We start from the raw sequence: 57,671 nt of genomic DNA on the forward strand, positions 1-57,671 counted from the left end.
CAGTAATTGTGCCAGTGGTGGGGTGTTAGTCATTAACGTATCCAAAAATTAAACTGATGTTATTACCGCCAAAAGCAAATGAATTACTTAGGACGGCAGATGTCGTCAGTGGTAACGGTTGTTTGACGAGCGTGATTGGCAGTAATGGATCTTGGTGCCCGTCATTTATTTGTATCGGTAACGGTAACTGATAAGCCAGCATATACCAACAAATAGCCGCCTCTACTGCACTGGCTGCGCCGAGTGTATGCCCAGTTAATGGTTTGGTGGAACTGACTGCGACCTGATTGCCGAACACTCGAGCAATGGCTTTGGCTTCCATAGCATCATTCAGTGGTGTCGCGGTGCCATGGGCATTAATGTAGCCAATATCATCAGGTTCTAAACCCGCATCAGCTAATGCATTTCGCATTGCCACTTCTGCGCCATTGCCCTCTGGGTGGGGCGCTGAAATATGATACGCATCAGAGCTATCGCCACCACCTAAAAAAGCAATTTGTGGTTGTTGTTGTGATGGCAATGATTGTTTTTTCTCTGAGATAGCAGGTGTAAGTGCTAACAACATAAATGCAGCGGCTTCACCGATATTAATCCCATTACGATTAGCACTGAAGGGATTACAACGCTCAGAAGAGAGTGAATCTAAACCATGAAAACCATTGAGTGTGAGTCGACATAAGGTATCAGCACCACCGACAATAACCGCGTCGGCTAAGCCTGCTTTTAATAACCGTTTTGCCGATAAAAAGCTGCGTCCACTGGAGGAGCAGGCGGTTGATATGGTGTAAACCAATCCGGTTAGACCAAAGTAATCAGCAATGAATTGCCCTGTATTCACTGGTTCTTGTTGATGATAATGATAATCCTCAGGCAAGTGACCTTGTGCTGCTAATTGTTCTAATGCGTGTTCGCCATCACTGATCCCTGAGGTTGTTGTACCAATGATCACCGCGATACGATCAGCGCCATATTGGGTAATCGCTTGCTGTATTTGGGGGCTTATTTGCTGTAATGCTGACAGTGCAAGACGATTGTTAGCCGTATTTTGATGTGGATATTGTTGCTCATTAATCGCCGTTAATGGGGCTGTCACTTGACCAATAACGGTTGTACTCCCATCATTTAGCCAATCAGACACGGTACGCATGTCGGGGCTAAATCCTTGCACCAAACGGTGTTGGATCTGTTCTGGCGTCGCACCAAGTGCGGAATGGAAACCACAGCCGCGAATATAGACTGGGGTTGTGACTTGATTATTGTTCATAAAATCTCGTACGAGGTTATTGACGCTGATAGTGTAATGTTTTTATGGTGATAGTGTAATCTGGCTGGTAATGGGTAAACGTGATTGTCCCCGTCAATCTATTGAGATCTTGATAATCAATTTTAGCCACAATCGCACCGTTATTGTCGATAAGTTGACGTTGGTATGGCGTTTGTTTTAACTGCCAACCTATTTGTTGCAGCGGTTGTTGCCATGCTTCAAGTGGCCACAAGGTGAGCATCATATTGAACAAGACTTGCTTAGGTTCTGGTAATGTTGAACCTAAGCCTGGCATCACATAGGTGGTTATATGCTGATGGGTATAATCTAAGCTGAGGATCCGTGAGCCCCATGATGAAAACCCCGCCAGTGCTAATGCTTGTGGAGTAACTTGTAATTGCGCCGGTAATTGATGGCTTGTTTGTTGCCATGTTGCGGTGATCAACTGACTGGCGGTGAGTGAATAACCCAATTGCGCAGGGGTGGGTAAAGTAACCACCGTATTAGGCGCAATCTTGACTTGATTACCCTGCGGAGCCTGCACCGTTGCACACCCTGATACTAATAAGGTGAGCAATGGCAGTAACCAGCGATAACCAAGGCGATGTAAGCTCCAATGCTGCATGTTATTTAACTCCTTTATTTGATGTGCTGTTCGATGTAGCGCTTGATATGTTTAAGGACGATGGTGTCATGGCTAACGGGGCAAGTAACCATGCGATAATGATCCCTGTCAGTACTGTAATCCCAAAGCTATGAATCGCTTGAGTGGCACTTAACGCTAACAATCCAAAGGATAATACGGTCGTTAATGCGGATAATGTGATAGCTAATAGCGTTGAACGGCGGTGATGATTGTTATCCGTTGGTTTTAATTCAGCAAAAAAGAGGCTGTAATCAATGCCGATTCCCAAAATTAATATCAGCGCCAGTAAATTAAATAAGTTTAATGACGTGCCACTAATCGCGGTGATTGCAATCCCGGCACAACCTCCAATTAGTGACGGCATGATCATTTGCAGACCTTTTTTGAGCCTGTAGCGCCAGACTAATAACGCTAAAATTACCAATGTTGCTGCAATTAATAGTTCGGTGACCCGTTGGCGATATTGCCCAAAAAGATGTGATACTTCATCGGCTTTATTAAGGTAGCTTAATTGACTATCTTGCGCGGCTAATTGTTTTATCGCACTGAGTTGATTGACGCCAGACAGTAAAATGACCGCTCCATATACAGACGATGGTGTTGTTTGAATGTTACCAAGCCAAGTAAAACGCAGTGGTTTTGAGACGGGTGAGGCCAAATATTCAGCGATAGTTAATGGTTGGAACGTCGCAGTAAATTGTGGTGGGTGGCTTAATTTAATTTTCTTATCCAGCACAGAACCTTGCTGTTGATATAACTGCTCCACTAATTCGAAATTATGCTTTTGGGTCGCAATTGAAGGTAGATAATGACCGATACTTTGGTAGCTATCAAGTTTGTGAGTAATTACTAACTCATTGAGTTGTTGATCGACAGCCGCTAATTTAATTAATAGATCTTGTGCTGTTTTAGCTTTAACCAAGAGCATTTGTTGACCACTGCTAACACCCGTGATCGCTTTAATGGTTGCCTCTTGTTGCTTGAGTTGTTGTGGTAGTGCTTGGAGCTGGCGAATATCATCATCATAGCGAATATGAAATAGCCCTAGAATAGAAACGACAGCCAATATTAATGGTACCCACCAACGAATGAGAGGTTGATGCCACAATTGTAACCAGCCGTTGAGTAATTGCCGACAAGGTAGTGGTCGTGGTGAACATGGCTTTGAGGCTAAGGTTGGATACCAACATACAACCGTTGCGTAAGCGGCAGTAAGACCAATTGCTGAAAACAACGATAATTGTTGTAGCCCTGGGAAAGGCGCGACTAACATTCCCAGATAACCAATTAAGCTGGTAATCAGACCTAAGCTAATGGCGACGAAAATATGCCTGAGCCCTTGGTGTGGATCCCAATCTTTTCCTGCGGCTAATCTATCGGTGAGATAGTGAAATGCATAGTCAATCGAGACCCCAATCAGGCTAGCACCAAACACTAAACTAAATAGATGTACTTTGCCAAAAATGGCGACAGTGCCGACAAACGCAGCAATTAAACCACAGCTAATTGATAATAAAGCTAATACTAAGGGAAGTGGGCTGCGGTAGACCACCACCAATAAAATGATGATCCCTAACAGTGATCCTACACCGATAGTACTGATTTCTTTCTCAGCACTTTGGGTACCGTGAGCGGCATAAAAAATCACCCCAGTATGTAAGATATCCACTTTCTCAGTGGCAGTAGAATAGTGGTTGATGAGCTGTTGTTGTAATTTTTCTAGCGCAGGTAATTGGTGTTGTAATTTAACACTGTACGGAGAGCCTGCGAGTTCAGCACTGATCAATGCGTAATGACGCTGCTGATATTTGGTGGTTAAAAAACCGTGATCAAGACTGAAGTGACCACTTTGAGTGCTTAATTGGGTTAAATAGTCACGAAATAATAGAAACGGATCATGTTCAAGCTCAGCACCTGTAACGCCAGAAAAGGGATTATATAGCGCTTGTAATACTTGAGTTGTTTGTTGTTGAGGGTTATGTGCTAACCGTTGTTGCTGTTGTGGCGTTAACAGCTGAAACCGTTTGGGATAATAAAATTGCGCCCATGCTTGCTGTTGGCTGTGACTCATTTTTGCATCAATAGTGGCAAACAATCCCAGTTTAGCAAGCTGATGACTAAACTGCTCTGTTGCTGTGATCATCGTATCGCGATCAGGGCTGCCAACTAAAAATACCACCTTATTGCTCATGCTGGTGGCGATATGATCAAAGGCTTGTTGTGCCGCAGGATCTTGATCATTTTGTGGCAATAACGCCAGAATATTGGTTTCGATTGGTAGTTGTTTATGTGCTGTCAATTGGTAGCCTAAAGCGGCAACTAACAGCAGCATAATCAACAGCCATAAACGACTAAGGTTAGAATTGGAAAACACGTTTTTCTTCTGTGGTGAGTGTTGATGGTGTCGTGCGTTGATGACTAAAAGTAATCACCGTTTTATCGCCACGAATTTCAGCCAAAGTGAGCTGATTAATGAACTTACCACCTTGGAGGGTGATGGTAGTGAAGACTTTATTTAATGGTGCTTGCTTGGGCGTTAACACTAATTGCCACTGCTTTTTCGTCGCAGTATGGGTGTGAGTATCGGTAGTGTCAGTCTCTGGGGGTAATGTCGTCAGTTTTAAGCTAAATTGCTGATTTAACGCTGCAGTATCACCATTAAAAAGTGCCAGAAAAATATGACTAAAATAAAACACCATTGGGTTTTGCGCGGCCGTAATAATTTGGGCTGGTTGGTTATCAAATTGTTGACTGAGTTTATCTTGGGTTAACACTAACGATACTGCCATCGGGGCGGTTTGGTGCCACCATAAGCCGCTATTCTCAGCAATAATAAATGTACCATTAGAGACTAACGGTTGGTTAAACATCGCCATGGTTCGGCTTTGACTAAAATCACCACGCACAATTTTGGTAGTAGAAAGAGTCTGTTGAAGTTCATTGAGGGTCATGGCTTGGGCTGACAAACTGCTGCAAGCAAATGCGATACACAAGATAGCTCCTCGCCACCATTTTTTTTGAGACATAACGGTTGTTAAATTAGTGATTATCATGCCAAGCCTTTATTTTATCAGTAAAAACTGTAGGTGAAACAAAACACATTTCGTGATTATCAATGCCGACAGCAACTTGCATTGTATAGCCTTTTGTCATTCGTATATTGGTGTTTGCATCATAGATAATATAATCAACCCGCAGTCTATTTTCCCATTCGGTGAGTGTGGCGGTGATGCGAATTTTGTGATCAAAAGGAATCGGTTTAACGTATTTTACGCGCGTATCAATGATAGGCCATAGATAGCCAGAAGCTTGCATTTGGTGATAACTATAATCAATCTTTTCCATTAATAAGCGGCGAACTTCTTCAAAAAAACGGAAGTAGTTACCGTGATAGATAACGCCCATCGGATCGGCATCTTGAAAAAGCGTGGTTAGCGTCAGCTCTGCGGTTAATAATGGTGGTGAAGTTTCTTGGTTCATAAATGACGTAATCCGTATGGATGCACTAATAAACCAACGATCTTGAACACTGCTCAAGACCGTTGGTGATCAATGGTTAGTTAATAGATCGTTAACGATCAATATAAAGACCAATATTGTTGTTGGATCTTGCTAATGAAGTGACGTAAATCGTGCTCTAATGGGCGATCTTCAATTACCAATTCAAACTCAGCCAATACTGCTTGTTGCATGGCTTGTAATGCTGGGCTGATATTAGTGTCATTAAGTTGATCATCACGTTTACGCAATTCAATCGCTTGAGTTGCGGCTAATAATGATGCCGCAGTCACTTGTTCTGTTAGCTGTAATACTCGTAAACAATCACGAGAAGCAATCGTACCCATGCTGACTTTATCTTGATTGTGACATTCGGTTGAGCGTGAAAACACACTTGCCGGCATGGTGTGTTTCAGTGCTTCTGCTGTCCATGCTGAAATACCAATTTGAACCGCTTTAAAGCCGTGGTTAATTGGTTTACGTTCACCGGTTGCGCCGGTTAAGTTAAAAGGCAGCCCGTTATTGAACTTATAGTCCATCAGTTGTGCCATTTGACGATCGAGTAAATCGGCAATATTGGCTACAGCTGTTTTAAGGGTATCCATTGCCATCGCAATATGACCGCCATAAAAGTGTCCGCCGTGCAGTACGCGCTCGTTATCACCGTCGATAATAGGATTATCATTGGCACTATTGAGTTCATTTTCAATCATCTGGCGTAGCCATAGCAGACTATCTTGTAGTACCCCAATAACATGAGGCGCACAACGTAGAGAATAGCGATCTTGCAAACGATCACTGTTACGCGGTGGACGCTCAGCTTGAAGATCAGATCGCAACCAACTGGCGATTTGTTGTTGTCCTGGGTGTGGTTTTACCGCAAACAGTGCCTCATCAAAATGGAACGCATTGCCTTGAATTCCAACCGAGACCATGGCGGTAATTTTCGTCGCTAATTGGGCTAAATATTCTGCACGTTTATAAGCAATACACGCTAAAGCGGTCATTACTGAGGTACCGTTCATCAGTGCTAAGCCTTCTTTTGGCTTAAGTTTTATTGGGGTGATACCTAGTTCTTCAAATACATCAGCGGTTGGGCGAATTTTGCCCTGATAAATAACCTCACGTTCGCCAATCAATGTGGCGGCAAGGTAAGACAGCGGGGTTAAATCACCACTGGCACCAACCGAGCCTTCTTGAGGAATACGAGGGCTAATATCATGATTGATCAAAGTAACAATTTGGTTGAGTAATGGATGACCAACACCAGATACCCCTTGAGACAGTGAACATAATCGGGTTGCCAATACGGCACGTGCTTGTTGACGGTCAAGATCTTCGCCTAAACCACAGCCATGAAAACGGGTAAGATTTAGGGGAAGATCATCGACAAGGTGGGTTGGAATCGCCACAGTACAGGAATCACCATAACCGGTTGTTACCCCATAAATCACCCCTTCTTCTTTTAATAATCGTTCAAGAAAGGCAACCCCACGATCTATTTTGCTGGTAAATGCACTATCAGTGTTCATTTCAGCAGCAGCGCCATGACTAATGGCGACCACATCTTCAATGGTAAGGCGTTCTGCGCCAAAGCGGATCGTTTGTTGCGGTATTGTCTGTGAATTATTTGTCATTTTTTTTCTCACTAAGCTGCCAAAAGTTAAAAAAGTTATACCATTGTAATGGCGCTTGTAGCGTGTAGTGCTCAAGGCGAGTTGCGTAGTGTTCAACAACGGTTTGCAATACGGCATTACGGGTGGCGCGTGGTAACGTTATTTGCTCACTAAAAGGTTCAAAATACACATTAAAATGGGGGATGGATTGGCTATCGTCACGTAGCCCAAATAACAGATAAACCGGGGTTTTAAGTACCGCTGCCAGTATAAAAGGGCCATGTGGAAATGGTGCTTTTTGGCCAAGGAAATTAGCCCATCCGACCCGCTTTTCATTCGCAACTGAGGTACGATCGCCTACAATCACCACCCATTCACCTCGCTCAACTTTCTGCTGAAGCATAATGGCAGTATCGGCACCGAGTTGATTAACATGGATCAGATTGAGATTTGAATCAGGATTAACGGCTTTAAGGACACTATTAAAATGTGCCGCATGCTCAGTAAACACTAACGCATTAATTTTAATATTTTTATGGCGTTGGCTTAACGCGCGACATAACTCAAGATTACCTAAATGCGAGCCAAGAATCACAACGCCTTGGTGACTGGCAACAATGTTATCAAAGTGATGTTGACCATGAATGGTGAGATTATCAGCATCATAATCCCCTTTCCATGCTGCCAGTTTATCGAGTGTCGTGTGCCCAAACGATAATAAGTGGCGATATGTTGTGAGTTTTTCAGGTAATGGCAACTGTTGTTGTTCGGCATAAGTTTGTAGTTGGTGTAAGTATTGTTCTGAAGCTTGACGAGCCGTTTTACTGGTTAAATAGTAATAACCAATCACCAATGTTAATAATCCATTGACGACTTTTCTGCCTAATAAGGTATAGATAGCCAGTAATAGTTTGATCCCCAAAACCGTACCGCGCTCACCATGACTTGACCAGTGTTGTGATCTTGCTTGATGACGTTTTAATAATGTGGGGATACGAGGCAACATTCCTAAAAATAATTTGGTGTGCATCCAACTGATTTTGATGTTATCCCATAGTGCATCAAAATGTGAGATACCGCCTTCAGGATAGATCACCTTGGTATCAATGAATCGAATATCACCGTTATTCCAATAAAATCGCACCATAATTTCAGTGTCAAATTCCATTCGATGGCTGAAATTATGCTGATTTAAGGTTTTCATGATTGGATTGATAGGGTAGCAACGAAAGCCACACATACTGTCTTTGATTGTCAATGACAGGGTTTCAATCCAGACCCAAAAATGGGTGATATAACGACCGTATAAGCGAGATTTAGGGATCGAATCATCGTAAATTGGCTTGCCTGAAATAAGCGCTGTTGGGTGTTGATGAGCGACGGTCAGTAAATCATTAACGGTGGTTAAGTCATGCTGACCATCGGCATCTATTTGAATAGCATGGCTATAATTTTGTTTAGCGGCATGCTTAATCGCCGTCATCACCGCATAACCTTTACCCCGATTGTGCGCTAAGGTAATTACTTCAACCAAGGGTCTTTGTGCTTGTTGCGTTAAAATATTTTTGGTTATGGGATCACTGCCATCATCAATAACAATAATTGGATAAGCAAAATGTTGTAATGCATCAATAACTGCAGGCACTGTGTGACCATGGTTATAACAAGGAATAATAAAGCATGGGTGGAACCAACTCATGCTGTTATCCCCATGGTTATTTTTCCTGATGAGTGGATGATTTTTTCATTTTCAGGCGTTAATGAACTAAAACTAAAGTGTAATTTTTGTTTATCGATAACCCAATCTAATGTCAGGGTTATAATAGTATTTGGTAAAATAGGTTGTTGGAATTTCACCACATCCATGCCTTTAAATTCTGTGGGCATATCACTGAAATAAAGGGTGGCAAAATGGACAGCCCAATCAATTTGACTGACTCCAGGTAATAGCGCAAATGTTGAAAAATGGCCTTTGAAATCATCTAATTGATGATCGGCACATAAGGTAATAACCGCATGGTGATCAACAATATGGCTGCTAAGTAAGGTTGGTGATTTTCTGTTCATTATTGTTATTACTTATTAGTTATGGTCATTAAACAGGTTTTCAAGATCGCGCATCAGCCGTTTTCCCTGACTATTTAATGGGATCTCTGCAATTGGTCTAAAACGGCGAGGAATGGCAATTGGTTCAATCCATTGGCGTAATTGTTGGCGTAAGAGTAACCAAAACTTACCTTTTCCAATGCGATCTAATTGCTCAATACCTTGTGCGGTAAGGGTGATCACCGCAGCGATTTGTAACCGTTGCTGTTGTTCTAATGGCAGTACTGCGGCTTCTTCAATCCACGGTAATTGGCATAATCGTTGTTCAATTTCAGTTAACGATATGCGTTTTTCTTCTATTTTGATCACCCGATCAGTACGGCCTTTAAGTTCAAAATGATCAGCATCAATTAACACACAGTGATCACAAGTTTGATACCAATGCTGAGGGTCAACAAAAGGTGAACAAATTTTTAAGCACTGTTCGGCATTAAGAGCAATATTAACTACCTTAAACCGCTGCCATGGTGTGGTTGATTGCTGCTGTTGGCGATAACCAATCCCTCCTGTTTCGGTACTTCCAAATACTTCAAACGGTAATTGACCTAATAATTGCTGGCAATGTTGAGCGGCTGCAAATGGTAATGGACCACCGGATGAAAATATAGCGTTATAAGGTGTAGAGGCAACATCAATGTGTAAGCGCTTTAATAGCGCAGGGCTACTGATCAATACTTTATTTGATGCAGCCTGTGCTGCCACTTGTTCTGGATAATCGAGATTAAAACAATCAAAACTACGACCACGGCATAGCGGCCACAGTACTCGAAATAATAACCCATAAATATGCTGATGGGAGACGGTACTACAAATATGGCTTTGCTGTAATTGTTGCCCCCAAATAGCCTCAAGTTGAGCGATTTCGTTATCCAATAAATCGAGGGTTTTGATAATCGCTTTGGGCGTGCCGCTTGAACCAGAAGTAAACAAGGTCAGTTTGATATCAGCAAGGGACAATGGAGAAAATGTCATGTTAGATAGCGGCATTTTCTCCTGAGTATTGAGCAAGGCATTGATATTGATGGTGGTTACTGATGGGGGAACATGTAGACCCGCATCATGTAATAACACATCAAAATGTGAGCCTAATTCAGCTAGTGCTGCGGGCTGATGATTACTCGGTAAAATTAACTGTTTGTTAGCATAAATAACCGCCATAAATGCCACTGCAAACAAATAACTGTCGTGACAGCAAATGGCAAAACGCGGTTGTTCAGTCAGGGCTAATTGTTGGCTTAAACTAAAAACATGCGCTCGAAATTGAGGCCATGTGTGTTGTGTTTCACCATTGATTGCCACGTTATGTTGATGATGAGTAGGGCGCTGCATTAAGGTCGATAATGAGGTTAAAGCAGAAGGGGGTGTTACTATATGCATAACCGTTCTCAAGTGGTTTAGTGAAAGTTAGTACTTACTTATTGAGCGTGTTTATGACGAAACCATTGGCGACATAACCACTCGATACCAAATAAGCTTCCTGCTAAGAGATAACTGATAAAGCCATTGTAAAGTGTCCATATATGCAGGGGCATAAAACAGGTGATTAATGCAATTGCGCCATTAATAATAAAAAAAACACACCATATTTTAGTAACATTACGGGTATAACGGACACCGCTTGCAGGTAAATCAGGCTCTTGTAATCGCGCTAAGCGTTCAATTAAACTTTGCTGTTGCCACAAGCTACTACTGAACAGTCCTAGCATCAAGATATTGACGATCACAGGGTAATAGAGCAGTAGCCCTTGTTGACGAAACAATGTGCCTAATAAGATCAAGGTTATGCCAACGCCACCACTTAACCAGCCAATATATTTAAGCTCTTTTAGTTGCGTCTGCTTAGCTGCGATGATGCGGACAATAAAAAACACCGCCAGCAAAGCACCGACAGTCGTTATTCCCCAACGATTAATGCCGTAATAAACCGCGACGGGGTAAGCTATCAGGGCTAATGCTGACAATATTGTTAGCAGACGCATTATCATTATTTAGCCTTGAGCAGATCTGCAACGGCGATAACGACATCATTAACCGTACGAACATTTTTAAATTCATCAGGCTGGATTTTTTTGCCCGTGAAGTTTTGTAAACGTACAACCAGATCAACTGCATCAATGCTATCGAGATCAAGGTCTTGATAAAGGTGTGAGTCTAGATGGATATCGTTAGCATCGAGTTCAAACAGCTCAACTAAAAGTGTTTGAACTTGGTCAAAAATCTGGTCGTTATTAATTTGAGTCATAATGATTACGCTTTGTTCTGTGAGATGTAATTAGCAAGATTAGCCACTGACGCAAAATGTTGACGAGTATTAGTGTCATCAGCATCAATAACAATATTGTATGTTTTCTTTATCGCAAGTCCAAGCTCTAAGGCATCAATGGAATCTAACCCTAAACCATCGTTAAAAAGTGGCGCATCAGTATCGATATCTTCAACACCAATATCTTCTAAATTTAATACATCGATAATCAACGTTTTTAATTCTGTATGTAGTTGTTCCATGTTACCTGCTTGTTATTGAGGGTTAATGACAGCATCAATTGTTGTCAAACGTTGGTTGGAAAAATAGCACTGGTTAAATGTTTATTGAGTTGCCGAGCCGCCGTTGTAGACGAGCTATTTGCTGCTAAATACGATGCTATATTCAGTTTGTCTTTTATTTCAATTAAGAAAAAGGGTTTATGATCGGGTACTTGATACCACTTTTGCTCTTTAGTTAAAAAGCTCGGTGTGACGGTTATATGAATAACACGGATATCAACCTGACTACGCACGGCTATTTGTGCTGCACCACGCTGTAATTTTGGTGTTATAGCAGGTGTTGTACGCGTCCCTTCTGGAAATACTAGTAATACATTACCTTGCTGTAAACGTTGATTACAGGCAGTTAGCAATCCCTCAGGATCTTTATTGGGTATATAGCCGGCGGCTTTAACAATACCTTTAATAAAGGGATTATGCCAGATTGTTGCTTTCACTAGACAATCACATTGGGGTAATTGCGACGCTATTAAGACATAGTCAATTAAGCTTGGGTGGTTGGCAACAATGACGCAGTGTCTATCTGCTTGTAGTGCCGCTAAGTTATCAAATCGATAATCAATTACTTTTACAAAACGCATCGTGCGACAGAAAAAATGAAAGGCACGTTGAATAATAGTCTGGACTTTCATTTCCCGCTGCTGACGTTGAGGGGTCAGTAGTGATATGACAGGAAAGACCATAAACGTCAGTACCAGCGCACCTAAACCAAAAAAGCAGAAGCATCCGGCTGTTGCAATAATACGCCAGCTTTTATTCAGTCGTTGTGTGATTGATAGGGTACTCATGATTGATGCTGCCACTGCCATTGTTGGGTTTGAGAATGAATCGACCATTGACTATCTTTATTAGCAAGGTGCTTGATAACCGTTAATGTTTGCGGATAGCAATCGACACTAGGATGACGTTCACGGTCGACTTGCGGAGTCGATTGCCAGCATAATTGATTATTATCACCGTAAGAGATCACCATTGCTAATGCAAAACTTGGGTATTGATGCTGCTCAAAGTGCTGATATTCATTCGGTAAAGGTTGATCAAAATCGACTATCAATACGCGATGGTGTGGATGCTGAGAGAGATAGCACCCAGTTTCAATCAATGCCATATGGAGTGTGTTTTCACCGCCCGCTAATGACGTTACGGCGATCGGTTGGTGGGTGGCAATCGTATATAAGCCAGCTGCGGTATTGTGCACCGACTGTGAAAACGCAATCGGTGAAGCATCATCACCATTTATTATATCTTTGATTAAGTTTACGGTGCGATGTAACTCGCCGTGACGACTGGCAAACACAATATAATCGATATTATTGGTTTCAGTGATCGTTATTGCCGCTTGGAGTGCCAATTTACTGAGAGGACTCATGCGGCGTCGCATCATCGGTGGAATTTTATCGGCTGCTGGTGGCTGAGGATCGATGAGTTGTGAGTTGTTAGCCCAAGTTTGCCAATCATCAAGGGTTGTTAAACCCGGAACAAGGGCAATCCAATGGTCAATATTGAAGTGAATCGTATTCATAGGCTCCACACAAACAACAAAATAATCAGAATGTTGAGTAAGAATTAATACATATATTGATAAAGTTTATCATTAAATCAATCAGATAGCTGGGAAATATATGATTTTAGAATAAATCTTTTAACTTTTATTGGTGTTTTTATTAGTTGTTTTAGTTAGGTTGCTGATATATGTGTAATTATTAATATTGTTTGTTTTAAAACAGTATCTCTCGATAGTAGCTCGTTAGAATAGTTGCTGAATTTTATGTCTTCTTATTTCCTTCAAAATAGGTGCCGTGTGAGTCGTTTTACTAAAGATCCGTTTAATGCATTAGCTGCAAAAACGGAAGCTCAAAAATTAGCTTTTGCACCGATTGTTTTTCATACGGCTCGTACATTGCGTGATGTGAATATATTACAAGTATTGGATGATGCAGGTAAAGAAGGACTGAATGCTGAGCAAATTGCAGCGGCCACTCAAGTGCCAGAGTATGGTGTTAAGGTCTTATTAGATATGGCGTTAAGTGCCTATATTGTGACTTGGCAACAAGACAAATATTGTTTAGCTAACCTTGGCTATTTTTTATTACATGATGGTATGACTAATGCCAACATGGATTTTACTGCTGACGTTTGTTATGCCGCTATGATGCATTTAACCGAATCCATTCAGCAAGGCAAGCCTGCAGGGCTTAAAGAATTGGGGGATTGGTCAACTATCTATCAAGGATTATCGCAATTACCTGAACAAGCAAAACAAAGTTGGTTTGCATTTGATCATTTTTATTCTGATCGTTCATTTCCGCTATTATTAAACAAAGTGTTTACTCACCAACCAAGACGAATTTTTGATATTGGTGGTAATACGGGTAAATGGGCACTTCAATGTTGTCAGCATAACCAAGATGTTGAAGTCACCATTATTGATTTGCCACAACAAATAGCAGTTGCAACAGCCAATGCCGAACAGGCTGGATTTGCCGATCGTATTAAAGGTCATCCTGTCGATATGCTTGATCGCACCCAAGCATTACCACAAGGTGCTGATGTATGGTGGATGAGTCAATTTTTAGATTGTTTCTCTCCAATGGAAATTCTTAGTATTTTACGTCGTGTTAGACAAGCGATGAGCCTCGATGCCAAAGTCTATATTTTAGAGTTATTTTGGGATGCTCAACGTTATGAGGCGGCTTCTTATTGTTTAAATGCAACCTCGTTATATTTTACTTGTTTAGCGAACGGTAATAGTCGTTTTTATCGTAGTGAAGATTTTTTAGAGCTTGTCATAGAAGCAGGCTTTACTGTTGTTGAACGTGAAGACGATATTGGCCTCGGTCATACGTTACTCACGCTGCAAGCTGGATAAATTTAGCGTAAGGATAGCGATTGTGAATCAAAAACAGCGTACGCAAGTGGTTATTATAGGTGCTGGCCCTTCAGGTTCAGTAGCGGCTGCTTTATTACATCAACAACAGATTGATGTGATTGTATTAGAAAAAAGTACTTTCCCGCGTTTTTCAATTGGTGAAAGCTTATTGCCAGCCTGTATGGCGGTCATTGAGCAAGCAAACATGTTAGATGCCGTTACTGCCGCAGGATTTCAGTTTAAAGATGGGGCAGCTTTTCGTTATCAAGATCGTTATACCGCGTTTGATTTTAACGATAAATTTACGCCTGGGGCGGGAACAACCTATCAAGTACAACGTGGACACTTTGATAAAGTATTAGCCGATGAAGCCGTTGCTCAAGGGGTAGAGCTTCGTTATGAGCATACGGTTGAGGCGATTGAATGCCTTGAGGGGAAATCAATACTGACAGTGACTGACGAGCAGCAACAGCCATATATGTTAGAAGCGGATTTTGTGCTTGATGCGAGTGGTTTTGGGCGGGTATTACCGCAGTTATTGGATTTAGAAAAACCATCACATTTGCCACCTCGACAAGCGATATTTTGTCATGTGACAGATCACATTGATAGTAACCACTGTGAGATTGAATATGATCGTAATAAGATTTTAATCTCAGTTCATCCACACTCTGCAGATGTATGGTACTGGTTGATCCCATTTAGTAATGGCACTTGCTCTTTAGGTGTGGTTGCGCCACCACAATGGTTAGCTAGCTATGGTGATGATCCTCTTGCTGTGTTAAAACAACTGGTTAATGAAGAGCCGGGATTGGCAACCGTTTTAGCTGATGCCCAGTATCCAACGAGTGCTGCAACCATTAGTGGTTATTCTGCCAATGTGACTCAACTGGCAACGGCTAATTACGCTTTGTTAGGCAATGCAGGGGAGTTTTTAGATCCGGTATTTTCTTCTGGAGTGACCATTGCAATGAAATCGGCGCAATTGGCAGCGGGAGTATTAACACGCGCATTTGCTGGTGAGAGTATCGATTGGCAACGTGATTACGCTGAGCCACTGATGGTGGGGGTTGATACTTTTCGTACCTATGTGGAAGGGTGGTATTCCGGTGAATTGCAAACTGTGATTTTCCATTCCAACCCTGATCCTAAAATCAAACAGATGATTTGTGCAATTTTAGCGGGCTATGCATGGGATACTAATAATCCCTTTGTTACTCAATCACAACGGCGATTAGCGGTGGTTGCCGCCTTATGCGCTGATTAATCCTGAGCTTAAGACGAACAAGCCGCTACATTTTCAACTCAACGAGTGATGAATGTAGCGGCTTTTTTAGATCTGATGATTAGCGATGCATATCAAGGTATAAGCTTTCAACTTTAGTACGTGCCCACTCAGTCTTACGTAAGAACTTGAGGCTTGACTTGATACTCGGATCATCATTAAAGCAACGAATGTTAATCCGTGCGCCTAGTTCGTTCCAACCGTAATGTTCGACAAGTTCAATCAATACTTTTTCTAAGGTGATGCCGTGTAGCGGATTATTTTTCTGAGTCATGCTGTATGCCGTTTAAGTGACTAATTTAAGATACTTAGTTATTAGTGCTTAGTGTAACTGACAATGGCATGATCCCCAATGTTGTTTTTATGGGTGACAAAGAGTTATCGTCAGCATCAATATAGAGTAGATAAACGGAATATAAAACTCAAACCAACAATTATTAATGATAATGCTGAGAGTGCTTATTATTGATGTTGCTGTTTATCAGAATAATATAATTATGGCTTATTATTTAAAGTATATATTCCTAGATGCTGATAATGAGTATCAATAAAAATCAGCACTGAAAGTTATATTAGTCGTTAGTACGATAGTAATAATTTTAAGGGTGATTTTTTAGTCGTGGTTTTGGTTTTTTTTCTGCGTTCTAAAGCACATTTAGGGCAGCCATTTCCCGCCAGATGGTTGGCTGGTAATTGGGAAAACTCGCCATGGAGACTGCAAATAATGATGCCTTTTATTCGCATAGTCTGGTATTCAAATAATGAATAGTTATATCGGTTACCATGAATTTTTTTTGCATCTACGATAAAGTGTTTTGTGGTCTTCTTTTGATTGTTTTTCGTACATTTAGGGCATCCTGAACCACGTAAATGTGCATCAGCACGTTGAGTGAAATCGCCATGAATAAGACAAGTTATGTCTATTTTTTTGAGTGCACCAACATAGATAATATGATCATAGCAATAACGGTGATGATGAATGTTGTGCGCTTTTTCTATGTAGACAGATTGTGAATAATGGTAGGAATGTGCACATTTTGGACATCCTTTTCCTGCAAGGTGCGCATTCGGACGTTGTTCAAATTTCCCATGTATTCGACAGCTGATAATCCCTTTCGTTAATGTCCCGCTATATATAAATTCCTCATAAGTATATTTGTTGTCGTGGATAGCTTTTGCTCGTTCAATAAATGCACTAATCGTCATCTTTAGCTTACCAGAACAGGCCGGACAACCATGTCCTGCAAGGTGAACATCGGGTCTTTGTTCAAAATTTCCATGGATCGAACAAGTGATCGTGCTTTTTGTTTTGGCGTTTTTATAATCAAAAAAAGCGTAGCTGTACTGCTGTTGGTGGCACTTTCGGGCTTGCAAAATAAAGGTGTTGGTATTTTTCTTCATATTATTTGTTGTTTAATTTGTTGTTTAATTTGTTGCGTTATTGGTTTGTTTTTGTTGCATTTTAACCTTTTCAAATTCTAAGCTGATTATTTGTTTTGATATTGTCAACGGTGCAATTATCGGGAAAATAACGTTTTTTTATTGAGACCAAGTAAAAGCGTGACAACCGTTGAATATAAAAATAAGTTAAAAGTTGTTAATGATTAATTATGCTTAATAAGCACATTATAATCTGGATTTTAGATTGCAACAACAAACGCCAAAAATAGTAATCATTGTTTGCATTTATTTTAATGGCTATCACAAAACTGATCACGTAAATTTTATACGGCAAACAACGGACTTAAACATATTGAAAAATAAGCCTATTTGTAAAACGTATTAATATATCGAACTTATTTTCATATATTTAATAATCGCTTCAGTTGAATATTTTATTGTGAAATGAAATAGGGCCAAAATGATTCAGTATTCATAGAGGTTCAACATGTCGCATATTATGAGCTAGGTGTAATTCATGACTTTATATATTTTTTAATAAGCATAAGTAAGATAAGGAGCCGTAATAACTACGATACAGACGGTGTAGAGGATTTAAATATGAAAGCAGACTCAGGTTATAACGATATTATTTCTGCAGCAAAAATCATATTACTCGGACAGTTAATACTTGGATGTTTATTTATATTATGCATTTGTATTACCCAAAATACGTTTAGTGTGAAATCTGCAATTATAGGTGTTGCGATCGCGGTTATTCCTTCATTGCTAGGGCTCGGTAGCGCTGCATATAAGGTGAAGATAAATAACGAAATTAATATCAGATATTTAGCCAAGCTTAATACGTTAGTTAAATGGGTGTATACCGCCTTAATGATATTAGTCGTGGTTCGTTTTATACCGGTTGATAATAAAATTATGTTATTAGCCTATAGCGTTACATTTTTAGGGTGCTTTTTAACTCCGATACTTAACAAACCTCAATTTAGGATGACGTAAGGTGGAATCAGTAACTACCGCTCACGATTATATTGAGCACCATCTAACATTCTTCACTGTGGGTAAGGGTTTTTGGAGCATTAACATTGACTCCATGCTCATGGTTTGGTTGTTAGGTTTATTGTTTATTGGTGTCTTTAGATACGTTGCTTCACGAGGAACCAGTGGTGTTCCTGGTAAGTTTCAATGTTTTATTGAGATCACTTATGAATTTGTAAACAACCTTGTTAAGGAAATATTTCAAACTAAAGATAAGTTAATTGGCCCATTGGCATTAACTATTTTTGTGTGGGTTTTCTTAATGAACACCATTGACTTATTACCTGTTGATTTTATTCCCGCACTTGCTCGTTTATTTGGTTTTGAGCATTTCCGTGAATTACCTTCTGCGGATGTCAATGTGCCGATGTCGATGGCGCTAGGTGTATTTATGTTGATCATAATTTACACATTAAAAACAAAAGGACTTCGTGGCTTTATTAAAGAACTCACGACACAACCTTTTGAAAGTCCTTGGCTTTACCCTGTGAATTTAGTTTTGGAGTTAGTGACATTAATATCAAAACCAATTTCTCTCGGTCTTCGGTTGTTCGGCAACATGTATGCAGGTGAAATGATTTTTATCCTGATTGCGTTGATGCCGTGGTGGATGCAATGGGCGCTCAGCGTTCCATGGGCATTATTCCACATTCTTATTGTGTTCCTACAAGCGTTTATCTTCATGGTATTAACGGTTGTTTATTTGGCAATGGCCACAGAAGAACATTAATAAACTAAGTTCGATTTACGTTTTAACTATTTAATAATTTTGGAGTCATTCATGGATATTGTAAGTGCAGTTCTTTATGTTGCTGGTGCACTACTGATTGGTTTAGGTGCTGCGGGTGCGGCAGCTGGTATTGGTAACTTAGCCGGTAAATACCTTGAAGGTGTTGCACGTCAGCCTGATTTAATGCCGATGCTACGTACACAGTTCTTTATCATGATGGGTCTTGTCGATGCGGTTCCTATGATTGGTGTTGGTATTGGTCTTTACATCATCTTTGCTGTGGCTTAATAGCTAAAACTACCGTTATTTATCATAACGTTATTTAAATAGTGAGGATGGTATGAATTTAAATGCAACCATGCTTGGTCAAGCAATATCCTTTGTGATTTTTGTTTGGTTATGTATGAAATATATCTGGCCGCCGCTTACTGCGTTAATAGAACAACGCCAGCGCGATATTGCAGACGGGCTTATTCATACTGAAAACGCAGTCAAAGAACTCGACATCGCTAAAGCGAATGGTGCCAAAGTTCTTGACGATGCGAAGAAAAGTGCGAGTGAGTTGGTTGAGCAAGGTAATAAGCGTCGAGCACAGATTATCGAAGATGCCCACGCTGAAGGCGAGAAAGAAAAAGCCCGTCTTGTAGCGCAAGGTCAAGCAGAGTTAGAAAGCGAACGTAATCGCATTCGTCAGGAACTACGTGCTGAAATGTCCGATATGGTCATTGAAACGGCTGAGAAACTGATCAATCGCAATTTGGATACTGATGCTAACCGCGATCTCGTTAATAAACTTATCACGGATATGTAAGCGGAGAGCACATTATGTCAGATCCACTAACCATTGCTCAGCCCTATGCTAAAGCTGCATTTGATTATGCAGTTGCTAATCAGGCATTGGAACAATGGGAGCAAATGTTGACCATCGCAGCAACGGTTGCTAGTCAACCAATCATTGCTCAACAGATTGAAGACAGTGAACAGTTTGGTGCGAAGGATTCAGCAGCGTTTACCGACATGTTCTTGGGCGTTTGTGAAGGTCTACTGGACGAACATGGCCAGAACCTAATCAAAGTGATGGCTGAAAATGGACGTCTAAATGTGATCGTTCAAGTTGTCGAATTGTTTCATGAGCTTAAAGATGATTATGAGCGCATGGTTACAGCGCACGTAACAACGACTGAGCCATTAAGCATTCAACAACAAGCCAATTTAGTACAGGCGCTGCAGAAAAAATTAAATCGCAGTGTTGAGCTTGATTGCCACATCGATGAAACGCTAATAGGCGGCATACTGATCAACGCTGGTGAACTGGTGATTGACGGTACGCTTAAAAGCTCTATTAACCGACTAGCAACGAGCCTTCAGGCGTAATAGGTAATTGATATGCAACTAAACTCTAACGAAATTAGCGATTTAATTAGACAACGAATCGCAACCTTTAACGTGACAAGTCAGGCACGTAACGAAGGGACTATCGTCTCTGTAAGCGACGGTATTATTAATATCAATGGTCTTGCTGATGTTATGCAAGGTGAGATGATTGAATTACCGGGTAACCGTTATGCGTTAGCGCTTAACTTAGAACGTCACTCTGTAGGCGCGGTAGTTATGGGTCCTTATGCTGACCTTGCGGAAGGCATGAAAGTGACCGGTACAGGTCGTATTCTTGAAGTTCCTGTTGGTAAAGGTTTATTAGGGCGTGTGGTTAACACCCTAGGCCAACCCATTGACGGTAAAGGCGCTATTGAGAATGACGGTTTCGCACCAGTAGAAATCATTGCTCCAGGTGTTATTGACCGTAAGTCGGTTGATCAGCCTATCCAAACAGGCTACAAAGCAGTTGATGCAATGGTTCCCATTGGTCGAGGTCAGCGTGAGCTAATCATCGGTGACCGTCAAACGGGTAAAACAGCGATGGCGATTGATGCCATTATCAACCAGAAAGATTCTGGTATTTACTCGGTGTATGTTGCGATTGGTCAGAAAGCATCAACCATTGCCAACGTAGTGCGTAAGTTAGACGAAAACGGTGCACTACAAAATACTATCATTGTGGTTGCCTCTGCATCAGAAGCCGCAGCTCTGCAATACCTAGCGCCTTATGCGGGTTGTACCATGGGTGAGTATTTCCGTGACCGCGGTGAAGACGCGCTAATCGTTTACGATGACTTGTCAAAACAAGCGGTAGCTTATCGTCAAATCTCACTTCTACTTAAACGTCCACCGGGTCGTGAAGCTTATCCTGGTGATGTGTTCTACCTTCACTCTCGTCTACTAGAGCGTGCATCACGTGTAAATTCGCATTATGTTGAGCGTTTTACCAATGGTGAAGTGACTGGAAAAACGGGTTCATTAACTGCCTTGCCGATTATCGAAACTCAAGCGGGTGACGTATCAGCATTCGTACCTACTAACGTAATTTCGATTACTGATGGTCAGATTTTCCTTCAGACTAACTTGTTTAACGCAGGTTTACGCCCAGCGGTTGATCCAGGTATTTCAGTATCACGTGTTGGTGGTGCAGCCCAGACTAAGATCATCAAGAAACTGTCTGGTGGTATTCGTACCGCATTGGCGCAGTACCGTGAATTAGCCGCGTTTGCTCAGTTCTCATCAGACCTTGACGATGCAACGCGTAAGCAGCTTGATCATGGTGAGAAAGTAACAGAACTGATGAAGCAAAAGCAGTACGCACCTATGTCTGTCGCGGAGCAAGCACTTGCTATTTTCTCTGCTGAAAAAGGTTATTTAAACAACGTTGAGTTATCTCAAATTGGTGTGTTTGAAGAAGCATTGATGGCATTTGCAAAGAGTCAACATGCTGAGTTGCTTGCCTCAATTAATGAATCCGGTAATTACAACGATGATATCGAAGCTAGTCTGCATCAGCTTCTAAAAACATTCGTTGATACGCAGTCGTACTAAGTAACGAGAATAGTAACGAGAATACTTTCCGTCCGAACGACGCAGTATGAATGTAGATAGGAGCTAACCATGGCAAATGCAAAAGAGATCCGCACTAAAATCGCTAGCGTACAAAATACGCAAAAGATCACTAGTGCAATGCAAATGGTTGCCGCAAGTAAGATGCGTAAAGTTCAACATAACATGGAAGCGACCCGCCCTTACGCAGAAAATATGCGTAAGGTGATTGGGCACTTAACTTCCGGTTCGTTGGAGTATAAGCATCCCTATCTTGAAGAGCGTGAAGTAAAACGAGTAGCTTACATCATTATTTCTTCTGACCGAGGATTATGTGGTGGCTTGAACATTAACTTGTTTAAGAAAGCGCTGGCAGATATGCGCCAGTGGCAAGATCAAGGGGTTGATGTCGATACCACCTTGATCGGCTCAAAAGCAATTTCGTTTTTCCATCGCTTCGGCAACGTGATTGCACAGACATCAGGTATTGGTGATTCACCAAAATTAGAAGATATTTTAGGCCCGGTTAATGCCATGTTGGAGTTTTTCGACCAAGGCAAAATTGACCGCTTGTTCTTAGTTTACAACCAATTTGTAAACACCATGGTGCAAATGCCGAAGGTAACCCAGTTGTTACCTAATCCAGAGCTTGAACAAGAGGCGTCAGAAGACGTTAATCAAGCCAGCCGTTGGGATTATATCTATGAGCCTGATCCTAAACCGATCCTCAATGAATTGATGCTTCGTTATATCGAATCACAAGTCTACCAAGGCACCGTTGAGAGTATCGCTTGTGAACAAGCAGCACGAATGGTTGCAATGAAAGCTGCCACAGATAACGCGGGTGATCTGATCAATGATCTTCAGCTGGTATATAACAAAGCCCGTCAAGCTGCTATTACCCAAGAGCTAAGTGAAATCGTCTCTGGGGCACAAGCCGTTTAAACCGAATTTTAAGGACATCAAATGAGTACTGGTAAGATTGTCAAAGTCATCGGCGCTGTCGTTGACGTTGAATTTAATCAAGATAGCGTGCCACGCGTATATGATGCGCTTACCTTGAGTGACAGTGAGCATGCCGCATTAGTATTAGAAGTGCAGCAGCAAATTGGTAGCGGTGTTGTACGTTGTATCGCAATGGGTTCATCAGACGGTCTTCGCCGTGGGTTAGACGTGGTGAATACTCAAGCACCTATCTCTGTCCCTGTAGGTGAAGAAACGCTTGGCCGTATCATGAACGTATTGGGTACCCCAATCGATGAGTGTGGTGCAATTGGCGAGAAGAAAAAATACGCTATTCACCGCGCAGCACCATCATATGAAGATCAGTCAAACAGCTCTGAATTACTAGAGACTGGCGTTAAGGTTATCGATCTTATTTGTCCATTTGCCAAAGGTGGTAAAGTTGGTCTGTTTGGTGGTGCGGGTGTCGGTAAGACCGTTAACATGATGGAACTTATTAACAATATCGCCAAAGCACACTCAGGTTTATCAGTATTTACTGGTGTGGGTGAGCGTACTCGTGAAGGTAATGACTTCTATTATGAGATGAAAGATGCTGGGGTGTTGGATAAAGTAGCCATGGTTTACGGGCAGATGAACGAGCCCCCTGGCAACCGTCTTCGTGTAGCACTTACTGGTTTAACCATTGCAGAAAGTTTCCGTGATGAAGGCCGTGACGTACTGTTATTTATTGATAATATTTACCGTTACACCCTTGCGGGAACAGAAGTATCAGCGCTGCTTGGTCGTATGCCATCAGCGGTAGGTTACCAACCAACATTGGCTGAGGAAATGGGTGTACTGCAAGAACGTATTACCTCAACTAAAACGGGTTCTATCACCTCTATTCAAGCGGTATATGTACCAGCCGATGACTTGACTGACCCATCACCAGCAACAACCTTTGCTCACTTAGATGCAACCGTTGTACTGTCTCGTAATATCGCTGCATTAGGTCTATACCCTGCGATTGACCCATTGGATTCAACTTCACGTCAGCTTGATCCATTGGTTGTTGGTCAAGAGCATTATGATGTTGCCCGTGGTGTACAAACAGTACTTCAGCGCTATAAAGAATTGAAAGATATTATTGCTATTTTAGGTATGGATGAATTATCTGAAGAAGATAAATTAACAGTATCTCGTGCACGTAAGATTGAACGTTTCCTAACTCAGCCTTACCACGTAGCAGAAGTATTTACTGGTCAAAAAGGTATTTTCGTTTCTCTTAAAGAGACTATCGCTGGCTTTAAAGGCCTATTAAGCGGCGAGTATGATGACATTCCAGAACAAGCATTCTTGTACTGTGGTGGCATTGAAAATGTACTTGAAAAAGCGAAAACCTTATAAGGCTTGAGGAGGCATTATGGCTATTGGCGTTACCGAGAACACGTTTCAACTCAATATCGTAAGTGCTGAGGGACCGTTGTTCTCAGGCCCAGCTCATGCGCTGGCAGTTTCAGGCTCCGATGGTGAGTTGGGTATTCGCCCTGGTCACTCTCCGTTATTGAGCCGACTAAAACCTGGTGTAGCAAGTTTCGTCATAAATTTGAAGGATCCCGAAGAAATCCTTTATATTTCTGGCGGTATAGTTGAAGTTCAACCCAACGTAGTAACTGTACTTGCCGATACGGCAATGCATGGGAAGGACATCGATCAAGCCCGCGCTGATGAAGCTCGCCGCGCCGCTGAAGAAAACATCAACAGGCATGCTGATGATGTTAACTTCGCGATGGCGGAAATGGATCTGGCAAAAGCAATGGCACAATTACGTGCGGTTGAATTAACCCAGAAACAAATGCGCCGTTAAACCAGTTGGAATAATACGTTAACCGTACGTTATGGCTAAATCACCATAGTTGTAGCGTGTGGTTATGGTCTTATACCTACTGGTCCCCGTCTCTATAGGTCTCCAGCCTAATACCAAGGGACAATATGATAAATAGCTAGGATGCTTTTATTATAGGTGGACGTTTAGTTTACCATCACTATCCAAAGCCCCTGCGCTGTACCGAGCACAGGGGCTTTTTTTGTTTATTTTTTAGAACAAATTCAAACCAAAGGCTGTTTTAATATCAGTTAATACTTGTTGCGTTTGTTGGTTTGCATTATCTGTGCCTGACTTTAGCACCTCAATTAAATAGTCTTTATTGTTTAAATAATCAGCCCGACGTTTACGTATTGGAGTAATTAAATCTTGCAGGCATTGTTCTAAAATTTTCTTAGTGGTGCCATCGCCTAAACCACCTTGACGATATTGCTGCTTTAAGGTTTCAATATAAGCACTATCAGGGTGGAAAGCATCAAGGTAAGTAAACACTATATTCCCTTCTATACAGCCAGGATCTTCGACGCGAAGGTGGCTTGGATCGGTGTACATTGATTTTACAGCTTGTGAAATACTCTTACTATCAGCACCTAATGTGATGGTATTACCCATTGATTTTGACATTTTATTTTTACCATCAGTACTCGGTAAGCGAGCAACTTTGCTTAATAGCGGTTGGCATTCCACTAAAATATTTTTGCCTGCAATAGTATTTATTTTTCTGACAATTTCATTGGTTTGTTCAAGCATCGGTAATTGATCGTCACCAACAGGAATTAAACTTGCACGGAAAGCGGTAATATCTGCCGCCTGAGAGATGGGGTAGGTTAGAAAGCCTGCTGGAATCGAGCGTCCAAAAGCTTTAGATTGAATTTCACTTTTTACTGTAGGGTTACGTTCTAAACGCGCAATAGAAACTATGTTGGAGTAATACATCGTTAGCTCAGCCAAAGCGGGAATGGCAGATTGTAAGCAAATGGTGGTAAGTTTGGGATCAATACCAACCGCCAAATAATCGGCAACAACATTAAGGATATTGGTGGCGACTTTTTGTGGGTTATGACCGTTATCCGTCAGGCCTTGCATATCAGCCACTAAAATATTCTGTCGGTATTGATGTTGTAGTTGAACACGTTGTTGCAGTGAACCAACGTAATGACCGAGGTGAAGCTGACCTGTGGCCCGATCGCCGGTAAGAATAATCGGTTGATGTTGAGTTGGTGTGATTGATGCTTGAGTGTTCATGTTTTTCTCCGAATAAAGTGCGGCCGGAGAGGTGAGGAAATACGGATAAGATTAGGCGTATTCATTTGCAACCTTCCGGCGGCAAAATGAAATAGAAATAATAACTATATCAGCGCCGCTCTATGAAGAGCGCCACCAAAATAAAAGGGGTGAGGTATTAGTTATTGTCTTTATCATTCTATAAACGTATCAAAAACTATTTCGTCAAACAAGCTGTTTTAATGGGAAAATTCAAATGGGTGTAAACCTAAGTTATATGGTGGTTTAACATAACTACTAGTGATAAACATAAAAGCATTAGAATATCGAGTAATAATTTTATCATTTAAATTTTCAGATGAAACCTGTTATAGGCGAGCATGAATATTTACACTAAAAACCAGCCACGACGTTCTTTTCTATAGATAATCCCTTGGATTTCTAATTGCTGTAATGCGTCTTTAACCGTTAATCTACTCGCATTAAATATTTCACTCAACTCGCGTTCAGAAGGTAGTCGTTTTGATTGGGTTGCAAATAATCCACGTTCAATTTGTTGAAGTATCGTTTCACAAATAAGAGCGGGTTGTGATGATAGTTGATCGTTCATTATAATTTTGATTAACCATTATAAAATTAGTGATATAAATATTAATAGGATACAGCATAGCAAAGGTGTGTCATTGTTGTGTCATTACTGCTGAAGTAATTTGTGGTTAGTCACTGTTTATTACCGCTATCGAGATAAAAATAAAATAGAGTTTGGTGATATCTTTAAATGGTTATTATTGAATGCAAAGATTCCATTTATGGAATAAGTGTCTCGAATTATAATTGTGATATTTATTTTTCATGTGAATGTTTATATGTGTTTGGCTATTTTATATATGCAAAACAATACCTAATGATTGTTTTATAAAACATGCATCAAGTCATTTAAATGTACAGTGTTTTAATCATCGATTTTTACGATTGATGTAATCATTTTTATTGAGTGGATTTTTTTTTACTTCTTTCTAAATTATGGCCGTATACAATAATTAGAGAATGAAAAATGAAAATCCTACCGTTTGTTTTATGCTCAACTTTACTTAGTACATCAGCATTTGCTTCAAATACAAATATAATAATTGATACACCTAAAAGTGGCGCTCAGGATCCTGTTATTAATGGTGCAATAGCAAGTGATAATGTCGTGGTTGGTAAGGATTCGTCTTTTCAAGGTATTGGTAATCTCATTATTGGTTCAAATAGTACTTCTCATAATGAGTCTGTAGCGATAGGTAATCATACTTCGGCAAAGGGAGAGTCGATAGCCTTGGGGGCGGGTTCTGTTGCAATCAATAATAGTATTGCCATCGGTAATCAGTCATATTCTAATGATGGTCAGGTTTCTGTTGGTAATGAATATCATCAACGTCGTATTGAAAATATGGCCGCAGGTCAAAAAGATACTGATGGTGTTAATGTTAGTCAGCTAACGCCATTAAAAGAGGGTATTACGGCAAATACAAATCAGATTAAAACAGTTGAAACAAATGTAGCCACTAACAGCGCAGGTATTATCAGTAACAAAGGTGCTATCACGACTAACAGCACAGATATTGCGACCAACAAAGGTGCGATTACAACCAACACCACTAATATTACGAATAACAGAGGTGCTATCGCGACTAACAGTGCAGGTATTACTGCCAATAAAGGTGCTATCACAACTAACAGTACTGATATTGCAACTAATAATGCCAATATTTTGACGAATAAAGGTTCAATTACAACCAACAGCGCAGATATTAATAGCAATAGAAATACAATTTCGACTAATACCGACGCGATTGATCGTAATATCACTAATATTAATAATAATACGACTCATATCCGTTCAAATACGGTAAATGTTCAAAAGAATACCTCAGAGATAACCAAAACTAAGCAATTAGCGACGACGAATCAAACTAATATTAGTAAAAATACTGATGGTATAAAGACTAACCGAACAAATATTCAACATAACTCTGATCGTATTGATAATATTGATACCAACAATAAGAATTATGTAGATAATAAATTTAATCAATTAAAAACCGATATTTATCAAGTTAGAAAGCGTGCAGATGCGGGAACAGCTTCAGCGATGGCAATGACTCAAATAGCAGCGCCATTAAATGGTTATAAATATAATATTGGTATCGGTATTGGTTCATATGGTGAACAAGCAGCAACGGCGATTGGTGCTAAGTTTAGAGTGAATCAGACCACGACTGTTGGTCTAACATCATCTTATGACTCTCAGCATAACTTTGGTACATCTATTGGTGCTAATTGGTCATTTAACTAATCATTGTTATTGAATAGAAAGGAATAAATACGCTTTTTTACCATCGTAATTATTAATTATTACGAGGAGTTTTATTCGTAGAATACGAAATTTTCGATAAAATTAGTCATGTGATTCAATTAGTAACGACTATATTGATGTTTTTTAATTGCTATTAAAGTAAATTATATTTTTTATTAGCAATAAAGTGAAAGATTATTGTGCGTGATGGTTCTTTTTTCAGCGATCAAAATTAGAGGTTAGCCACAAACTGGATTAATTTTCATTGAAAAATAACTAACATTGGTTAAATATTGATTAATCGACCTATAATAAATAGTAATTTATATTTTATTTTTGATCTTTAAATATAAAAAAAACATAAAAAAGCGTATTTCTCTGCATTATGATTTCTATTGGGTTTTTGTATAACCCATTGTTTTTAAATTAATATTTGAAGTGTGTGTTTTTTGTTTTAGACGTTACTTATAGGTATTATCACTAACACTACCTAGTAGCGGTTAATTACACCCAGAAAATAAATTTCATCTTTGGTTGTGATATATGTTTATATACTGCCAACTTTAATACTGATATTAGTCTGAATTAAGACAATAAGCATTGTTGATTTTAACATGAATCAAAAAATAGAGATTCAACCGCAAAATACGATCCAGAATTATATTGATGAGATATCAATAAATAGTCCAGTGACTAGTAAATATTCAATGTCAATGACACGAGTGCAATGGCGAATTTGGTTATTAGCGACATTTGGTAAGTTTTTTGAGGGTATGATCGTTTTTATGATGGGGTTAACCCTGCCATTATTAACTTTACAATTTCATTTAACAGAGCTACAGAAAGGTATAATTAGTTCCTCTATTCTGTTTGGTATTTTAATTGGAGCAAGTGCTCTGGGTGGGCTATCTGATCTTTATGGACGTAAAAAAATGTTCATTATTGAGATGGCTTTACTCTCTATCTGCTTGATAGGTATGGCGACAAGCCAATCTTATTTAAGTCTTTTAGTGTTTAACTTTGGCATTGGCTTAGCTTTAGGATGTGATTATCCTACGGCGCACTTAATGATATCTGAAAGTATTCCGTCTAAGAACCGTGGTAAGTTGGTTCTGGGGGCTTTTGCATTTCAGTCTGTTGGTGTGTTGTTTGGTATTTTAACCGGTATTTTTGTATTGACGTACGTGAACGACATCAATGCATGGCGCTTAATGTATATTATTGCTTTGATTCCATCACTAGCCATTACGATTGCACGTTTCTTTATTCCAGAAAGTGCGCATTGGCTTTTGTCTAAAAATCGTAAAGCTGATGCTGAAATATCACTTAAGCGGTTATTACGTCGTTCGCAACAGTCGTCGATGCCAATTGTAGAGGTGCCGTGTGACGAGGTTGAATTAACATCTTGGTTACATGGATACAAACGGTTATTTAAAGAAAAATATCGCGCCAAAACAATTTTGGCATCAGTGCCTTGGTTTATTCAAGATCTCGGTACTTACGGTATTGGTATTTTTACGCCCGTGATACTGGCATCTGTGCTTGATCCACATAAAGCAACAGGAGGCGATGCACTACATAACACAATTGCCAATACAATTTATTTAGCAAAAGGTACAGCCGTCATTGACTGCTTGCTTATTGTTGGTGTTATCTGTGCGATTATTTTTTCTGAATCGATTGGTCGTATGAGGCTGCAAATCTATGGCTTTATTGGCTGTGCTGTTGGCTTATTGTGCGCAGCAGTTTCAGTAAAAATGCACGGTGATTATCAGATTTATCTGTTGTTCTTAGGTTTTATGTTATTCAACTTCATGAATAACCTAGGTCCTAATGCGCAAACATATTTGATATCAGGTGAAGTGTTTCCTGTTAAAATTCGAGCTAAAGGAGCGGGTTTTGCAGCATCAGTAGCAAAATTTGGTGCGATTTTAACGGCTTTTTTATTCCCGATTTTGTTGCATGGAATCGGTGTGTTCACGCTCTTATTGTGTTTAGTCGTAACGTCATTATTAGGCGCATGGGTAACACATAAGTACCGTTTTGAAACATCAGGTCGCAATATCGAGAGCATGTAAGCACAGTTTTAATTTCAGAATTATTAAGCATCAGTCACTGACTGGTGCTTTTTTTGTTTTTGTGGTTAGGCGAGTGTGACTTCATCCTGGTTAAACAACACCCAAACTTTATATATTTTTTATATTTGACGCGGGAAAATATACCCTAACTTTACATTACCCTTGTTAACCTGCTCGCCTCGTTGAATGGAATAAGGCTTTATGTGTTGCAGTCGTTATTATAGCTGACACATATGTAACAAATTATGCAAAATCAAAAACAGTCATTATTAGTACTTACGTGCTTATCTGTTGGGATTGTATATGGTGATATTGGTACTAGCCCATTATATGCCTTTAAAGCGATGTTTAGCGGTTCACATGCGTTGGCTATTGATCCTGCCAATGTTTTTGGTGTGTTATCTCTTGTTTTTTGGACCTTTGTGATCACCGTTTCGATTAAATATTTAGCGGTTGTCACGCGCGCGTCTAACCGTGGCGAAGGCGGAGTGCTGACGTTAACGGCATTAGCACATGGTGTTGCCCCTGAGCGCAGTAAAAAACCAATTATATTTTTGGGTATGTTAGCCGCTGGTTTTTTCTTTGGTGAAGCGATCATTACCCCTGCAATGTCAGTGTTATCGGCAGTGGAAGGGATCACGGTGATTAACCATGATTTACAACCGATGATTATTCCCATTGCGATCACTATTATATGTGGGTTATTCGCGATTCAAAAATACGGTTCAGGCAGCATAGGACGCTTATTTGCACCGGTAATGCTGCTATGGTTTGGTTGTATCGGTGTGTTGGGGGTTATTAGCATTATTGCTCACCCTCGAGTGCTAACGGCGTTAAATCCATTATATGCGGTAGAGTTTATTGTTAATCATGGTATTGAAACTCTATTTACCCTTGGGGTAGTGGTATTGGCTGTGACTGGGGTTGAAGCGCTTTATGCTGATATGGGGCACTTCGGTATTAAATCTATTCGTCTGGCTTGGTTTTTTATTGTGATGCCATGCTTAGTACTGAACTACTTTGGTCAAGGGGCGTTAGTGCTGGCAGATGCGAGTACGGCAACGAATCCATTCTTTATGTTAGCGCCCACTATTTTACGGTTACCGTTAATTATACTAGCGACGTTTGCGACGGTTATTGCCTCTCAGGCTGTGATTTCGGGTATTTATTCACTGACCCGCCAAGCGGTTAATTTAGGTTATTTGCCACCGATGCGAATTTATCATACTTCGCATCAAGCGCAGGGGCAGATCTACGTACCTCTGGCTAATGTATTATTGTTTGTTCTTGTTATCACTGTGGTACTAACATTTGGCAGCTCTGAACGTTTAGCGGCAGCCTATGGGATAGCGGTGACCGCTACAATGTTAATTTCATCGGTATTTACATTAGTTGTTGCGCGCCATTTATGGCATTGGTCACGATTGATGACATTCCAATATGGGCTATTAATGCTCACTTATGATGCGTTGTTATTTACTGCGACCTCATTAAAATTTATGGATGGTGGCTGGTTACCATTAACTATCGGTTCGATGGTGTTTATATTGATGGTGGTGTGGTATTTAGAACGGCAACGATTAGGACTACTGCTTAAACAACCGCTGTCTGCTGAAGCGATGGTGAGTGAGCTTGAGCAAAAACAGTGGACACGTGCATCGGGTACGGCAGTGTATTTTTCGCGAAATGAAGGGCAAGTTCCGTCGTCATTAATCAATAACCTGAAATATAATGAGATTTTACACCAACGGAATGTTCTTTTAACGTTTAAATATCCAGATAAACCGCGAGTGCATCCATTAAAACGCATGGAAGTGACCCAACTCTCTGAAACCTTCTGGCAAATGATCGTTTATGTTGGTTATCAAGAATCGCCTGATATTGAACAAATCTACACGGTTTCTCGCAGCAATAGTTTTGTTCTCCACCCAATAGATACCTTGTTTTTTATGTCATCAGAGCGAATAAAAGTCAAACCAAGCTCATGGTGGCATGATGTAAAAGCGCGGTTATTTATTTTATTAAGCCGTAATGCTCTGCGAACGTCAGAGCGGCTGCATGTACCGCAAGATAGGTTAATTGAAATTGGGGTGCATGTGGAGATATAACGCCTTAGGTTTAATGACAGCACTTATCATTATCATATTTAATAATGGTGAGTGTTGTTGTTAGTTTTATGATGTCGAGTTTATGTGGTCAATAACGAGAAATGAATGAATAACCCGTTGTCATGGTTTGATATAACCAAAACCAGCATTATCTTATTGTTATATGTCGTCGTGACATATTTGGGGGTTGCCTTTCGGGATGTCATTATTGAAACTGATACCGCCATGCTGTTGTTGCTGCTTAATATTGTTAGTGGTGTGTTGTTACGTAAGCGGATAGCGTATGTGATCACCGCTATTAGTATTGTCGCATTTCATTTCTTTGTTTTACCTGAGCATAACTCGTTTAGATTTCAGAATTATCAACATATTATCACCTTTTCAGTGATGGCATTTAGTGGTGTGTTTGCGGTGAGATTAACCCAATCGCAACAGCAGAAAATTCAAGAAAATCAGATATTACGTGCAGAGCTGAACAGTAATTATGATTTAGCATCAGTACTTGCAGCATTAAATGAGAGTCATGCTATCGCTGAAGCCTCAATTGTCCATCTTGAGCAACATTTCCAAATGCGAGCACAAGTATGGCTGTTTGCACCGCAGTTACATTGTCTTGCGACGCATCAGAAACTCAGTGACATAACCTATCAGCCGTTAATTGAACGTTTCAGGCGGCGGCAACATCACCATATTGAATATCTCTCGCCATCATTGAGTTTACACCCGTTAGATGGGCAGTCGGGTATGTTTGGGGTGTTGTTGATTGATGCATTATCCGAACAAATGTTTAATCCTCTTCTCAATACTTTGATTAGCTTATCATTAGCAAGATCTGAATCCAATGTCGCTTTAACGTTAGCGAAAGAAGCCAATCAATTAGAACAAATGCGTAATACCTTATTAGCGGCAGTCTCGCATGATTTAAAAACACCCTTGGGTGCTATCATTGGTTCAGCGACCACATTAAGTGATACCGGCTTACATTTGCCAGAACAAACCCAACAAGAGCTATTACAGTCGATTGCAGAAGAAGGCTACAGTTTAAACCGTAGTTTAACCAAGTTACTTGATATCAGTCGTTATAGTATTAAAACTTTGATCCCTAAATGTGATTGGGTTGAACCTGAGGAGATGATTGGTAGTGCTATTAAACGGGTTGAACAAGTCATAAAATCGCATCCGATTAACTTGTGTGGTGATACGATTCTAGTGTCATTAGATTACACCTTAATTGAACAGATTATTGCTAATCTTGTTGAAAATGCGGCTAAATATAGCCCTATAGGCTGTGCAATTGATATTCAGACTAACTATCGACACGGTCATTTTATTATTGAAATTGCGGATCGTGGTTGCGGGGTTGCACCAGAAGATAGGTTGCGTATCTTTGAGCGTTTTTATCGATCAGAACAAGTAAAAGTCAAAGGTACCGGTTTAGGTTTAGCCATTTGCCAATTAATCGTTGCTGCCCATAATGGCGAGATAAGTGTGTTACCACGCGCTGGTGGTGGCAGTGTGTTTGTGGTGAAAATTCCTTGTGAAAAATATGAATTAACGGATATTTATGAGTAATGACAGTAAAATTTTAATCATTGAAGATGAAGCTCCTATTCGCCGCTTTCTTGATATTTTAGCCACGGGCCATGGTTATCAAGTCAAAACGGTTGAGACTGCGCAAGAAGGCCTTAAACAGATCACAACTTGGAATCCACATTTAATCTTATTGGATCTGGGTTTACCCGATGCTGATGGCCTTGATTTTACCAAAGAGCTACGTACATGGACCGAAACGCCGATCATTGTTATTTCTGCTCGTGATAAAGAAGCGGATAAAGTACTGGCTCTTGATGCAGGCGCGAATGATTATTTAACCAAACCGTTTGGTAGTGGGGAGTTGTTAGCCAGAATTAGAGTGGCGTTACGTATAAATACCAATATAAGTACAGATGATGTAATCCAATACCAGTTTGGTGATGTCATATTAGATGTTGCCATGCAGACGGTCACCTGCTCAGGAGAGATCATCAAGTTAACCCCGAAAGAATATAAAATCTTAACTTTTTTAGCAAAAAACATGGGTAAGGTGTTAACCCATAAGCAGATATTAAAAGAAGTTTGGGGGGGGAATTATACTGAGCATGCTCATTATGTACGTATTCATATTGCACAATTGCGTCATAAAATAGAACGCTCACCGGCTCAACCGCAATATATTATTACTGAAAATGGGGTGGGTTATCGCTTAATAAGTGACGATTAAGCCACCGTTACGATGCTGATAATGTTTTGTTTATAAAAATTTTATATTCACCCTCATAATCCTTACATAAACATTAGATTAAAATTTATACCATCAAATGAGTACGATTCATTGAGGATAAAAAAATGTTTATTGAAATGAAAATTGGTCTCGCTGTGATCTTTTTTATATGGATGCTAACGCGCAGTCTGTATAAAAAAGCAACATGGGTACAATTAACTATTGTCGGTTTACAGATATTTTCAGTACTGCTTTTGATTGAATTATCTATTACCCATTATTTTCCTGAGTTTCTGGAAGCGAAATGGTTAATTGGAGTGTTTTTTGCAACAGTATTTATACTTGCTGCGGCTAAAGAACGCTATTTATCTAAGAGTGAACAACAAGAGATTAAGTAAAGATGGGTGAAATTAGCATTGGCAAGTTACTGATTGTTGCCGTGATTTTTGTTTTATTATTTGGTACAAAGAAACTACGTACCTTAGGCAGTGATCTAGGCTGTGCGTTACGTGGTTTTCAAAATGCAGTGAAAGAAGAGCCTCAAGCTAAGACGGAAACGGTTATCGATAGCCAGCCAGTCTCTAAATCAGTAAATGATCAGTAACTATCAATACAGTGATTATGTATTGTGTTCGAGAGTTATATAATGTCGATATAACTCTCGTCATCCCCCTTGACCTTCCCCTTTGTGTAACCTTTATGCTGTTATCAAATCATAGATAACAGACAGTCGAGGTCAATATGAGTTGTTGTAATAAAGCCCCTAAAGGTGGCGCAAGCTTGGGACTATTATTGAAGTTCATTGCTGCTATTTTTGTGTTGTTATTGATTGCTTCTTATTGGCAGTAAGGATTTATTAATGAAACCAATAGTCGTGGTTGAGCCTCATCATCGTCGTTGTTATATCGATGGTTCAATAATGAGTATAGAATCTCTGCTAACAACCTTAAACACTAATCAATACATTATTTCTGCGACGCTAAAATCACCCCATAAATTACGGCTGATTTACGATTTTAGATATATTGAATTCGAACAAATATTAGCCATCATTGTTGCTGCTGGCGTTAATTATAAAAATGGTTTTTTTCAGCGATTAAAATATCAGCTTTATAGTGATGCCGATCTACAAGCACGAGACAATCTTAATATCACGCCATTTTGCTGCGATAAAGTAGCGATAAGACGTGAAAATCTATAGTTCAGTGTCTATTTAGCCATCGTTTATTATTCATCGTTCAATGGTGTTAGCGATATTGCTGGCGCTTTTTCCTTTGTATTACCCATAAATCAGCCCTGATGTTTTTTTAACCAGCAATATAATTAACAATGCGATTGTTCACATTTTTATGCTGCGGTTAGATATAAACTCTATTTTATATTATGGCTTTATCATTATGAATAACGGTTGTTGTTGATGATCATAAAGTGCGCTGGTTATTGTTGTTATACACGGAGACAGAATATGACTATCGGTAAGTACCTCAGATGGAAAGATGCGCAAGGGAAAGTGTTTCGTCCAGTGTCACTCACAGGCACCGAGTTACTCAATGATCGCACTTTAAATAAAAGTACGGCTTTTACTCAAGAAGAGCGTGATGCTTTTCAATTAACGGGATTATTACCCCCACGAGTACAAACGTTTGATGATCAACTTAACCGTGTCTATGACGGCTTTAGTAATGCTTCAACAGATATTGAAAAATACCTCTTTTTACGCTCGCTACAAGATCGCAACGAAACCCTCTTTTATGCCTTATTATCACGCCATGTAGAAGAAATGACGCCGATCATTTATACCCCTACGGTGGGTAAAGCATGTCAAGAATTCAGTCATCGTTATCAAAAAGCGCGTGGGTTATATATTACCGAAGAAAACGTGGGTGCGATGGGTGAGATGTCGCGTCATTTTATGGGTAAAGAAATCAAAATAATTGTGGTTACCGATAGCCAAGGAATTTTAGGTATTGGCGATCAAGGTGTTGGCGGTATGGGGATCCCGATTGGTAAGTTATCACTCTATACTTTGGGTGCTGGTATTCATCCAGCCCATTGCTTACCGATTGTATTAGATGTTGGTACTGATAACCAAGAGTTACTTGATGATCCGATGTACTTAGGTATTTCACGTAAACGGCTGCGTGGTGATGCTTATAAGCGCTTTATTAAAGCCTTTGTGAAACAAGTCAAACGACATTTTCCGAAAGCAGTATTGCAATGGGAAGATTTCAGTAAAGCCAATGCGTTTGATAATCTTGTCGATTATGAAAACAGCTTGCCATCGTTTAATGACGATATTCAAGGTACAGGCTCGGTTGTATTAGCGGGTATTTTGGGTGCATGTAAGATTAAAAAAGAACGCTTAGTTGATCAAACTTATGTTGTGTATGGTGCTGGAGCTGGTGGTGTCGGGGTTGCCGATCAAATCTATGCCGGGTTACTTAAAGAAGGCTGTACTCATCATTCTGCCCGCGAAAAGATCTTTATTCTTGATTCTAAAGGGGTGGTGTTTGATGATCGTGATGGTTTAGAAGATTATAAACGTCGCTATGCAAAACCTCGTGCTATATCTGAAGGTTGGCATGCTGCTGAGTTAGGTAAAATTAGCCTAACGGAACTTCTTAATAATCATCCAGTGACGGTGTTATTAGGGGCCAGTGGTATTGGTGGTTCATTTACTGCTGATCATATTCAAAAAATGATGGAATATACGCCACGACCAATTATATTCCCACTCTCAAATCCTACCGCCAATTGTGAGGCTATCCCTGAAGCGATTTATCATTGGAGTGATGGTCAGGCGATTGTAGCGACAGGCAGTCCATTTTCTGATGTTGAATACAATGGTCAGCAGTACCGTATTGGGCAGGGGAACAATGTGTTTATTTTCCCTGGGGTTGGATTGGCATCGATTGTGTCGCAAACAAAAACAATCTCCCAAGATATATTTACCACCGCTTCTTATGCATTAGCTGAGTGCGTGAGTGAAGAAGATATTGCTATGGGCTGTATTTACCCTCGCATTAACGATTTGAAGAGTGTATCTGTACATGTGGCGCAGACTATTTTAACCCAAATGCAAGCAACAGATGCCTGTAGTTATTTACGAGATAAAGATCTTAAACAACTACTAGCAGAGCATATGTGGGAGCCAGTATATTTACCTTATCGACGAGTATAAACTCACAAAATTGAAATGATTTTTAAAGCCGTATTTTAATGAAATATGGCTTTTTTATTATTTGACCTCGCCACCTCGCCACCTCGCCACCTCGCCACCTCGCCACCTCGCCACCTCGCCACCTCGCCACCTCGCCACCTCGCCACCTCGCCACCTCGCCACCTCGCCACCTCGCCACCTCGCCACCTCGCCACCGAAACGTTTCGCTAGCAAAACTGTGAGCGACATAACTTTTTTACGCTTATTTTTACGACTGAAAGCGATCATTCTCACAGCCTTCTTTTTTTTCTCTGGTTTATTTGTTAGGGACGTTTATTATCCAAATCGAAACGTTTCGATGTGTTTTTCTGTCACTTAAAAATATCAATTCTAAGACAGAAAATTTGAGCGGTATAACGTGTAATAAGAAGGCCAATAAGATGAAAAAAACTACCCTAATTAATGCCGAACTTTCATATCTTGTAGCAACGCTAGGGCATACAGATGAAATTACTATTTGTGATGCGGGCTTGCCGATCCCTCAACATGTAAAACGCATTGATCTTGCGTTAACTCATGGTGTACCAAGCTTTCTTGATACGGTGACAGTGATGTTATCGGAATCACAAATTGAAGGGGTGCTGATGGCAGCAGAATTTGCCGAAGTCAGTCCGACTCACCATCAAGCCTTATTAGCCATTTTAGATCAAGAGTGTTTAACAACGGGAAAATCAATTCAAATTGGCTATTTATCGCATCAAGAATTTAAGCAACGTACTGCGCAAAGCCGTGCGGTTGTGAGAACGGGAGAATATACGCCATATGCCAATATTATTTTCCAAACCGGTGTGGTGTTTTAAATAACACCGTTTGAGACATTGCTTTATTTCAATACAAGATACGTAAATATCAAAAATATCACGCTTTTTGATAAGGGTGATTATTTATGGAAGATAAATTATGTTTATTAAAAATAATACAATTCAACATGCTGATGGTTTTTTAAATAAAACCCCGATATTCCAATTTTTATTATTATCGTCAGTGTTTGCACTTTGGTCTGCGGCGGCAGCACTGAATGATGTTTTGATCACCCAGTTTAAATCCATTTTTGATCTGTCTAACTTTGCTTCAGCGTTGGTGCAGTCGGCGTTTTATGGCGCTTACTTTTTAGTGGCTATTCCAGCGTCAATGGTGGTGAAGAAAAGCTCTTATAAATTGGCGATTTTATTAGGTTTAGCACTGTATATTTTTGGTTGTTTGATGTTCTTCCCTGCATCTCACGCCGGCACATACACCATGTTCTTAGCGGCTATTTTCTGTATCGCGATTGGTCTGTCGTTTCTTGAAACGTCATGTAATACCTATTCTGCGATGATTGGTGAGCCTGAGCGTGCAACATTACGTTTAAACGTTTCTCATACCATTAATGCAATGGGTTACATTATTGGTTTACTACTAGGTAAGCACTTGATTTTCCAAGAAGGCGTTGATGTTGGTCATATGATGGCAACCCTAACTGGTCCTGAGCTTGAAGCATTTAAAGATCAAGTATTGCAACAGACATTGGAACCTTATAAGTGGTTAGTCGGTGTGATTGCAACGATTGCTATTTTGATTGCGATGACTGAATATCCTAACTGTAAAGCGGCATCAGATAGCAAAGATAATCAACCTTCATTTGGCGAGACACTATCTTATTTAATGGGTAATAAGCGCTTCTTCAAAGGCATTGCGACTCAGTTTTCTTATGTTGGTATGCAAGTTGCGGTGTGGTCATTCACTATCCGTTTGGCACTAGAATTAGACCACAATATGGTTGAGCATGACGCAGCGAACTACTTATTGTATGCCTTTATCATGTATTTCTTAGGCAAGTTATTAGCGAACTATTTATTCACTAAGACTTCACAAGAAAATGTATTGATGGGTTACTCCGCAATCGGTTTTGTTTGCTTGATGTACGTTACCTTTATTCCTAACTTCAGCGCTGTTTGGGTTGCTGTGGGGACATCAGCATTATTTGCACCTTGTTGGGCAACGATTTTTGCCTCTACTTTACAATCGGTTGATACACGCTACACCGAAACAGCAGGTGGCTTTGTGGTGATGTCGATTATCGGTGGTGCAGCGATTCCTGTGATTCAAGGTCTACTTGCCGATAATATTGGCTTACAATCTTCATTCATTGTTAGTGCGTTATGTTTCGCCGTCGTGTTTGTCTACTTTATGAATGAAAAGAAATACAAGCAACAATTCAACTTTGTAGCTGCTAAAGCGTAATGTTCTATTATGACCACTCAAACATGGGTGGTCAGTTTTTGCGAGGAATTGAATATGTTTACCTTACCGTTATATAAAGAAAATTTCACCAAACAAAGAACCTTAATCGCTCAGTCTGAACATTTTGAAATTCACAGCTTCCTGTATCATTCAGGTGTACATGCGATTGAAATTAAAAATGCAAAAGGGCATTTAGTGGTATTGCCTTTTATGGGACAGATGATTTGGGATGCACAGTTTTTAAATACTGATTTATGCATGAAAAATATGTTCTCTGAGCCTAAATTTGCCAAAACAGTGGTTGAAACCTATGGGTGCTTTGCTTTTCATGCGGGCATGATCCGTATGGGATGCCCATCGCCACAAGATGATCATGTATTACATGGTGAAATGCCTTGTGCAACAATGGATGCTGCATGGTTAGAAATTAATGATGATCGTGTTGTTATCAAAGGCTCTTATGAATATGTAATGGGCTTTGGCGATCATTATTTAGCAATGCCTTCGGTACAGTTGAATAAAGACGCTAGCTTATTTGATATTAAAATGGTGGTGAAAAATCTTGCCACTGTGAATATGCCGTTGCAGTATATGTGTCACATCAACGCGACGTATGTTGAAAATGCAGTGATGACGCAGAATATTCCAGATAGTGCCTTAATGTTACGTGAAACTGTACCTGCACACGTACAACCAACAGCGCAGTGGTTGGCATACAATGAAAGTTTGAAAACATCAGCACCTATTTCTATATTAGATAAACCTGAAATGCATGATCCAGAAGTGGTGTATTGCATGGATGACATTGCGCGTTATGCCGACAAAGCCGTATTTAAGATGCAGATCGATGCTGATAAATACCTGCAAACCGAGTTTGATACCCATGAGTTTAATTGTGCGACACGATGGTTATTATGCAGTGGTGATCAACAAGTTGCTGCTTTTGCATTACCTGCAACTTGTCGACCTGAAGGTTTTTTAGCGGCTAAAGAGAAGGGTTCTTTGATTTATCTTCAACCGAATGAAGAACGCTGCTTTAGCGTACGTACGGGTATTTGCCAAGCGTTATAATGTGTATTTACTCTCTCCTGAATGTTATTTAGTGATGGTAGGAGAGAGTAAAATGGATGCTTTTGATTTTTTATTTTAACGGTTAATTCAGCTAAAAATTAAAATCATCCATTTTTGTTATGTTCTATTAGAAAGGCTCACTAAGAGCCGAGGAAAACCCTATGAATAAGTTAGTGGTATTAGGTAGTGTTAACGCTGACCATGTTCTGCAAGTCCCTTCTTTCCCTCGCCCAGGCGAGACGCTTCACGGTCGTAACTATCAAGTTATTGCTGGGGGGAAGGGAGCGAATCAAGCAGTAGCTGCTGCGCGTTTGAATGCAGATATCGGCTTTATTGCTTGTGTGGGAGATGATTCATTTGGGATCAATATTCGTGAGAATTTCCGTATGGATGGCATTGATATCACTGCAGTAAAAATGGAGCCTAATTGTCCGACGGGTATTGCAATGATTCAAGTATCAGATAGCGGTGAGAACAGTATCTGTCTTTCTGCAGAAGCTAACGCAAAACTAACAGCCGCTGCGATTGAACCTGATTTAGAGCGTATTCGCCAAGCTGACTATCTATTAATGCAATTAGAAACCCCATTGTGTGGTATTGAAAAAGCTGCGCAAGTGGCGAAAGATGCAAACACAGTTGTGATCCTAAACCCAGCACCGGCTCGTGTATTATCTGATGAGTTACTCGCATGTGTAGATATGATCACTCCTAATGAAACTGAAGCTGAAGTGTTAACTGGCATAACGGTTACTGATGCTGAAAGCGCGCAACAAGCGGCGAATATTTTGCATGCGAAAGGCATTAACACCGTGATGATCACCCTTGGTGCCAAAGGTGTATGGTTAAGCCAAAACGGTTGTGGCGATATTATTGCGGGCTTCAATGTTGAAGTGACTGATACCACTGCGGCAGGGGATACGTTTAACGGTGCATTCGTGACTGGTTTGTTGGAAGATTTATCTTTAGAATCAGCGATTAAATTTGCTCATGCTGCCGCTGCTATTTCAGTGACGCGTTTTGGTGCGCAAACCTCTATCCCAACCCGTAAAGAGGTTGACGATTTTCTTGCTCAGCAATAATTGCTAACGGCATTACTCATAAAAGGATCAATAACATGGCAACGATGAAAGATATCGCAAAATTAGCAGGGGTTTCTACATCCACTGTGAGCCATGTTATTAACAAGAACCGCTTTGTCAGTGAAGAAATTTCACAGCGGGTGAATAACGCCGCTAAAGAACTGCATTACAGTGGTCCTTCGGTATTGGCACGTAGCTTTAAAGTGAATCGTACCAAAACCTTAGGCATGTTGGTGACGACATCAACCAATCCTTTTTTTGGTGAAGTGGTAAAAGGCGTAGAGCGTAGCTGTTATCAGAATGGTTATAGCCTTATTCTGTGCAATACCGAAGGTGATCACCAACGGATGCGCGAATCGATTAATACTTTATTGCAAAAGCGGGTTGATGGCTTGATCTTGATGTGTTCATCGCTAGAAGGTGAACGGATTGAAATGTTTGATCATTACCCTGATATTCCCGTTGTGGTGATGGATTGGGGATCAATGCTATTTAGTAGTGATAAGATTCAAGATAACTCGCTGCGGGGTGGTTATATGGCGACCCAATATTTGATAGCCGCTGGCCATACTGATATTGGTTGTATTACAGGACCTTTGATTCGTTACCAAGCGCAAATGCGTTATGAAGGTTATAAGCGCGCGATCAATGAAGCGGGTTTAATCTTTAATGCCGATTGGATTGTGGAAGCCGATTTTGAATGTGAAGGTGGTTATGATGCCTTTATGAAAATGCAGCAACATGACTGCTTACCCAGTGCTATTTTTGTGTCTAATGACATGATGGCAATGGGGGTTATTAATGCCGCGAATGAGTGTGGTATTGATATTCCCAATGATTTATCCCTGATTGGTTATGACGATATTCATATTGCAAAATTTATGTCGCCCGCATTGACCACTATCCATCAGCCAAAGTACCGATTAGGGCAGGCTGCAGTGGAAACCTTACTTAAACGGTTAGATAATCCAACCAGTGATGCCCAAACTATTCAACTTGAGCCAACCTTAGTGACTCGTAGCAGTGTGAAGGTTATCGCTGACAGCCATTAATCTGTCGTATCACCCAATATTGAATAACATAATGTTTTACTAAGATGATAAGTTTCCCCACTTATCATCTTTTTTTTGCTCAAATAGTATCAACTTACGCCAATAGATTATAATTTAGATATCGGTATGTTACTGATGAAACTGATGTTCTTCATGTCATGACTCAATAGATAACCTTGTGAAAGGAGATCAGACAATTGAACCGTAAAATAGATGACTCATTAGCCGTGTGGCTAGATGGATTTAATCTGCAACTGGCCGCATTAAATGCAGCAGGTATTCCGTTGAGTGCAACGCGCGCGCGGCAAGGATTAGCCACTATTACACAGTCATTGGTTACTGATATCCCTCCTATAGCAATGATTATTGATGATGCTATTGAGCATGTGCCAATCAGGGTATATCACCCGCAACCTCAACAACTATTGCCTATTTTGATGTATTTTCATGGTGGTGGGCATGTTGCGGGCAGTATTGATGTCTATGATCCTATCTGCCGTAAATTAGCGTTAGCCTGTCAGCATATTATTGTTGCGGTTGATTATCGCTTAGCGCCTGAACATCCTTATCCTGCCGCAGTTGATGATGCTTATTTATGTTTACAGCATTTGCTACCAACACTGGATCGGATTGGTATTGGTTATATATCACGGATTGCGATTGGCGGTGATTCTGCTGGTGGTGCGCTCGCGGCGACAATGTGTGCATTAACACAAGATGATGATACGGTGAAAATTAGTAAGCAAGTGCTTATTTATCCTAGCCTTGATTACACCTTATCGTTGCCTTCGACGGTGATTAATAGCCATAATTATTTTCTACAGACAAATAAAATTCGATGGTATTTTGAGCAATACTTTCAGGACCAGTATGATCAATATAAAGCCTCACCATTATGGCTGCCAATATGTGCGACATTTCCTGAAACATTAATGATCACGACTGAGTTTTGTCCACTACGGGATGAAGGGGTTTATTATTATCTCAAATTACGTCAGCAAGGTATTTGTGCCCAGCATTACCACGTTCCTGATATGGTGCATGCATTTTTAAATCTAGAGAATATCGTGCCACAGCATTGTCAGCAGACATATGAAAAAATAGGGGAATTTTTGTTTGAAGATCAGTAAATAAGATAAGTGAAGCCGTAAGCAATAATGTTCAATATTACTTACGACTCAATGATGGTGGAATACTTGTTTCATTATTCAAACATTGACTCTAGTAGTAAATATAAGCCGCGTAATAAATCCATATAACACCTTCCATAGTGAATTGTTTTTTAATTTCGGTTCAATCCAGAATAGTGCGATTGCATAGTAAGTCAATGGTTGGTGGGTGAAAAAAGTGTCTATTGTGAACACTGATCACGAATTGTTATCAATAGGTAATAAATAGAGTTTTTTCAATGTGTTTTAGAATATTATTGTCAGGATACCGACACAATATAAGGATTATAGATGACAACTCGTTTTAAGCATTTAGCAACAGCATTTGAACCTTTTATGTTATTGATGGGGGTCGTAGGTCCATTAGCAACATTGCCACAGTTATATAAATTATTTTTTTCTCATAGTGAGCATGCTTTAGGGTTATCGTTAACCACATGGGTACTTTATGCGCTATTGGCTGCATTATGGGCAGTGTACGGTTTTGTTCATAAAAACCCACCTATTTGGGTTGGCAACAGTTTAGGGTTTTTAATGGATATGGCTATGGTGATTGGTATCTTTTGGCATACCGGCGGTACGTTTTAACGCTATAAACACAATTTATATTTAACTATTGTATTAAGTGGTTATTACTTTCGTTTTTACAAATATTAACTTTCAGTTGTGATATTGTGACTAAAAGCAAAATAATGACCACTTTTTAAACGTTTAATAGTGATGTGTGTACTTTTTTACTTTCAAAATATCCTTTACCGTAATTAAACGAAAATTAATAACGGAAGGATAAAGGAATAATGAAACATGCTAATTTAGCGGTATCTATTGCCGTGGTATTATCAACATTAATAGTACCTACCCCTGTATTCGCTCAACTTAACACCACACCTGTTGCTAATAATCAACAACCACAGACTTTGGTTGAGTATCAAGCGTTACGCCAACGTTGGGCGGCGAGCTTTCTTGGTGATGCAACTATTCCTTTCGACGCGATATTAAAACAAACCGTTATTATAACCAATAATGCAGCAGCCCAACATTGGTCATCAATGCTAACAGATTCTACTCGTACTAGTTTGTGGAATGATGTGGTTTTAGATGCTCAAACGGATGCGGGTAAAGAGGTATTAGGAGCTAATATCCGCACTTCTTATCAGCGATTATTTAGTATGGCGAAAGCCTACCGTCTACGTGATGGACAGTTGCAAAATAGTGCTGAGTTATTAACGGCTATTATTGATGGCATGGCATTTCTGAACCAACATTATTATAAAGTTGGTGCTAAAGAATGGGGTAATTGGTGGCACTGGGAGCTCGGTACACCGAAAGATATTCATAATATTTTAGTGTTGTTATATGACCAATTACCGCAGCAATTAATTACCACTCATACTCAAGCAACACGTTATTTCACTCCAGAGACAACCCATTTAGGTGCAGGGCCTGGTGCTGATGTGTCAAGTAACCCTCATTATCGTTTATCGACGGGGGGTAACCGCACTGATAATACTCAAGTGGTTATTCTACGAGGTATTCTGGATAACAATAGCGCTGAAATAGAAGCCTCTATCGCTGCTTTATCACCCGTATTAGCGGAAGTGACAACCAGTGATGGCTTTTATAGTGATGGTAGCTTTTTACAGCATTACGATATTGCCTATAACGGCACTTATGGCAATGTATTACTTAATGGTTTAGGGGCGCAATTACATTTAGTGGCGGGCTCACCTTGGCAAGCAACCGATCCTGTGCTTAAAAATATTTACCCTATTATTTTTAAAAGTTACGCGCCATTATTGGAACGTGGCACCATGATGGAGTTTGTGAACGGGCGTGCTATTTCTCGGCCTACAGAACAAGGCCATCATGTTGGTCATTTAGTGATTGCTTCATTATTACATTATCTTGATGGCGCCGATCCACAAACAAAATTACGGTTACAAGATTTAATTAAAACACAGATCACGCAAGATACGTCTATTGATTTTTTTACTTCGATTAATCATGTTGGTAACTACCAAAAAGCCAAACTATTAATGGCTGATACCAGTATTAATGGCGAGCAACAGTTGCAAGGTTTCTTTAATTATCCAGCAATGGATCGCGTCGTTTATCGTGGTGATGATTGGACCTTTAGTTTAGCAATGCATTCTAGCCGTCTTGGTAATTTTGAATGTATGAATAATGAAAATAAACAAGGGTGGTTTACTGGAGATGGGATGGGCTATCTCTACAATGGTCAACTTGATCATTACCAAGACTATTGGCCGGCAGTAAACCGTTATCGACTAGAAGGAACCACGGTCGATAATCAATTGATGTCTGATTGTGGTGGTCAGCGAAATCAAATTCGAGGGGGGCGTCAAACACAAATGGATTGGGTTGGCTCGGTGGCTTTGAAAGAGATTGGTGCTGCAGGCATGGCGTTTAGCAACTGGGATAATACGTTAACGGCTAATAAGTCATGGTTTATGTTTGAAGATGAGATCGTGATGCTAGGCTCAGATATTAGTTCTACAACTCAAGCTGATATTACCACAACCGTGATGAATCGAAAATTAGCCGAAGTTGGTAATAATAAGCTGTTTGTTAACGGTAAGCGTTGGCAACCACAATTAAGCCACACCATGAAATTACGGACATTAACACTTAGCAATAATGAGCTTGATGATGCAGATATTAGCTATGTATTCTTACAGCCAACCACCGTTACTGTTGAACAGCAATTACGCAGTGGTGATTGGAGTGAAATTGGAACGCGTAGTGGACAAGTGAGTGCAAATTTTGTTGCCGCCACCATAGAACAAACACCTCAGAATGATCATTATGCCTATGTATTACTGCCTAATGCGGATAAAGAAGATGCTCAAGAGTTTGTTGAAGAAATGCCGATTAAAGTACGTCGTAATGATCACTTAGCCCATATCGTCACTCATAAAGATGAAGAGATAACAGCAGCTAATGTATGGACAGACCAAGCCGTTGTAATCACCAAGCAGATCACTGCAGTTTCCAAAATGGCGATCATGGTTGAAAAAGATGATCGTGAGTTAAATATAGTGGTTAGTGATCCATTACAAACGCAAACGATGTTACATATAAAGTTAAATAAGTCAGTTAAGATTGAAACTGATTCTGAGCAGCGATTACAACTTGATGGGCAAGGAAATCTGATGATTAATGTCGAAGGTTTAGTTGGTCAAAGTTATCCGTTTACTCTGAAAAAATTATCTGCTAGCTAATGTGAGCCGTAAACTTTGCTCTATAACTGTTGCTGATATGTATTTATATATTCAGCAGCAGTTTTTTTATTTTTATTTTCTGCGTTATAAGACAAAACACTTACGTTAGCTTTCATTTTTATTCGTTTGTGATCCTTGCCGCTTTAATCTTTCGTTTTCTTTCGTATTATGCGTTATCAGTATTTCGAAAGTCTTTTAAAGGTTCATTATGGCTTTGTCTTCATTCCATTCTCAGCAAGCACGTTTTCATATGATGGCTAAGCCAACCAGTTATCGTTGTAATTTAAAGTGTGATTACTGCTTTTATTTAGAAAAAGAAACCGTGGTTGGTAATACCAGTAGTAACAGTTGTGGATCGGCTGCAAGTACGACGAATGCGGCCATACCAAGTAGTGATCAAATGTCAGATGCCACGTTAAAGCGTTATGTCCGCTATTATATTGCCAGCCAAAATAGCACTGAAATCGACTTTTCATGGCAGGGGGGAGAGCCCACGCTTGCTGGGCTAGATTTTTTCCGCAACGTGGTTAAATATCAAGCCCAATATGGCGCGGGTAAAAATATTACCAATAGCTTTCAAACCAATGCGGTGGCGATTAATCGGCAGTGGGCGCAATTTTTTGCCGAACATAATTTTCTGATTGGCGTTTCTGTGGATGGTACTCCTGAAGTACATGATAAATATCGTATTTCAGTGAACGGTAAACCCACTTTTGAGCGAGTTAAAAAAGCGATTGAGTTACTTTTAGAATATCAGGTTGAATTTAATATTCTTACGGTTATCAATGATCAAAATTGGCATAAAGGCCGTGAGACTTACCGCTTTTTAACCTCACTTGGAGCGCGTCACTTACAGTTTATTCCTATCGTTGAAGTCCAACCGCAATATCAAACTAATACCAGCGGTCATTATTCACCTCAAAAAGATGCACCATTAACCCATTTTTCAGTGCCTGCTGAGGGTTATGGTCAGTTTATGAGTGAAGTGTTTGATGAGTGGTTACAGCACGATGTCGGTACTGTGTTTGTGCGAATGTTTGACAGTATTTTAGCGACATGGCTTGGGTATCCTGCCTCTGTTTGCGTGCAATCAAAAGAATGTGGTCAAGCGATGGTGATTGAAGCCAATGGCGATATTTATTCGTGTGATCATTATGTTTATCCCGCCAATAAACTCGGCAATATTGCGACCACAGAACTTGTGAAACTCGCGACCAGTAAACAACAACAGCGTTTTGGCAGTGCTAAATCTCAAAAGCTGACTCAACAATGTCAGCAATGTGAGGTGCATGGGTTGTGTTATGGCGGTTGCCCTAAACATCGTTTGGTGAGTGTTGTGGGTGAAAAGCATAAACAAAATTATCTGTGTGGTTCCTATCAGCAGATTTTCCGCCATACCGCTCCTGCAATGCACATGATGAGTCAGGCGATTCAACAAGGTGGTACAGCAGTAGATGCATTACCTTATTTAGCGCAACTTCGCTCAGCATAATATTAGTTATTTAATTGAATTTAAAGCCATATTGCTGTGTGTTACAGCAGTATATTACAAGGAGTATATAATGAATCTGTCCTCGACGAAGAAGACGGTAATTGCGAGTTTTGTGGCTGCTGCCTGCATGGCCTCTTCTACTGTGGTGAATGCAGCCCCAGAGACTGCCACTGCAAAACAACCCAATGTATTATTAGTGGTGATGGATGATCTGGGGACAGGTCAGTTAGATTTTGCATTAGACAGTTTAGATAAAAAGACCTTGGCTGATCGTCCTGTCCCAGTACGTTATCAAGGTGATTTTGATAAAATGGTGGATGCTGCTAAACGTGCAATGCCAACCGTGGCAAGTTTAGCTCAGCAAGGCGTGAAGATGACCAATGCCTTTGTGGCTCACCCTGTTTGTGGTCCTTCGCGTGCGGGTATTTTTACCGGTCGTTACCCAACCAGTTTTGGTACTTACAGTAATGATGATGCGCTGCAAGGTGTGCCATTAGACATCAAACTACTTCCTGCTCTATTTCAAGAAAATGGCTACAATACTGCCAATATTGGTAAGTGGCACAATTCAAAAATAAGCAGTAAAAATGCCGTTGCAGATAACAACAAAACGCGTGATTACCACGATAATCAGATCCCTGTCACCCCCAAAGAATATTCACCAGAACAACGTGGATTTAATTATTCCTACAGTTTTTACGCCTCTGGTGCCGCGTTATGGGATTCACCTGCTATTTATCAAAATGGTAAAAATATTCCAGCACCGGGTTATTTAACCCATAACTTAACCAATGAAGCGTTGCAGTTTATAGAGCAAAGTGGCGATAAACCGTTCTTTATTAACCTTGCGTTTAGTGTGCCGCATATTCCCTTAGAAGAAGCGTCACCTGCGAAATATATGGAGCGTTTTAAAACGGGTAACGTTGAAGCAGATAAATATTTTGCGGCGATCAATGCTGCCGATGAAGGGCTTGGACAAATTGTTGAACTGCTGAAGAAAAAGGGTGAATTAGACAATACGCTCATTTTCTTCTTATCGGATAATGGCGCGGTACATGAGTCACCAATGCCAATGAATGGTATGGATCGTGGCTATAAAGGCCAGATGTATAACGGTGGTGTGCGGGTGCCATTTGTTGCTTATTGGCCGAAGCATATTCCTGCTGGTGGTACCAATGATACTTTGATCTCAGCATTAGATATTTTGCCAACAGCACTGACAGCGGCGGGGATTACTATTCCAGCAGAAATGAAGGTTGATGGTAAAAATATTTTGCCAGTGCTTGAAGGTAAAACAAAACAATCGCCACACCAATACATTTACTGGGCTGGCCCTGGTGCCAAGCATTACAGTGAAGAAAATGATGCATTTTGGCACGGCTACTGGAAATGGATCACTTATGAATCGAATGATATTCCTAAAAATCCAAATGTAGAGAAATTATCAAAAGGTTCATGGGCAATTCGTGATCAAGAATGGGCATTGTATTTCTATGATGATGGCACTAATAAAGTGAAATTATTCAATGACAAGCTTGATCCAAGTGAACGAAAAGATCTGGCTCTGCAATACCCACAAAAAGTGAAGCAAATGAAACAAGCTTTTTATGAGTGGATCAAAGATAAACCTAAGCCAGTGGCATGGGGACAAGATCGTTATCAAGTATTAACTGAATCAGCAAAAGGTTAATAACAAATTATATATTATCGCATCACCGTTATGTTGAAGGGATATCAATATGATCGTGGTGCGTTATTGTCCATGGAGGACGACAATGATAAATGATATTCAAACACCTACCGCAGTCACTGAGCCTGAGTTGGATAGATTAACCAAACCTCATCATATAACGCTACAGCCACCCTATATAGCGAAAACGATTCAAGCAACTGAGCGACCAACTATTCCTTATGAACACCCAACCATTGCGATGTACTTTAAGCTATTTAAACAGCGACTAGTGCGTTTAAAAATGAAAGCGCCTACTTATTCTAATAATGATGCTGCAATAGCGGCATGTTTTACTGATGATGCGCTAAGTATTGAGAATAAATGCGAATACTTAGTACGTTATGTTGCTGAAGCGTTTGAGCATTACGCAGTATGGGATTATAGCCATGCTTATTATCCTGGTCGCCCGAGTCAGCAAAGTGCACGTACCGATGCGATGGAAGGCTCTAGCCGTGTATTGCCAACATTAGCAGCGTGGATAAGCCAACATGGTTCGCAGCCGCTAGCGGGGCTAAATGGTCAGTCTTTGGATCTTATTGCTATGTTGCGCAATGCTTTCTTAGCGGGAACTGATCCTCGACATGCGGGGTATTGGGGAACATTACACGATTATGATCAACGTATTTGTGAAAGTGCCGATTTAGCGCTGGCATTATGGCTGAGTCGTGAACATGTTTGGCAACCAATGACCACTGCTGAGCAGACCCAAATTATCACGTGGTTTAAGCAAGTGAATCACTGCCAAACAGTGGATAATAATTGGCACTTATTTCCGTTAACGGTGCAATTAGTGATTAAGGCGTTAACGGGAGAAGATACCGTTGCTTACGATAAATATGAACGGGTAAAACAATTTCATGTTGGTGATGGCTGGTTTCGTGATGGCGCTAAAGGTAACTACGATTACTATAACGCGTGGGGATTTCATTACTCACTCTATTGGCTTGATCAAATTGATTCAGGGTTTGATAGTGAATTTATTCATCAAACTCTTGCGGATTTTGTTAGCCAATATCGCTATTTATTTACCGCTGAAGGTTTGCCTTTCTTTGGCCGTAGTGCTTGTTACCGTTTAGCTGCCGCTGCGCCATTAATTATGGCGATTGATCAGCACAGTGATGTAATTTCTGCTGGTGAAGCTCAACGCGCCTTTGCAACTAGCTTGGAATATTTTATTGGCAATGGTGCAATGCAACATGGTGCGCCAACCCAAGGATTGTTTAGCGACGATACCCGTCTGGTTGATAACTACAGTGGCCCTGCGAGTAGCTTTTGGTCGTTACGAGCACTCAACATTGCTTTATTTTGTGGGGATCGCTGTGGCTTGTGGCAAGCCGAGCAACAACCATTACCGATTGAGCAAGGGGATTTTAATTTTTCATTGCCAGCGATAAATGCGCAAGTGATTGGCATTTTCGAAACGAAAGAGGTGGTAGTAATATTCAAAAATGATTATATCACTGAGCAAACGCCATTATCTCGTCGTTTAGATCCACAATTACCCCGCCATTATTGGCTTGAAAATATACTTGGGCGGGCGGAAAGACCAAAGAATAACTTATTGCGTAAAGGTATTACCTGCTATTCATCCAAAATGTCACACTTCTTTTGATTTCGTTTAGTTACTTTTTTTCGGTTTGAAAGCATTTATGTGATTTAGATCTTTTTATTTGTCTTTGTTTTCGAATACTATCTAAATCGAAAGTTAACGGAAGGTTTGAGGTTTTTTATGTTTTTGGTTTCTTCGCGTGAAATGCTGCTAAAAGCGCAGCTAGGCGGCTATGCCGTTCCTGCTTTTAATATTCATAATCTTGAGACGATTCAAGTTGTGCTTGAAACTGCGGCTGAGATGCGTTCTCCCGTTATTCTGGCTGGCACACCTGGCACTTATTCTTATGCTGGCACTGATTACTTAGTGGGTATTTGTCTTAAAGCGGCAAATATTTATCAAACGCCAATTGCATTACACATGGATCACCATGAGTCGTTTAGTGACATCCGCACTAAAGTAGAAGCTGGCATTAAATCAGCGATGATTGATGGTTCTCATCATAGCTTTGAAGGCAATATTGATATTACTCGTAAAGTCGTGCAGTTCTGTCATGGTTGGGATTGTTCAGTTGAAGCAGAATTAGGCCGTTTAGGCGGTCAAGAAGACGATCTTATTGTTGAAGATAAAGATGCACTTTATACCGACCCTGATGCAGCCATAGAATTTATTAATGCGACGGGTATTGATTCATTAGCGATTGCGATTGGTACAGCTCATGGTATGTACAAAGAACAACCTCAATTAGATTTTGATCGTTTGGGGATTATTCGTAGTAAAACAGATACACCGTTAGTGCTACATGGTGCTTCAGGTGTGCCAGATGAAGATGTACGTCGTTGCATCGAATTGGGTATTACTAAAGTCAATGTCGCTACCGAACTTAAAATTGCGTTTGCTGATGCAGTGAAACAATATTTTATTGAGCACCCAGAAGCGAATGACCCACGTCATTATATTATTCCGGGTAAAGCGGCAATGAAGAAAGTCATTCAAGATAAAATTCGTGTATGTGGTAGCGAAGGAAAAGCGTAATTAATCACAGAATATAACCTCTCGCCAAGGATGACACAATGTAATGCTAGTTCCCCCTAAAGTTAATCGCTTTATTTGGTATTGCATTTATAACTTTGAGTGATGATGTTTTTTGGCCATGATTGATTCCCATATCTCGTCGTCATGGCCTTTTTTCTGACAGCTAATAATGGCTCGTAGGTGAAGAAAAATGACATTTCCAAATTCAGCAATAAAGCGCAACATCGCTATTTTGGGTGAGTGTATGATTGAGCTAAGTGGAACGCCTTTTGCGACCCAACAGCAAAATTTTGGTGGTGATACGCTTAATACTGCGATTTATCTCTCTCGATTACTTCCTCAACGTTCCCCAAGTTATATCACCGCACTCGGCATTGATAATTACAGTAATGCTATGGTTGATGCATGGCAGCATGAAGGCATTGATTGTCGTTTTGTGATGCGTGAACGCGATAAATTACCCGGCATGTATGCGATTGAAATCGATCCACAAGGAGAGCGCAGCTTTCACTATTGGCGCAGTGATTCAGCCGCACGTTATATGTGTGAGCATGCTCAGTTTTCACAAATTATTGCACAATTAAAAGACTATGATTTGATCTACCTCTCAGGGATCTCTTTGGCGATTTTACCGGAGCATGGCAAAATTAAACTCATTGAAGCCCTTGCAAACTTAAAAGCTTCTGGTTGTAAAATTGCGGTTGATTCTAATTATCGACCACGGTTATGGAATGGTGCAACGCATGCTAAAACATGGCTATCAGAACTGTATCGATTAGCGGATATTGCTTTAGTGACCGCTGATGATGAGGATTTATTACGCGGTGAAGTCAACACTTCCGCTGAGGTTATTGCTGAGCGTTTGCACCGTTTAGGTGTCAGTCAAGTGGTGGTGAAATTAGGCAGTAAAGGCGCAATGTGGTCGCAAGCCGGTCAGCAAGGTTTTGTTGACGGTAATCAAATTGAACATGTCATTGATACAACCGCCGCTGGGGATTCTTTTAATGCGGCTTATTTAGCAGCATGGGCCAAAGGTATGCCAATGATTGCTTGCTGTCAGTGGGGAAATAATCTTGCCGCTCAAGTGATTCAACATCGAGGGGCCGTTATTCCTCAGCAATGTACCCAATATTTAACGGATTTAATGAGTAGTAATTATGATGACAAATGAATGGATTGATCGTTTGCGTGCATTGCGAGTAATGCCAGTAATTCAAATTGAAAACGCAGCGGATGCGGTGCCGCTCGCTAAAGTGTTAGTCGAAAATGGCCTACCTGCTGCTGAAATTACCTTTCGTACTGCGGCGGCGGCTGAATCTATTCGCTTAATTCGCGCTGCCTATCCACAGATTGTATTGTGTGCAGGCACAGTGCTAACGATAGAACAAGTTGATGCTGCTATTGCCGCTGGTGCTGATTTTGTGATTAGTCCTGGGTTTAATCCTTCGACGGTAACATATTGTTTAGAAAATAATATTAAAATGATCCCAGGGGTTAATAACCCAAGTTTGGTTGAACAGGCGTTAGAACTTGGTGTGAGTGCGCTTAAATTTTTCCCTGCCGAAGCCTCTGGTGGCATTAACATGCTTAAATCATTGGTTGGGCCTTATAGCCAAATTCAATTGATGCCAACAGGTGGTGTAACACCACTTAATTTGGGGGAGTATTTAGCTATTCCTCAGGTGATTGCATGTGGTGGAACATGGATTGCACCAACCCGTGCGATTGCTAATCATGAGTGGGATCTGATTGCTGGTAATGTGCGCGAAGTGCGGGCTATGATTGATCAAATAGGCGCATAGGAATGTATTATGACTGATGTAAAACATGTTGCGGTATTGCTTGCTGATGGTTTTGAAGAAGGTGAAGCGGTGGTTTTTATCGACATTATGCGCCGTCTAGATATTAAAGTGGATGTATTGTCATGCATGGAAACCACTACGCTTAATACTTACTTTGAAACTAAAATTAGTGCTGATTATGTGTTAGCCGATAAATTCGACACCACTTATGATGCGGTGATGATGCCCGGTGGCCCGCAAGGTACTGATAATTTATCCGCAAATGCCAATGTGATTGCTTTTCTAAAGCGCCATATTGATGCCAAGAAGTACATCTGTGCCTTATGTTCTTCTGGCGCTAAGGTGCTTGCTGCGCATCATTTATTACAAGGTCGCACGTATACAACGGGCGATAAATTAGCTGAAAAATTCGATGATGGTGAGTTTGTTAAACAGAAAGTGGTTGTTGATGGGCAATTTATTACCGGACGTGGGTTAGGGGTGAGTTTTGAATTTGCCTTTACGGTTGCACGTTATTTATTAGCCGACAACCACCAAAAAGTTGATTGGCAAGCAAGCCATATCTATTTTGATCATTGGCCGTTGGATAATTAATAATAACCCCTACAGCCTTAATATTAAAAGCCTAGCTAATCAAATAGCTAGGCTTTTTTAGTTAACAATAAACAGCAGTATATTATTCATCGTTAATGGCTGCATGATAATGAATTAGCCACCACAAGAGATTGAAAGTTTGCCATCATCATTACGGGCTAATTTGATTGTTGTTGTCGCTGATTTTTGGTTTTTAGGGAGATAAACTGCGCAGTGAGCGAAGTCGGGAACGCTGGCTTTATTAATTGTTTTTAGTGCTGTTTTTTGATTATCAACATTATCGCCGCTATAAACTGAAATACTGTTTATTTGTGCTAGCACTGGTTGTGTTACAGCAACTGTTGCTGCATTTGCAAACAATGACACTGAACTTAATACAAGAATCGATAATAACTTTTTCATAGTAGACCTTATTAATTAGAGGGAGGATTGTTCTAAAACGAGGTCTAATGTAAACAGCAGTTATCTATAAAGCAATAATAAATTATCGATAAACGATAATTTATTATTGCTGGTTTTTGTTTGATGTTTGATTTGTTTTTATAACAATATGATTCTTAATAAGAAATATAAATATTCACATAAGAATTTCAACTTTCATTATTGTTGATGTAATTGACGAATGATTTCAAGGGCAACCGCTTGTGCAGACGCAGGATTCTGTCCGGTGATGAGATTTTTATCAACGACGATATAACTCTCCCAATCGGGACCTTTACTATAATGTGCACCTTGGCTTGTTAACATATCTTCAAGTAAAAAAGGGACGACATCAGTGAGTCCAACCGCAGCTTCTTCACTGTCACTAAATCCCGTCACATTTTTACCTGTGATGAGAGGGCTTCCATCAGGATTTTTCGGTGCTTTTAATGCTGCGGGACCATGGCAAACAAGGCCTGTTGGTTTGTTGTGTTGATAACAGCATTCAATGATATTTTGTGATGCGGTATCTTGTGATAGATCCCACAGTGGTCCATGACCGCCAGGATAAAATACAGCATCATAATCAGCAGGGTTAATAGTTGATAATAGTAAGGTATTAGCTAATTGCGTGACGGCTTCAGGATCATTTTTAAAGCGCAGAACAGATTCTGTTTGCATCTCTGGTGTATCACTTTTTGGATCAATCGGCACTTGTCCACCCATCGGCGAGGCGAGAGTAATGGCGTAGTTATTATCTTTAAAAGCGTAAAATGGAACAGTAAATTCATCTAACCATAGGCCTGTTTTTGCTGTGGTTTCGCCTAAAGCGTGATGAGATGTTAATACGATTAAAATTTTCATATTTATCCTTGAAATCTCGTTAAAATAAGCCATTTAAATTAAACATAATTTAATATTACAATTAGTTATAGGCTTAAATAATGAGGCTCACAAGCGCAATCGTGACTCTTTTTTATCAATATAATATCTAAGTAGCTATTAAAATAATGGCATGGTTGGTGCGAGGATTATTGAGAGGATCCAGATTATATTTTAAGCGAGTAATGCTAAAAAACAAAAAGGCCACCGAAGTGACCTTTTTGTGAAAAATAGCGATCTATAATTAGTCAGCTATTTCAGCATTGTGGTAAACGTTTTGTACGTCATCACAATCGTTTAGCGCATCAAGGAATTTTTCAAACATTGCAATATCGTCACCAGCTAATTC

The 57,671-nt window shown here is 40.2% G+C and carries 57 protein-coding genes (2 of these 57 only partly in view); 35 read left to right on the forward strand and 22 right to left on the reverse strand.

Annotated features, from left to right (window positions below; translation table 11 throughout):
* The 15 genes from BTO21_RS16785 to BTO21_RS16855 form a co-directional block, all read right to left on the reverse strand.
* Positions 1–33, reverse strand: the start of a protein-coding gene (locus tag BTO21_RS16785) for a hotdog family protein (RefSeq protein WP_045028491.1). The gene continues 429 nt to the left of window position 1, outside the view; the window shows 33 of its 462 coding nt (coding positions 1–33); the start codon lies at positions 31–33; the stop codon falls past the left edge of the window.
* Positions 26–1,264 (reverse strand): beta-ketoacyl-[acyl-carrier-protein] synthase family protein, encoded by a 1,239-nt coding sequence (locus BTO21_RS16790; protein ID WP_045028492.1) that lies wholly within the window; start codon positions 1,262–1,264, stop codon positions 26–28. The genes BTO21_RS16785 and BTO21_RS16790 overlap by 8 nt, the downstream gene beginning before the upstream one ends.
* 16 nt (positions 1,265–1,280) lie before the next feature.
* A complete protein-coding gene (locus BTO21_RS16795) occupies positions 1,281–1,889 on the reverse strand; it encodes a DUF3261 domain-containing protein (protein ID WP_045028493.1) in 609 nt (202 codons plus the stop codon).
* Position 1,890: 1 nt separating this feature from the next.
* Entirely contained in the window at positions 1,891–4,284 is a 2,394-nt protein-coding gene (locus BTO21_RS16800) for an MMPL family transporter (protein ID WP_045028494.1), read from the reverse strand.
* Positions 4,268–4,936 (reverse strand): LolA family protein, encoded by a 669-nt coding sequence (locus BTO21_RS16805; protein ID WP_045028582.1) that lies wholly within the window; start codon positions 4,934–4,936, stop codon positions 4,268–4,270. The genes BTO21_RS16800 and BTO21_RS16805 overlap by 17 nt, the downstream gene beginning before the upstream one ends.
* 13 nt (positions 4,937–4,949) lie before the next feature.
* Positions 4,950–5,390, reverse strand: a complete 441-nt coding sequence (locus BTO21_RS16810) for an acyl-CoA thioesterase (RefSeq protein WP_045028495.1) — start codon at positions 5,388–5,390, stop codon at positions 4,950–4,952.
* Between the two features lie 98 nt (positions 5,391–5,488).
* Positions 5,489–7,045: an HAL/PAL/TAL family ammonia-lyase gene (locus tag BTO21_RS16815; RefSeq protein ID WP_045028497.1), complete on the reverse strand. Its 1,557-nt coding sequence runs from the start codon at positions 7,043–7,045 to the stop codon at positions 5,489–5,491.
* Positions 7,035–8,723 (reverse strand): glycosyltransferase family 2 protein, encoded by a 1,689-nt coding sequence (locus tag BTO21_RS16820; RefSeq protein ID WP_045028498.1) that lies wholly within the window; start codon positions 8,721–8,723, stop codon positions 7,035–7,037. Before BTO21_RS16820 ends, BTO21_RS16815 begins: the two co-directional genes overlap by 11 nt.
* On the reverse strand, positions 8,720–9,091 hold the full coding sequence (locus tag BTO21_RS16825) for an ApeI family dehydratase (RefSeq protein ID WP_045028500.1): 372 nt from the start codon (positions 9,089–9,091) through the stop codon (positions 8,720–8,722). The genes BTO21_RS16820 and BTO21_RS16825 overlap by 4 nt, the downstream gene beginning before the upstream one ends.
* Positions 9,092–9,106: 15 nt before the next feature.
* Positions 9,107–10,507, reverse strand: a complete 1,401-nt coding sequence (locus BTO21_RS16830) for an AMP-binding protein (RefSeq protein ID WP_045028501.1) — start codon at positions 10,505–10,507, stop codon at positions 9,107–9,109.
* A 38-nt stretch (positions 10,508–10,545) separates the two neighbouring features.
* Positions 10,546–11,109 (reverse strand): COG4648 family protein, encoded by a 564-nt coding sequence (locus BTO21_RS16835; protein ID WP_065192962.1) that lies wholly within the window; start codon positions 11,107–11,109, stop codon positions 10,546–10,548.
* A 5-nt stretch (positions 11,110–11,114) separates the two neighbouring features.
* Entirely contained in the window at positions 11,115–11,372 is a 258-nt protein-coding gene (locus tag BTO21_RS16840) for an acyl carrier protein (RefSeq protein WP_045028503.1), read from the reverse strand.
* A 5-nt stretch (positions 11,373–11,377) separates the two neighbouring features.
* Positions 11,378–11,635, reverse strand: coding sequence for a phosphopantetheine-binding protein (locus BTO21_RS16845; RefSeq protein ID WP_045028505.1), 258 nt, complete (start codon positions 11,633–11,635; stop codon positions 11,378–11,380).
* Positions 11,636–11,679: 44 nt separating this feature from the next.
* Positions 11,680–12,510, reverse strand: coding sequence for a lysophospholipid acyltransferase family protein (locus BTO21_RS16850; protein WP_373455609.1), 831 nt, complete (start codon positions 12,508–12,510; stop codon positions 11,680–11,682).
* Positions 12,459–13,196 carry a beta-ketoacyl synthase chain length factor gene (locus BTO21_RS16855; RefSeq protein WP_045028506.1) on the reverse strand — a complete coding sequence of 246 codons (738 nt, stop codon included), beginning with the start codon at positions 13,194–13,196 and terminating at the stop codon, positions 12,459–12,461. The genes BTO21_RS16850 and BTO21_RS16855 overlap by 52 nt, the downstream gene beginning before the upstream one ends.
* Before the next feature lie 246 nt (positions 13,197–13,442).
* On the opposite strand from BTO21_RS16855, the gene BTO21_RS16860 reads away from it, so the two are divergent.
* Both BTO21_RS16860 and BTO21_RS16865 read left to right on the forward strand, forming a co-directional pair.
* A complete protein-coding gene (locus tag BTO21_RS16860) occupies positions 13,443–14,543 on the forward strand; it encodes a methyltransferase (protein ID WP_269780695.1) in 1,101 nt (366 codons plus the stop codon).
* 22 nt (positions 14,544–14,565) lie between these two features.
* Positions 14,566–15,810 (forward strand): NAD(P)/FAD-dependent oxidoreductase, encoded by a 1,245-nt coding sequence (locus BTO21_RS16865; protein WP_045028509.1) that lies wholly within the window; start codon positions 14,566–14,568, stop codon positions 15,808–15,810.
* A 79-nt stretch (positions 15,811–15,889) separates the two neighbouring features.
* On the opposite strand, the gene BTO21_RS16870 is transcribed toward BTO21_RS16865, so the two are convergent.
* Both BTO21_RS16870 and BTO21_RS16875 read right to left on the reverse strand, forming a co-directional pair.
* Entirely contained in the window at positions 15,890–16,102 is a 213-nt protein-coding gene (locus BTO21_RS16870) for a VF530 family protein (RefSeq protein ID WP_045028511.1), read from the reverse strand.
* A gap of 305 nt (positions 16,103–16,407) precedes the next feature.
* Positions 16,408–17,229, reverse strand: a complete 822-nt coding sequence (locus BTO21_RS16875; protein WP_105026927.1) for a hypothetical protein — start codon at positions 17,227–17,229, stop codon at positions 16,408–16,410.
* A 600-nt stretch (positions 17,230–17,829) separates the two neighbouring features.
* Here BTO21_RS16875 and BTO21_RS16880 point away from each other — a divergent pair.
* The 9 genes from BTO21_RS16880 (at position 17,830) to BTO21_RS16920 (ending at position 24,734) form a co-directional block, all read left to right on the forward strand.
* Positions 17,830–18,228, forward strand: coding sequence for an ATP synthase subunit I (locus tag BTO21_RS16880; protein ID WP_045028513.1), 399 nt, complete (start codon positions 17,830–17,832; stop codon positions 18,226–18,228).
* A gap of 1 nt (position 18,229) precedes the next feature.
* The gene (gene atpB / locus BTO21_RS16885) at positions 18,230–18,997 is read left to right on the forward strand and encodes a F0F1 ATP synthase subunit A (RefSeq protein ID WP_045028514.1); all 768 of its coding nucleotides are present in this window, start codon (positions 18,230–18,232) and stop codon (positions 18,995–18,997) included.
* Positions 18,998–19,048: 51 nt separating this feature from the next.
* A complete protein-coding gene (gene atpE, locus BTO21_RS16890) occupies positions 19,049–19,285 on the forward strand; it encodes a F0F1 ATP synthase subunit C (RefSeq protein ID WP_036791577.1) in 237 nt (78 codons plus the stop codon).
* 52 nt (positions 19,286–19,337) lie between these two features.
* Complete coding sequence (gene atpF / locus BTO21_RS16895) at positions 19,338–19,808, forward strand: F0F1 ATP synthase subunit B (RefSeq protein ID WP_045028516.1); 471 nt, start codon at positions 19,338–19,340, stop codon at positions 19,806–19,808.
* Between the two features lie 14 nt (positions 19,809–19,822).
* Positions 19,823–20,371, forward strand: coding sequence for a F0F1 ATP synthase subunit delta (locus BTO21_RS16900; protein WP_045028517.1), 549 nt, complete (start codon positions 19,823–19,825; stop codon positions 20,369–20,371).
* A gap of 12 nt (positions 20,372–20,383) precedes the next feature.
* Entirely contained in the window at positions 20,384–21,925 is a 1,542-nt protein-coding gene (gene atpA, locus BTO21_RS16905) for a F0F1 ATP synthase subunit alpha (RefSeq protein WP_045028518.1), read from the forward strand.
* A 69-nt stretch (positions 21,926–21,994) separates the two neighbouring features.
* Complete coding sequence (atpG, locus tag BTO21_RS16910) at positions 21,995–22,867, forward strand: F0F1 ATP synthase subunit gamma (protein WP_045028522.1); 873 nt, start codon at positions 21,995–21,997, stop codon at positions 22,865–22,867.
* A gap of 21 nt (positions 22,868–22,888) precedes the next feature.
* Entirely contained in the window at positions 22,889–24,274 is a 1,386-nt protein-coding gene (gene atpD / locus BTO21_RS16915; RefSeq protein ID WP_045028524.1) for a F0F1 ATP synthase subunit beta, read from the forward strand.
* A 16-nt stretch (positions 24,275–24,290) separates the two neighbouring features.
* The gene (locus BTO21_RS16920) at positions 24,291–24,734 is read left to right on the forward strand and encodes a F0F1 ATP synthase subunit epsilon (protein WP_045028525.1); all 444 of its coding nucleotides are present in this window, start codon (positions 24,291–24,293) and stop codon (positions 24,732–24,734) included.
* Positions 24,735–24,965: 231 nt separating this feature from the next.
* Here BTO21_RS16920 and trpS read toward each other — a convergent pair whose 3' ends face one another.
* Positions 24,966–25,997 (reverse strand): tryptophan--tRNA ligase, encoded by a 1,032-nt coding sequence (trpS, locus tag BTO21_RS16925; protein WP_045028526.1) that lies wholly within the window; start codon positions 25,995–25,997, stop codon positions 24,966–24,968.
* Positions 25,998–26,364: 367 nt separating this feature from the next.
* Positions 26,365–26,586, reverse strand: coding sequence for a GntR family transcriptional regulator (locus BTO21_RS16930; RefSeq protein ID WP_045028527.1), 222 nt, complete (start codon positions 26,584–26,586; stop codon positions 26,365–26,367).
* 444 nt (positions 26,587–27,030) lie between these two features.
* Here BTO21_RS16930 and BTO21_RS16935 point away from each other — a divergent pair, with 444 nt between their 5' ends.
* The 24 genes from BTO21_RS16935 to BTO21_RS17055 all read left to right on the forward strand — a co-directional run bounded on the left by BTO21_RS16935 (position 27,031) and on the right by BTO21_RS17055 (position 56,020).
* Positions 27,031–28,314: a YadA C-terminal domain-containing protein gene (locus BTO21_RS16935; RefSeq protein WP_045028528.1), complete on the forward strand. Its 1,284-nt coding sequence runs from the start codon at positions 27,031–27,033 to the stop codon at positions 28,312–28,314.
* 614 nt (positions 28,315–28,928) lie between these two features.
* Complete coding sequence (locus BTO21_RS16940) at positions 28,929–30,392, forward strand: MFS transporter (protein ID WP_045028533.1); 1,464 nt, start codon at positions 28,929–28,931, stop codon at positions 30,390–30,392.
* Positions 30,393–30,637: 245 nt separating this feature from the next.
* The gene (locus BTO21_RS16945) at positions 30,638–32,500 is read left to right on the forward strand and encodes a potassium transporter Kup (RefSeq protein ID WP_045028535.1); all 1,863 of its coding nucleotides are present in this window, start codon (positions 30,638–30,640) and stop codon (positions 32,498–32,500) included.
* A 105-nt stretch (positions 32,501–32,605) separates the two neighbouring features.
* Entirely contained in the window at positions 32,606–34,072 is a 1,467-nt protein-coding gene (locus tag BTO21_RS16950; RefSeq protein WP_045028537.1) for an ATP-binding protein, read from the forward strand.
* Entirely contained in the window at positions 34,065–34,760 is a 696-nt protein-coding gene (locus BTO21_RS16955; protein WP_045028538.1) for a response regulator, read from the forward strand. Before BTO21_RS16950 ends, BTO21_RS16955 begins: the two co-directional genes overlap by 8 nt.
* Positions 34,761–34,885: 125 nt before the next feature.
* Positions 34,886–35,158 (forward strand): hypothetical protein, encoded by a 273-nt coding sequence (locus BTO21_RS16960; protein WP_045028540.1) that lies wholly within the window; start codon positions 34,886–34,888, stop codon positions 35,156–35,158.
* Between the two features lie 2 nt (positions 35,159–35,160).
* Positions 35,161–35,364, forward strand: coding sequence for a twin-arginine translocase TatA/TatE family subunit (gene tatA / locus BTO21_RS16965; protein ID WP_045028541.1), 204 nt, complete (start codon positions 35,161–35,163; stop codon positions 35,362–35,364).
* Positions 35,365–35,619: 255 nt separating this feature from the next.
* The gene (locus BTO21_RS16970) at positions 35,620–35,961 is read left to right on the forward strand and encodes a hypothetical protein (RefSeq protein ID WP_045028543.1); all 342 of its coding nucleotides are present in this window, start codon (positions 35,620–35,622) and stop codon (positions 35,959–35,961) included.
* Positions 35,962–36,225: 264 nt separating this feature from the next.
* Complete coding sequence (locus BTO21_RS16975) at positions 36,226–37,941, forward strand: NAD-dependent malic enzyme (protein WP_045028545.1); 1,716 nt, start codon at positions 36,226–36,228, stop codon at positions 37,939–37,941.
* Positions 37,942–38,360: 419 nt separating this feature from the next.
* Positions 38,361–38,780 (forward strand): D-ribose pyranase, encoded by a 420-nt coding sequence (gene rbsD / locus BTO21_RS16985; protein ID WP_045028546.1) that lies wholly within the window; start codon positions 38,361–38,363, stop codon positions 38,778–38,780.
* A gap of 100 nt (positions 38,781–38,880) precedes the next feature.
* Complete coding sequence (gene fucP, locus BTO21_RS16990; RefSeq protein WP_045028548.1) at positions 38,881–40,203, forward strand: L-fucose:H+ symporter permease; 1,323 nt, start codon at positions 38,881–38,883, stop codon at positions 40,201–40,203.
* 54 nt (positions 40,204–40,257) lie between these two features.
* Positions 40,258–41,274 (forward strand): aldose 1-epimerase family protein, encoded by a 1,017-nt coding sequence (locus BTO21_RS16995; RefSeq protein ID WP_045028549.1) that lies wholly within the window; start codon positions 40,258–40,260, stop codon positions 41,272–41,274.
* Between the two features lie 161 nt (positions 41,275–41,435).
* On the forward strand, positions 41,436–42,353 hold the full coding sequence (gene rbsK, locus BTO21_RS17000) for a ribokinase (protein WP_045028551.1): 918 nt from the start codon (positions 41,436–41,438) through the stop codon (positions 42,351–42,353).
* A gap of 35 nt (positions 42,354–42,388) precedes the next feature.
* Positions 42,389–43,405 (forward strand): substrate-binding domain-containing protein, encoded by a 1,017-nt coding sequence (locus tag BTO21_RS17005; RefSeq protein WP_045028553.1) that lies wholly within the window; start codon positions 42,389–42,391, stop codon positions 43,403–43,405.
* A gap of 197 nt (positions 43,406–43,602) precedes the next feature.
* Positions 43,603–44,535 (forward strand): alpha/beta hydrolase, encoded by a 933-nt coding sequence (locus tag BTO21_RS17010; RefSeq protein ID WP_105026929.1) that lies wholly within the window; start codon positions 43,603–43,605, stop codon positions 44,533–44,535.
* Between the two features lie 330 nt (positions 44,536–44,865).
* On the forward strand, positions 44,866–45,162 hold the full coding sequence (locus BTO21_RS17015) for a SemiSWEET transporter (RefSeq protein ID WP_045028556.1): 297 nt from the start codon (positions 44,866–44,868) through the stop codon (positions 45,160–45,162).
* A 209-nt stretch (positions 45,163–45,371) separates the two neighbouring features.
* Positions 45,372–47,816, forward strand: coding sequence for a polysaccharide lyase 8 family protein (locus BTO21_RS17020; protein ID WP_105026930.1), 2,445 nt, complete (start codon positions 45,372–45,374; stop codon positions 47,814–47,816).
* Positions 47,817–48,024: 208 nt separating this feature from the next.
* Positions 48,025–49,308, forward strand: a complete 1,284-nt coding sequence (locus tag BTO21_RS17025; RefSeq protein ID WP_045028557.1) for an anaerobic sulfatase maturase — start codon at positions 48,025–48,027, stop codon at positions 49,306–49,308.
* Positions 49,309–49,378: 70 nt separating this feature from the next.
* A complete protein-coding gene (locus BTO21_RS17030) occupies positions 49,379–50,998 on the forward strand; it encodes a sulfatase family protein (protein ID WP_045028561.1) in 1,620 nt (539 codons plus the stop codon).
* An 85-nt stretch (positions 50,999–51,083) separates the two neighbouring features.
* Positions 51,084–52,652 carry a DUF2264 domain-containing protein gene (locus BTO21_RS17035; RefSeq protein ID WP_082056823.1) on the forward strand — a complete coding sequence of 523 codons (1,569 nt, stop codon included), beginning with the start codon at positions 51,084–51,086 and terminating at the stop codon, positions 52,650–52,652.
* A gap of 117 nt (positions 52,653–52,769) precedes the next feature.
* Entirely contained in the window at positions 52,770–53,624 is an 855-nt protein-coding gene (locus tag BTO21_RS17040) for a tagatose bisphosphate family class II aldolase (protein ID WP_065192343.1), read from the forward strand.
* A gap of 190 nt (positions 53,625–53,814) precedes the next feature.
* Complete coding sequence (locus tag BTO21_RS17045) at positions 53,815–54,795, forward strand: sugar kinase (RefSeq protein WP_052672627.1); 981 nt, start codon at positions 53,815–53,817, stop codon at positions 54,793–54,795.
* The gene (locus BTO21_RS17050; RefSeq protein ID WP_045028563.1) at positions 54,782–55,426 is read left to right on the forward strand and encodes a bifunctional 4-hydroxy-2-oxoglutarate aldolase/2-dehydro-3-deoxy-phosphogluconate aldolase; all 645 of its coding nucleotides are present in this window, start codon (positions 54,782–54,784) and stop codon (positions 55,424–55,426) included. Before BTO21_RS17045 ends, BTO21_RS17050 begins: the two co-directional genes overlap by 14 nt.
* Positions 55,427–55,435: 9 nt before the next feature.
* Entirely contained in the window at positions 55,436–56,020 is a 585-nt protein-coding gene (locus tag BTO21_RS17055; protein WP_045028565.1) for a DJ-1/PfpI family protein, read from the forward strand.
* Positions 56,021–56,134: 114 nt separating this feature from the next.
* Here BTO21_RS17055 and BTO21_RS17060 read toward each other — a convergent pair whose 3' ends face one another.
* The 3 genes from BTO21_RS17060 to BTO21_RS17070 form a co-directional block, all read right to left on the reverse strand.
* The gene (locus BTO21_RS17060) at positions 56,135–56,422 is read right to left on the reverse strand and encodes a hypothetical protein (RefSeq protein ID WP_045028566.1); all 288 of its coding nucleotides are present in this window, start codon (positions 56,420–56,422) and stop codon (positions 56,135–56,137) included.
* A 198-nt stretch (positions 56,423–56,620) separates the two neighbouring features.
* The gene (locus tag BTO21_RS17065) at positions 56,621–57,304 is read right to left on the reverse strand and encodes a type 1 glutamine amidotransferase domain-containing protein (RefSeq protein ID WP_045028568.1); all 684 of its coding nucleotides are present in this window, start codon (positions 57,302–57,304) and stop codon (positions 56,621–56,623) included.
* A gap of 262 nt (positions 57,305–57,566) precedes the next feature.
* On the reverse strand, positions 57,567–57,671 hold the 3' end of the coding sequence (locus BTO21_RS17070) for a YebC/PmpR family DNA-binding transcriptional regulator (protein ID WP_045028571.1). The gene runs 618 nt beyond the window's last position; the window shows 105 of its 723 coding nt (coding positions 619–723); its start codon lies beyond the right edge, outside the window; its stop codon occupies positions 57,567–57,569.

It is taken from the genome of Photobacterium phosphoreum (genome assembly GCF_002954725.1).
GTDB lineage: Bacteria > Pseudomonadota > Gammaproteobacteria > Enterobacterales > Vibrionaceae > Photobacterium > Photobacterium phosphoreum.

Bases quoted from the DNA above. Each gene is read 5' to 3' on its own strand.
- BTO21_RS16860 (WP_269780695.1), top strand. From the start codon at position 13,443: ATGTCTTCTTATTTCCTTCAAAATAGGTGCCGTGTGAGTCGTTTTACT.
- trpS (WP_045028526.1), bottom strand. From the start codon at position 25,997: ATGAACACTCAAGCATCAATCACACCAACTCAACATCAACCGATTATT.
- atpG (WP_045028522.1), top strand. From the start codon at position 21,995: ATGGCAAATGCAAAAGAGATCCGCACTAAAATCGCTAGCGTACAAAAT.
- BTO21_RS16975 (WP_045028545.1), top strand. From the start codon at position 36,226: ATGACTATCGGTAAGTACCTCAGATGGAAAGATGCGCAAGGGAAAGTG.
- BTO21_RS16845 (WP_045028505.1), bottom strand. From the start codon at position 11,635: ATGGAACAACTACATACAGAATTAAAAACGTTGATTATCGATGTATTA.
- BTO21_RS16840 (WP_045028503.1), bottom strand. From the start codon at position 11,372: ATGACTCAAATTAATAACGACCAGATTTTTGACCAAGTTCAAACACTT.
- BTO21_RS17065 (WP_045028568.1), bottom strand. From the start codon at position 57,304: ATGAAAATTTTAATCGTATTAACATCTCATCACGCTTTAGGCGAAACC.
- BTO21_RS16810 (WP_045028495.1), bottom strand. From the start codon at position 5,390: ATGAACCAAGAAACTTCACCACCATTATTAACCGCAGAGCTGACGCTA.
- BTO21_RS16940 (WP_045028533.1), top strand. From the start codon at position 28,929: ATGAATCAAAAAATAGAGATTCAACCGCAAAATACGATCCAGAATTAT.
- BTO21_RS17030 (WP_045028561.1), top strand. From the start codon at position 49,379: ATGAATCTGTCCTCGACGAAGAAGACGGTAATTGCGAGTTTTGTGGCT.
- BTO21_RS16955 (WP_045028538.1), top strand. From the start codon at position 34,065: ATGAGTAATGACAGTAAAATTTTAATCATTGAAGATGAAGCTCCTATT.
- BTO21_RS16820 (WP_045028498.1), bottom strand. From the start codon at position 8,723: ATGAGTTGGTTCCACCCATGCTTTATTATTCCTTGTTATAACCATGGT.
- BTO21_RS16850 (WP_373455609.1), bottom strand. From the start codon at position 12,510: ATGGTCGATTCATTCTCAAACCCAACAATGGCAGTGGCAGCATCAATC.
- tatA (WP_045028541.1), top strand. From the start codon at position 35,161: ATGGGTGAAATTAGCATTGGCAAGTTACTGATTGTTGCCGTGATTTTT.
- BTO21_RS16835 (WP_065192962.1), bottom strand. From the start codon at position 11,109: ATGCGTCTGCTAACAATATTGTCAGCATTAGCCCTGATAGCTTACCCC.
- BTO21_RS16795 (WP_045028493.1), bottom strand. From the start codon at position 1,889: ATGCAGCATTGGAGCTTACATCGCCTTGGTTATCGCTGGTTACTGCCA.
- BTO21_RS16880 (WP_045028513.1), top strand. From the start codon at position 17,830: ATGAAAGCAGACTCAGGTTATAACGATATTATTTCTGCAGCAAAAATC.
- BTO21_RS17015 (WP_045028556.1), top strand. From the start codon at position 44,866: ATGACAACTCGTTTTAAGCATTTAGCAACAGCATTTGAACCTTTTATG.
- BTO21_RS16790 (WP_045028492.1), bottom strand. From the start codon at position 1,264: ATGAACAATAATCAAGTCACAACCCCAGTCTATATTCGCGGCTGTGGT.
- BTO21_RS16830 (WP_045028501.1), bottom strand. From the start codon at position 10,507: ATGCATATAGTAACACCCCCTTCTGCTTTAACCTCATTATCGACCTTA.
- BTO21_RS16825 (WP_045028500.1), bottom strand. From the start codon at position 9,091: ATGAACAGAAAATCACCAACCTTACTTAGCAGCCATATTGTTGATCAC.
- BTO21_RS16875 (WP_105026927.1), bottom strand. From the start codon at position 17,229: ATGAAGAAAAATACCAACACCTTTATTTTGCAAGCCCGAAAGTGCCAC.
- BTO21_RS17040 (WP_065192343.1), top strand. From the start codon at position 52,770: ATGTTTTTGGTTTCTTCGCGTGAAATGCTGCTAAAAGCGCAGCTAGGC.
- BTO21_RS16960 (WP_045028540.1), top strand. From the start codon at position 34,886: ATGTTTATTGAAATGAAAATTGGTCTCGCTGTGATCTTTTTTATATGG.
- BTO21_RS17045 (WP_052672627.1), top strand. From the start codon at position 53,815: ATGACATTTCCAAATTCAGCAATAAAGCGCAACATCGCTATTTTGGGT.
- BTO21_RS17055 (WP_045028565.1), top strand. From the start codon at position 55,436: ATGACTGATGTAAAACATGTTGCGGTATTGCTTGCTGATGGTTTTGAA.
- BTO21_RS16970 (WP_045028543.1), top strand. From the start codon at position 35,620: ATGAAACCAATAGTCGTGGTTGAGCCTCATCATCGTCGTTGTTATATC.
- fucP (WP_045028548.1), top strand. From the start codon at position 38,881: ATGTTTATTAAAAATAATACAATTCAACATGCTGATGGTTTTTTAAAT.
- BTO21_RS17025 (WP_045028557.1), top strand. From the start codon at position 48,025: ATGGCTTTGTCTTCATTCCATTCTCAGCAAGCACGTTTTCATATGATG.
- BTO21_RS16805 (WP_045028582.1), bottom strand. From the start codon at position 4,936: ATGTCTCAAAAAAAATGGTGGCGAGGAGCTATCTTGTGTATCGCATTT.
- BTO21_RS16945 (WP_045028535.1), top strand. From the start codon at position 30,638: ATGCAAAATCAAAAACAGTCATTATTAGTACTTACGTGCTTATCTGTT.
- BTO21_RS17050 (WP_045028563.1), top strand. From the start codon at position 54,782: ATGATGACAAATGAATGGATTGATCGTTTGCGTGCATTGCGAGTAATG.
- BTO21_RS16900 (WP_045028517.1), top strand. From the start codon at position 19,823: ATGTCAGATCCACTAACCATTGCTCAGCCCTATGCTAAAGCTGCATTT.
- atpE (WP_036791577.1), top strand. From the start codon at position 19,049: ATGGATATTGTAAGTGCAGTTCTTTATGTTGCTGGTGCACTACTGATT.
- BTO21_RS16870 (WP_045028511.1), bottom strand. From the start codon at position 16,102: ATGACTCAGAAAAATAATCCGCTACACGGCATCACCTTAGAAAAAGTA.
- BTO21_RS16920 (WP_045028525.1), top strand. From the start codon at position 24,291: ATGGCTATTGGCGTTACCGAGAACACGTTTCAACTCAATATCGTAAGT.
- BTO21_RS17005 (WP_045028553.1), top strand. From the start codon at position 42,389: ATGGCAACGATGAAAGATATCGCAAAATTAGCAGGGGTTTCTACATCC.
- atpF (WP_045028516.1), top strand. From the start codon at position 19,338: ATGAATTTAAATGCAACCATGCTTGGTCAAGCAATATCCTTTGTGATT.
- rbsD (WP_045028546.1), top strand. From the start codon at position 38,361: ATGAAAAAAACTACCCTAATTAATGCCGAACTTTCATATCTTGTAGCA.
- BTO21_RS16935 (WP_045028528.1), top strand. From the start codon at position 27,031: ATGAAAATCCTACCGTTTGTTTTATGCTCAACTTTACTTAGTACATCA.
- BTO21_RS17035 (WP_082056823.1), top strand. From the start codon at position 51,084: ATGATAAATGATATTCAAACACCTACCGCAGTCACTGAGCCTGAGTTG.
- BTO21_RS16815 (WP_045028497.1), bottom strand. From the start codon at position 7,045: ATGACAAATAATTCACAGACAATACCGCAACAAACGATCCGCTTTGGC.
- atpA (WP_045028518.1), top strand. From the start codon at position 20,384: ATGCAACTAAACTCTAACGAAATTAGCGATTTAATTAGACAACGAATC.
- BTO21_RS16930 (WP_045028527.1), bottom strand. From the start codon at position 26,586: ATGAACGATCAACTATCATCACAACCCGCTCTTATTTGTGAAACGATA.
- BTO21_RS16855 (WP_045028506.1), bottom strand. From the start codon at position 13,196: ATGAATACGATTCACTTCAATATTGACCATTGGATTGCCCTTGTTCCG.
- BTO21_RS16950 (WP_045028537.1), top strand. From the start codon at position 32,606: ATGAATAACCCGTTGTCATGGTTTGATATAACCAAAACCAGCATTATC.
- rbsK (WP_045028551.1), top strand. From the start codon at position 41,436: ATGAATAAGTTAGTGGTATTAGGTAGTGTTAACGCTGACCATGTTCTG.
- atpD (WP_045028524.1), top strand. From the start codon at position 22,889: ATGAGTACTGGTAAGATTGTCAAAGTCATCGGCGCTGTCGTTGACGTT.
- BTO21_RS17020 (WP_105026930.1), top strand. From the start codon at position 45,372: ATGAAACATGCTAATTTAGCGGTATCTATTGCCGTGGTATTATCAACA.
- BTO21_RS17060 (WP_045028566.1), bottom strand. From the start codon at position 56,422: ATGAAAAAGTTATTATCGATTCTTGTATTAAGTTCAGTGTCATTGTTT.
- BTO21_RS16995 (WP_045028549.1), top strand. From the start codon at position 40,258: ATGTTTACCTTACCGTTATATAAAGAAAATTTCACCAAACAAAGAACC.